This window comes from Acinetobacter sp. SM1B (genome assembly GCF_003289665.1).
Classification (GTDB): domain Bacteria; phylum Pseudomonadota; class Gammaproteobacteria; order Pseudomonadales; family Moraxellaceae; genus Acinetobacter; species Acinetobacter schindleri.
This window is the reverse complement of sequence record NZ_QMBM01000001.1, coordinates 1,191,271-1,248,941: the sequence shown is the minus strand read 5'-3', so window position 1 is coordinate 1,248,941 and position 57,671 is coordinate 1,191,271. Positions and strand designations below refer to the sequence as shown.

Below are 57,671 nucleotides of genomic sequence, written 5' to 3'. Positions count from 1 at the left end.
CAGGCTCTGATCAACAATGACCCGATTGGTGCTCATACAGATCTGTCCTTGATGCATAAAGCGTCCCATAACAGTAAGTTCTACTGCCAGATCCAGATCCGCATCATCCAGAATTACCAGTGGTGCATTACCACCCAATTCCAGTGCAAGACGTTTCATACGCGAACTTGACAGTGCTTTACTTCCCACACCCTGCCCAACTTCAGTTGAACCGGTAAATGAAATCATTTTTGGAATAGGATGTTCGACAAAATAATCACCGATTTCTTTACCAGCACCGACTACCACATTAAGGACGCCATGTGGTGTACCCGCTTCTTCAAATAATTTTCCAAGCAGTGTTCCACCCGTGACTGGCGTATCGCTGGCCGGCTTGAGTACCACCGTATTTCCGCAAGCGATTGCGGTAATGACTGAACGCATGGATAAATGAAAAGGGAAATTCCAAGGGCTAATTACTGCAATCACACCAAGCGGTTTACGTATCACAATACTTTTACGTGCAGGATCTCGACTTTCCAGCTCTTCTGGCTGGATTAGATCCGGAAATTTAGCACTTTCCTGAATGATTCCCAGCGATGCATCTACTTCAAGATTTGCCTTAAAGCGCGTACTACCAGATTCCTGGATCAACCAGTCTACAATCTCTTCACGGCGTCGCTGAATGATATTGGCCAGGTTTTGGATCAGCCCTTTACGCACCTGAACCGAAGTTAAGGCACCTTGCTCAAACGCTGCAAGCGCTGCCTGATAAGCACTATCTACATCTTCAGTACTTGCTGCCTGCAAGGTAAAAATTTCCTGTTGAGTATAGGGATTAAAATTTTGAATCGTGTGGATCGAGCCGCCTTGCTGCCATTGCCCGCCAATAAATTGTTGATCTAGATTTTGATAGGCTGTCATTTCCATCCCTACAACTTGTGAATTTTTCTCTACTTTATCAGAACAATTTTATAGATCAGAGCTGAGCGACGAATTGTTACGCTTTTATCGACAAATTTATATGTTCTCTATTTTTAATAACTGATTCATTTTAGACAGCCAACAAAAAAGCCTCCGAAGAGGCTTTTTTAGATCAGACAGGATTAGTCACCTGTATAACCTTTCAATTTTAAACGCGCTGCATGAAGTAAAGGCTCTGTATAACCTGCAGGTTGCTCACCACCCTTGAAAATCAGGTCAGAAGCAGCCTGGAATGCAATATTGTTATCAAAGTCAGCCGCCATTGGCGTGTAGAATGGATCATTGGCATTTTGCTCATCCACAATTTTTGCCATACGCTGCATCACTTCTTCAACCTGTTCACGAGTTACGATACCGTGACGCAACCAGTTTGCAACGTGTTGAGAAGAGATACGTAAAGTTGCACGGTCTTCCATCAAACCTACATCGTTGATATCAGGCACTTTTGAACAACCCACACCCAGATCAACCCAACGAACCACATAACCCAGGATACCCTGACAGTTATTTTCCAGTTCTTTCAGTTTCTCTTCTTCTGTCCAGTTGGTGTTAGCTGCCAATGGTGGTGTTAACAAGTCATCAAGAGGCAATGCTTCAGTTGCAAGTAATTCTTGCTGACGGTTTGCCACATTAATTTGATGGTAGTGAATCGCGTGAATCACTGCGCCTGTTGGAGACGGTACCCATGCACAGCTTGCGCCTGCTTCTGGATGCTCAGTTTTGGTTTTGTACATGTCTAATAGCATATCCGGTTTCGGCCACATACCTTTACCAATCTGTGCTTTACCACGCAAACCTGTTTGCAAACCGATCATTACGTTACGGTTTTCATAAGCCGGGAACCATTTTTGACCTTTGATTTCACCCTTACGAACGAATGGACCTGCTTCCATGAAGGTATGGATTTCGTCACCAGTACGGTCCATGAAACCGGTATTAATGAAGATCGTGCGGTCTTTGGCCTGAGCAATACAGTTTTTCAGGTTAACAGAAGTGCGGCGTTCTTCATCCATAATCCCGATTTTCAGGGTTTTTGCAGGTAAGCCAAGCGCTTGTTCAGCACGCTCGAACAGTTCTACTGCAAATGCCACTTCTTCTGGACCATGCATTTTTGGCTTCACGATGTACATCGAACCTTTACGTGAGTTCTTGATCGTGTTTTCACCACGAATGTCAGCAATCGTAAGAAGCGGAGTAACCAATGCATCCATGATGCCTTCATAGATTTCTTCGCCATCTACCAAGATCGCCGGGTTAGTCATCAAGTGACCTACGTTACGAAGTAACATCAATGAACGGCCGTGAACTTTAGTCTCACCACCTTCAAGATTTTTGAAGGTACGGTCAGCATTCAGTTTACGGGTAACTGTCTTACCGTTCTTTTCAATTGACTCTTCAAGCGTACCGCGCATCAAGCCTAACCAGTTACGGTAGCCTTCTACTTTTTCTTCTGCATCAACGGCTGCAACTGAGTCTTCCAAGTCTTGGATTGTCGTTACAGCAGCTTCAAGAACTACGTCTTTTACGCCAGCTGCATCAGTTTGACCAATTGCGCTTGCTGCATCAATTTGGATGATTGCATGTAGACCATTGTTTTTAAGTACAACTTCTGTTGGTGCAGCAGCTTCGCCGTTATAACCGACGAATTTAGATGCATCTGCAACAGTTGTTGTAGAGCCATCTTTTAGCGTTACAACAAGCGCATTTCCTTCAACCGCATATTTGGTTGCATCAGCATGTGAACCATTTGCCAATGGGAAAGTTTCGTCTAAGAAGTTTTTCGCAAATGCGATAACTTTTTCGCCACGTTTTGGATTATAGCCTTTACCCTTTTCTGCGCCATCTTCTTCAGAGATTACGTCAAAACCGTAAAGTGCATCGTATAAAGAACCCCAACGTGCGTTTGCCGCATTTAAGCAGTAACGTGCATTACGTACAGGTACCACTAACTGTGGGCCTGCCAATAGTGCAATTTCTTCATCTACGTTTTCAGTCGTAATTTGAAAATCTTCTACTTCTGGTAGCAAGTAGCCAATTTCAGTCAAGAAAGCTTTGTAAGCTTGTAATTCAAATGTGTTATTGCGGTGCCATTCATCGATTTTCGCCTGAATGTCATCACGCTTAGCCAAAAGTGCTTTGTTTTTAGGGCTAAGATCAACAACGACTTGTTCAAAGTTTTTCCAGTATGTTTCGCTGTCCAAACCAGAACCTGGTAGTGCTTCATTTTCGATAAAATCGTAAAGTTCTTTAGCAATCGCTAACTTGCCTTTTTGAATACGTGCAGTCATTGTCTTTCCTGATATTGCTACTTTTTATACAAGAGATTCTAGTATAACGATTAAAATTTAGCTGAATAGTACTATCACATTCCTAAATAATGATCATTTTATTTAGCGTCACCCTCATGTCCGCTAATATTGATCGGAATGTTTCGTTATCAATTCACTAAATACCCTAATGACAGTGTATAAAGTTTTCGAAATGTAGAAATTAGACTTAAGTTCAGATTTTCGCGCAAAAATCACGCATTTCCATATACATTGTCATTCTTGAAGTCCGATTAAGCCATGAAATGTGCTTATTGTCGATAAACTGCCCAGTAATTTTGCATAAAAAAAAGCGCCGGTTAGCCGACGCTTTTTGAAACTTTATTCAGCATTGCTGGAGGCAATTTTCTCAATCTGGCGATGCTCCGAATGCAAGTATTCATCTGATTGCATTTCCAGCAGACGTGAACGGGTCCGTTCAATCTCGAAAGCCAGTTTTTCACCTTGGTAAATGTCAACGATATTGTCTTCAGAAGTGAGTAGTAATTTCACACCACGGTCATAGAATTCATCTACCAGGTAAATGAAACGGCGTGTACCATCATTCAAGAAGTCGGTCAGGTGCGGCACATTGCTGACCAGCACAGTATTATAGATATTGGCGATTTCAATAAAGTCAGCCGGACTACGCGGTTTCAGGCACAGTTCTGCAAATTCACACCATAATACATCTTCGGTATGTGCCACAGTTTCGACAATACGGTTATTGATGATGATCGGTTCATCAGAATGCTGCTGGGTCTGGGTTAGTGCGCTAAAACGCTGTGCCATCCAGTTTTTATTATCATGCGTTAACGGGAACTTGAATAACTGTGCCTGTTTGAGTACACGCAAACGATAATCCACACCTGCATCGACATTTAGAATTACACAATTCTTTTTTACCAGCTCAATGGTCGGAATAAAACGGTCACGGTGGATGCCATTTTTATATAGGCCATCTGGGGCAATATTCGAGGTCGCGACCAAGGTAATGCCGCGCTCAAACAGTTTCTGAAACAGATCACTAAGGATCATGGCATCGGTTACATTCGATACGAAAAATTCATCAAAACAGATGACCACGGCATCTTTATAAATCTGGTCTGCCACCAAATCTAGCGGATTACGTTGACCAGATAATTTGTTCAGCTCACGATGCACATGCTGCATAAAGTGGTGAAAATGCATGCGGATTTTACGGCGAAATGGAATGGAATCGTAGAACTGATCCATCAGCCAGGTTTTACCACGACCTACACCACCCCACATATACACACCTTTCGGTGAGGTTTGACGGCGGAAACGGCGGAATGCTTTCTTGGAAGCCTTAAAGCGTTGAATTAACTCCACCCAGACACGGTCTAGCTCATGTACTGCAATCGCTTGTGCATCATCCGGCATGAACTGCCCCGAAGACAGTGCCTGTGCATAACGTTCTGCAGGAGATAAGGGGCTAAAGGCGTTGTGCTGATGTGAATTTAAGTCGGACATAAGGTTCATTACTATTGAGATTCATAAAAAATTATAGCGAAGATTTAACTTCAAGCCATAACACTTTGGCATTAGCAAACTTAGGCTATTTTACATATTGGCGCGGACTCTGACCAAACCAGCGTTTAAATGCGTGATTAAACGCCGCCGGTTCAGAATATCCTAGCAATTCTGCAATCATTTCAATTGAATATTGTTTATATTCAATCATTCTTAAGGCTTTATCCTTAATGATATCTTCACGGATCTGCTTATAACTGGTATTCAGCTGCTGTAGCTGATGCCGTAAGGTCCGTTCCGGAATATTCAAGGCTTGCGCAGTTTCTGCCATGGTCGGCATTCCTCCACTTTGCAGCTCCAAATAGTCCTGCACTCGTTGGATTAATGAAGGTGTCTTTTCATCTTCACGCAATCGTTCCAGTTCAGCAATACACTTCTTTTCATACAGCTTGAAGGTCATCTCATCTGCTGAAGGAATCTTGACATTTAACACCGCTTCATCAAACCAGAAAGCGGCCTGATCGGCATTGAACTGTACCTGATGCCCATAATAATCATGGTAGAGCTGTAACTGTTTTAACTCTTCCGGCTTTGGAAATGGCAATTCAATCCTTACTTCAGGCACCGAAAGTCCCATCATCTTGTATAGGTCCTGAATAAACTTGTAAGTCCCAGAGATTTCAGCCTGCGCGACCAGCTGACCTAATTGATCCTGCAAATTACTCGGACGATAGCAAAGTGCAATGCGATGCCCAGCCTGCTTGAAACTCATTTCCCCAGTCAGATGGGTTAACTGCTGAAAACGGATACCATGAACTAGTGCATCTCTCACGGTAGGGCTAGTCACCAGTAACATGAGCAGCGGGCCATATCCCGCCAGTGCATAATGCTGTCCGATCAAGATCCCTTTTTCTGGTGCAACCCCCTCACCTACAACTTTGAGTACATCATATTCCAGACTGGGATGAATGATAGACGTAGGATCAAGGTCATCTATACGCAGCCCGATATTGTCCAGCTTATGCTCCAATGCAATGCCTGCCTTGCGCATCCCCTGAATCAAGTACATCAAACTGAGTATCGATCTCTTCATTGCGATTTGAATTTAATAGGATTGTTCCTGTTTTACTATAAATTTTACAAATTCTCTATTGCCGTTTTGATCAATTTTGTCGTCTTATTAATCATGTTTGATCTTAGAACTTTACAATATTCTAATAAATCTGGATATGCACGGATTGCACAGCATGAATACTACAAAGAAAAATAACACAACCAAAATTGCTATTATTGGTGCAGGTTTTGGCGGAATTGCAATGGCCATTCGTTTGCAACAACAAGGAATTACAGACTTTATAATTCTTGAAAAGTCCAATGATTTTGGCGGTACTTGGCGTGAAAATCAGTATCCGGGTGCAGCCTGTGATGTGCAATCTCACATGTATTCTCTATCTTATGCACCGAAAGCTGACTGGTCAAAAAGATATGCAGAAGCGCCGGAAATCTTTGCCTATATTCAACAACTGGTCAAAGAATTCAATGTTCCTGCATTTACCCGTCTAAATACCGAAGTTAAAGCTGCACATTATGATGAAAAGCGTTGTCGCTGGGCATTAACTTTAAATGAAGATGAACAGCTGGAAGCACAATATGTCATTTTTGCATCCGGTCCTTTGCATGTCCCGCAAATTCCGAAGATTAGCGGAATCGAAAAATTTAAAGGTAAAGTCTTCCACTCCTCTCAATGGGATCACAACTATGACCTCACTGGTAAAAATGTCGCTTCGATTGGAACCGGGGGTAGTGCCATTCAGTACATTCCAGAAATCGCTACACAATGCAAACAGCTCTATGTGATGCAGCGCACTGCAGCCTGGGTGATTCCACGTGATGAGCGGCTGTATCATGATTTGGAAAAGAAGCTTTTTGCACGCTTTGACTGGTTTCGTAAATTACATCGTATCCGTCTGTACTGGTCGAATGAATCCCGTGTCGTCCCTATCGTAAAACCAACCGTGATGAAATATACACAGAAACTGGCTGAAGCTTATATCCGCTATCAGGTCAAAGATAAGGAAGTTGCCCAAAAGTTAATCCCAGATTACATCATGGGTTGTAAACGGATTCTGGTTTCCAATAAATATTTTCCCACTTTTAATCGGCCTAATGTCGAACTGGTCACTGACACAATTCGGGAACTGACAGAAGACAGCATTATTACTGCAGATGGTAAAAAATGGCCGATTGACTGCCTGATTTATGGCACAGGTTTTATTACTGATCCGCGTATTTATCTGAAAAACTTTGAATGCACTGGTCTAAATGGCATCAAGCTCAATGAGGTCTGGAAAGATGGTGCGGAAAGCTATTATGGTATCTGTTTCAAGAGTTTTCCAAATTTGTTCCAGCTGCTTGGTCCAAATACTGTGCTGGCGCATAACTCGGTCCTGTTTATGATCGAGTCACAAGTAGAATATATCCTGCAGTTAATCCAGATGGTTGAACGATCGCATACCGAGGCAATCTTGGTCAAAGATGAAGTACATGATCAGTTTAACGCACAGGTACAACACATGATGGAGAATACTGTCTGGCAATCAGGCTGCGTGAGCTGGTATCAACAGGATGGCGGCAAAAATTTTGCCTTATGGCCCACCTACACCTGGAAATACTGGCTGAAAACCAAGTGGGCTAATCCATCAGATTACCATTTACTGAGTAAAGCCAGTTAAAGCAACAACATATTCGTTAAAGGGATGGCATAATATGGAAAATTTTTATTTTTCCTGATTATGCAATCCTTTTGGCTTATCTTCCAATTACTTTTTTGTCTGGCGATCGGCTTTCTGTATGCCAGAAAGTTGCCTCAAACTGTTGTTAAAGTATCTTTTGCCGTTCTACCCTATTTTAGTTATGTGCTACTGATCTCGATTGCTTTTGAGTTTTCACAACTTCTCGATGAACTAGAGCACCCTTATCAAATTCTGAGTACTTCTCTCAGTATTGCAGCGATCACTTCACTCGGTGCCTTTACCTGTTGTTATCTGCTGTTTAAGTGGGCAGGTTATCAACCTTCCTCAGGATGGGTTTCTACACAACTGGTAATTAAATCACTCATCAATATCAGTTATGCTTTTATTGCGCTCGGCATAGGTTATTTGCTGCATGCGGGTTTAGGTAGCTTAAATATTCAGGCACAAATCAGTACCTGGCATTTACTGCTTGTGTTTATGTTCCTGATTGGAGTCGATCTTGCCTATTCCCCACTCGACCGCTCATGGCTAAACTGGAAAATTCTGCTGGTACCACTCGGTTGTATTCTCGGTTCACTACTGAGTGTACTGCTCTATGGCATATGGCAATCTGATATCAGACTTCAAGACCTGATTATGCTATCGCAAGGTTATGGCTTCTACTCGATGAGCGGTATTGTGGTGACTGAACTCAGGAATGCTGAATTGGGCAGTATTGCACTGATGAATGATCTGTTTCGGGAGATTTTTGCAATTTTACTGATGTATTGTCTTGGCTGGCGTTATCCACGTGCCGCTATTGCAGCTGCAGGTGCAACATCAATGGATGTCACCTTACCGATGGTAAAACAGGCCTGTGGTAATGATTTTATTCCGCATGCCATGTTAAGCGGTTTTATTTTGTCGGTATTGGCACCGGTGATGGTCAGTGTTTTAGCAGCCATCTAATTCATTGGCTCTCTCTAAATCTCTCCCAAAGGGAGAGAAGCGAAGCTTTTAAAATAATAGAATAAAGCCCCCTTTGAAAATGAAGAGCTTCAAAATATATTTTGAGTATACAAGGGTGAGGGAAAATATTGAAGAATCATGTTCAAATACTTAAGTTAATCTCCTGATAGCTCTCCTACTGTATCAACCATCTCTGAAGCCAGCTCTACAATATCAACACCATCAAGACGCGACATCCAGTTCCATGAACTCGCAGAGTTATACTGTTTCTGGAGTCGTTGCTGTTCAAGCTGATCTGCTATTTTTTCCAATTCATGATTTTGTTCCAGTAATTTTTGTTCTCGCGTTTTCATTGTAAATTCCTTTTTTATTTTTATATTGTTTTTTCAATGTATAAAAAAAGCCTTTCATTTGAAAGGCTTTTTATCGGATTGATAGAATTACAAGGTTGCCAGAATATCTTTTAAAGTCTGACGCATATTTTCAGATTTGGTAATTGGACGACCAATCACCAAATGCGTCGAACCATCTAGCATTGCCTGCTTTGGCGTTACGATACGTTTTTGATCATCAGCATTTGAGCCTTCCGGACGGATCCCCGGCGTTACCAATGCAAAGTCTGCACCAAGTGTTTCGCGCAGCATTTTTGCTTCTTGCGCAGAACACACCACACCATCTAGACCACTGTCTTTGGTCAAAGCAGCAAGACGTTTCACATGCTCAAAGGGTTCAATATCCAGACCGATATCTTTTAAATCTTCACGGCCCATTGAAGTTAATACCGTTACCGCGATCAGTTGGGTACTATAATTCCCAGCTTTAAGACGCTCGACACAGGTTTCCATCATTTTACGACCGCCAGAAGCATGTACATTCACCATCCATACACCCAAGTCTGCGGCTGCACATACTGCCTGCGCAGTAGTATTTGGAATATCGTGAAATTTCAAATCAAGGAAAACTTCAAAACCTTTATCTTGCAGTGCTTTGACGACTGATGGGCCTTCATGGGTAAATAACTCTTTACCAATTTTTACACGGCAAAGCTCAGGGTCTAATTGCTCGGCAATCGTCAATGCGTCATATTGGCTTTTTGCATCCAAGGCAACGATAATACTCATAACAAGACCCTTTAAATTGACAAAATTAAGGCATTATACGGATTTCAGCTGTATGAACAAATATATAAATTATGAAAACTGTTTCTTAATTCAATTTAAATCCCTTATTTGTAAAACATTTTTTTTAATTAATTTTATTTTTAATGGGTTTATAAAACTTAAAGCATAAAAAAGCACCCTGAGCAAGACTCAGAGTGCTTTAAATATAATCAGGAGAAGTTTAAATAGTCAAAGTTATGACATCACATCCTTATAAAGGTGTCGAAGGTCGATCCTGAGGATGGATATCAACAACTGTCTTTTCATGGCGTGAATGAGCAGCTGCTTCTGCTGCCATCAGTTTCGCTGTATTCAGCTGCTCTTTACGAAGATGGTCTATGTCTTTACGCAGTCGCTTAATTTCCCAGCTGTTTTGGAAAACTTTAAATACCTGTACACCCAGCAGTAGGCCAAGAATGACACCCAATGACAGTGTCAACAACAATAACAGGCCTAAACGCATTGCAGGAACCTGAGTAAATAACAGGTCTACAGATAGTTCAGTTCCATTTTGCAATACCAGTGCCAGTGAATACCCAAATACAACGAGTAATAAAACGACGAGTACGTAACGCATAACACACCCCTTGAATTATTTGTTTGCTGATTCGTTTACAGCATCACGTAGTGCCTTACCTGGTTTGAAGTGTGGAACCGCTTTTGCTGCGACTTCAACAGACTTACCGGTTTTCGGGTTTCGGCCAATACGTGGCTCGCGATGATGCAATGCGAAGCTGCCAAACCCACGAATCTCAATACGGTTGTCTGTCGATAATGCTTCGATCATTTGATCGATCATGATCTTCACAGCTTCTTCAACTAAAGGCTCAGCTAAATGCGGGTTCTTTAGGGAAATACGCTCTATTAAATCAGACTTATTAAGTGCTTCAGTAGTCATCTGCGACCTCTTTAATTATCAAGCTACTTGGACTCTCTATGGCGATAATAACCTGTTTAAATACAAAACGGTAGCGCAATAATTAAATACTACGCTACCGTTTACAGTAATCGTTCAGAAAATATTAGTTAATTTACATTAACAATACATTTCCTGTGCTTACTTAGTTGCTCATTTGCGCCTTGATCAGGTCACCAATAGTCTTAGGACCATTTTCTTGACCAGCAGCAGCTGTTTTCAAGTTAGCAACAGCTTCTTTCTCTTCAGCTTCGTCTTTCGCTTTGATAGACAAGTTGATAGAGCGAGATTTACGATCTACATTGATGATCTTAGCTTCAACTTCTTGACCAACTTCAAGGAACTTAGTTGCATCTTCAACGCGGTCGCGGTTGATTTCAGATGCTTTAAGAGTCGCTTCAACTTCGTCAGCTAACTTAACTGTAGCACCTTTAGCGTCAACAGCAGTTACAGTACCTTTAACAAGCGCACCGCGTTCGTTAGCAGCTAAGAAATCGTTGAATGGATCGCTGTTCAATTGTTTGATACCAAGGCTGATACGGTTGCCTTCAGCATCTACAGACAAGATAACCGCTTCAACTGTGTCACCTTTCTTGTAACGACGAATCGCTTCTTCGCCTTGTTCGTTCCAAGAGATGTCAGACAAGTGAACTAGACCATCGATACCGCCTGGTAAACCGATGAAGATACCGAAGTCAGTGATAGACTTGATCGTACCAGATACTTTCTCGCCTTTGTCGTGGTTCTTAGCAAACTCTTCCCATGGGTTAGCACGAGTTTGTTTGATACCAAGAGAAATACGACGACGCTCTTCGTCTACTTCAAGAACCATAACGTCAACTTCGTCACCGATCTGAACTACTTTAGATGGGTGGATGTTTTTGTTAGTGTGGTCCATTTCAGACACGTGTACTAGACCTTCAACGCCTTCAGCGATTTCTGCGAAACAGCCGTAGTCAGTTAGGTTAGTTACGCGGGCTTTAACGATAGAACCTTTAGGGTAACGGCTCATGATCGCTAACCATGGATCTTCGCCTAATTGTTTAAGACCTAAAGATACGCGGTTACGTTCGCGGTCGAATTTAAGTACTTTAACAGTAACTTCTTGACCAACTTCCACAACTTCTGATGGGTGCTTGATACGTTTCCAAGCCATGTCAGTGATGTGAAGAAGACCGTCGATACCGCCAAGGTCAACGAACGCGCCGTAGTCAGTAAGGTTCTTAATCGTACCAGTAACTGTTTGACCTTCTTCAAGTTGAGCAAGAAGCGCTTCACGGTCAGCTGAAGATTCAGCTTCCATAACAGCACGACGTGAAACAACAACGTTGTTACGTTTAGCGTCAAGCTTGATTACTTTGAATTCTAGCTCTTTGCCTTCTAAGTGAGTCGTATCACGAATAGGACGAGTATCAACTAAAGAACCAGGAAGGAACGCACGTACTGGACCGATGTCAACAGTGAAACCGCCTTTAACTTTACCAGAGATAACACCAGTAACGATTTCGCCGTCTTCAAAGATTTTTTCAAGTTTAGTCCAAGTCTCAGCGCGTTTAGCTTTTTCGCGAGAAAGAACAGTTTGACCCATACCGTTGTCAAGTGCTTCAACAACTACGTCTACAGTGTCGCCAACTTGAACTTCAAGTTCGCGTTGTTCATTTAAGAACTCAGCACGGTCAACAACGCCTTCAGATTTAAGGCCAGTGTCAACAGTTACCCAGTCAGAGTCGATGCTTACTACAACGCCTTGGATGACTGCACCCTTTTCAACGTTGAGGTTTAATTCGCTTTCTTCAAAGAGGGCTGCAAAAGATTCGGTCATGATATTTCCGATAAAGTCAGCGGTCTTGGATCAGACAAGGCCGGTTTAGTTAAGCGTCTACATAGTCCCATATAAAACTGATCGAGCTATGCGTCTGCTGAATTTGATAATTCGGTTAATGAGCTAACTGGCTGTCGATATAAGCGGTCATCAGATTAAATACTTCATCGATACCCAGTTCTGAGCTGTCGATGATATAAGCATCTGCTGCCGGCTTGAGTGGAGCGACCGTGCGTTCCATATCTCTTTTATCTCGAGCCTGTATATTAGCTAAAATGTCGCTTATTTTAGCATCCAGCCCCATGCCCTGCAACTGCTTTACTCGTCTGTTCGCACGTGATTCAGCCGATGCGGTCAAATATATCTTGGCTTGGGCATTCGGAAAGATGCTGGTTGCCATGTCACGACCATCTGCCACCAGACCTGGTGCTTGTGCAAAAGCATGCTGGCGGCCCACTAATGCAGCTCTAAGTTCAGGAATTGCGGCAACTTTTGAAGCAAACTCACCAACACGTTCAGTACGGATGGTGTGGGTCACATCCTCACCTTCTAACCATACCTGTATTCCGGTTGCAGTACTTGTAAACTGGATGTCTAAATTTGTAGCAATGTGTACGCATTTTTCCAGTTCACTATCTAATGATTCCAGCAAATCCTGCTGCTGCAATGACAATCCAAGCAAGCGATATAACGCACCTGAATCTAACAGATGGAAACCATAATGTGCTGCAATTTTCGCAGCGAGTGTCCCCTTGCCCGAACCACTTGGTCCATCAATGGTAATAATTTGAACTGTCATTGCTTTTCCATTGTTGTTTAAACAGATTTTGCGAGTTTCGCGAAGCCTAGTTTAATCCCTGCTTTTAGCTGTGCAAGGATTAATTTGCTGACAAAGGGTGCACGAGCCTGCAATTCAATGGTATAGGTCACCAGCGTTTTATCATCTGAAACTGCTTCAAACTCGATAATACCCAAGTGATGTTTCACCAGCGGATTTTTAATAATTTTATATTCAATCCTCGAATTCGGCTCAAGCAGTGTGATCTGTTCCTTTAACGGCTTGATCGGCCCAATACCCAGGCTACGAATTGACCCCAGACCATCAGGACGTTCAGGATCCGCAGAATCCTTGATACGTTCCACCTGAATCGGTGCAAAGGCTACATTATAAGTTGCATGCTTAGACAACAGGTCAAACACCTGCGCTAAAGGTGCAGGAAATTCTTTTTTTACTTGTATGGCGTTCATCATAAGTCCTGGTTGAGGTTGTTATTTTTAAGGGCTAATATTAAACAGAATTCAGGCCTGATTCTGAGCATTCATTTGCCTTTCTTGTAACTTTAATTGTCTTTTCTGTTCCCGGCGCATTCTAAAGAAATCGCTGAGCTGCCCGGCACACTGAGCTTGCAAGCATCCCGATTCAAACTCAAAAACATGATTGTAGTAGCCAGTCTCAAAGAGCTTACGTGCACTGATCAGTGAGCCTGCTTTCGGCTCTGTAGTACCAAAAACCACGCGGGAAATCCGTGAATGTACCAGTGCTCCTACACACATGGTGCAAGGCTCCAAAGTCACGTAGAGAACTGCATCATCAGGCAGGCGGTAGTTTTGAATGGCCTGACAGGCTTCACGGATGGCCACAATCTCTGCATGTGCGGTAGGGTCATTCAATGAAATTGGAGAGTTGAAGCCTTGACCAATAATCTGGTTATTACTGACAATAATTGCACCCACAGGAATTTCTCCCTGCGCTGCCGCTAATGCAGCCTGCTCGTAGGCAAACTGCATCCATTCTGCATCGGTTTTAATATATTCAGTCATGAATCAGCTGATGACACCATACTGTCTTAATAGCGCATTCCAGCTGTCAATTTGAGTAACTGGCGGATTATTGCCAAAGATACCTTTCAGACTCAGGTCAGTACCTTTCTCCCATTCCGGAGATAGATCTTTATCGACCAGACGTGCACGCACACCTTCGACAAAGTCCGGATGACGGATTTTCCAGTCGGAAATCTGGATTTCCAGCTCAAAAACTTCATTCCAGGAATGTACCTGTTTACCCCATTGCCATAATAACCAAGTTAAGGCAGCAGTCGCTGGAGAACCTTTTTGAAGATTTTCACTTGCTTGACGCAACCAGTCGCTGCGCGCAACCTTTAAACCAACAATAGCTTCATAATCATGTTCAAAGTTAACGCCACGGCAGACACTATGAATGACATCAAGTGAATTTTGCAATGGTCCAGGCCCTACAGGACGATGCATACTGTTTAACGTATCATCAATAGCGCGGAAATCTCCCGCCGGATAATGCTCCCAGTCAACATTGACCATTTTGTGCAGAACAGCATCACGCTGCATATCGCAGATATGGGTAGCCCAGCCAATACCATACGCGCCAGCCGCGGTCATGATTGAACCTGTTAAACCGGTAAATAAACCAATTGCACCACGATCTGCCAGGAAACGCGTTGCACCAACGTCTGGATACAGACCGATATTGATTTCAGGCATTGCCAGACGGGAATATGGCGTTACCAGACGGAACGGTGCCGCCATAAATAAACCTAGACCACCACCCATCACATAACCTTCGCCCCATACCAGCACTGGTTTGGCATAGTTATGTAGCAACAGATCTAAAGCATATTCCTGCTCAAAGAATTTGTTCGCAGTTGCAACTTCGTCATTGATGACTAACTGACGCAATTTACGTACATCTCCACCTGCACAGAATGCTTTAGGGGTGGTCGAATCGAACCAGATTGCTTTTACATTGTCATCGTGATGAAAATCTTCAAAAACCTCAAGCAAGGCCGATGCAATGGTTTCATCCAGTGCATGTAGTGATTTCGGACGATTTAATCGAACGATGCGCCATCCATTTTGGGCTTCTTCGACAATCAAATCCGAGTGATATTGTTTTGATACAGGAGAATATGTCATGCGTCCAGCTGCCAATCTATAGGCTCAATGCCATGTTGTTTAAGATAATTGTTTGCTTTGGAAAATACTTTACAACCAAAGAATCCGCCACGGTTTGCCGACAACGGCGACGGGTGTGCGGCTTTAAGTACAAGGTGTTTATTCTGGTCAATGCGTTGTCCTTTACGCTGCGCGTAAGCACCCCAAAGAATAAAGACTACATTTTCACGTTGTTCATTAATGACATCAATCACGTGATCAGTAAATTCTTCCCAGCCACGTTTTTGATGTGAAGTCGGCTGGCCCGCTTTTACGGTTAATACTGCATTCAGGAGCAATACACCTTGCTCTGCCCAATGGGTCAAGTTGCCATGTTTAGGAATAGGCACGCCCAGATCCGAGTGCAACTCATGAAAAATATTACGCAAAGATGGAGGTAATGCAACCCCTTTTTGCACCGAGAAACTCAAGCCATGTGCTTGATTCGGGCCATGATAAGGATCCTGTCCTAAAATCACCACTTTCACCTGATCCAACGGTGTCGTATTTAGCGCATTAAAAATCAGATGATTCGGTGGATAAATAACTTTGTCTGCTTTCTTTTCTTCAATCAGAAAATTTTTAAGTGCATCCATTTTTGCACCGAGTAAAAAATCACTCAGGCTATATTTCCAGCTTTCATCCAGCTGGACTTTATTCAGTTTTGCAATTTGCTGTTCAGTTAATAAAGACATTTTTTCATCCTAAATTGATGTCATGCAGTTTAAAACTGAAACAGCTTAAACTTTTACCTGTAAGTCTACGGTTGGGTTGTGGAATGGAACCCCCTGTTTCAACTTGCTGAACATATCAGGATCGGTCCATTCAGCTTGTACCTGTTCAGAAAATTCAATCTGATCCAGGTTAAGTAGCCCCATTTGCTCATTTTCGATATCTTCCAAAAAGCTTTGTGCGTAACCGGTATCGGTTTCATGCACAATCACGGAATACACCTCGACATCTCCTTCACCATTCTGGGTAATGGTTGAAGCCAGCACTTGCTGCGCTAAAAAGAAGAAAATACGCGAGAACTGTTCAGCAGACGGCGATACTGGCAATGACACCCAACGTGCACTAAAATTCTTGCAGGCCTGAATGTATTCGGGATTATCGTCCTGCCAAAAGCAGATAGCATGATCGAATGAATCAAAAAAGTCCTTGATGACACCTTTTAGCAAGCCAAAGTCATATACCATCTGACCATGATCGAGCTTAGAGGCTTTCAGTAATAATTCTACTTTATAACTATGACCATGGATCGAACGCTTACAGCGATCCGATGTGCAATTTCGCACGATATGAGCATTTTCAAACTTAAATAACTTACGAATTAACATGTGCCGTAATGTCGTCAAAAAATAGGTGAATTCACTACAATTATAAAGCAAAACTAGAAGAAGGAGGATTAATTTTGCAGTTCACGTTAATAGACAAAACGGATCATATACAGCTTCTACGCACTCTGGTTGAAGTATGAAGATAATTTAAAATGGCGCCATACTGCGATACGAGACATAGACCTGCTTATCTTGCCGTATCAGATCACTGCTAAACTGACGCTTACGCTCATTCAGCATCACTTCAATCCGTGCTTTAAAGAACTGGGACTTTACGCCCAATAGTGTGGCAAACTGGTTACGATTTTCAGCAGCTATCTGATCAAAAGGAGCAACTTGCCAAAGTTCAGATACATTAGCAAAGTGCTCCTGTTTACCAAATTTAAGATCCAAAGCTTGTTGCACAGCATTCACATCCAGCTTGTCATCCAGACTTGCCAGCAAAGCCGCTGGTGCCGTATTGATATTCACTTGCGTATCCTTTAGCGGGGCTGCCGTTACGTATGGTAGCAGCAGTTTATAGCGGTTCTCTTCAAAACCTCGTACCAGCTTGAGTTGTTCTATACTATGAAAATTGGCATTGGGTGGCAATGCAGCATTTGGCAAACCTTGATAATGAATGGATTCTGCTCCCATAGCACCAATTGGCAGTTCATCTTGATCCTGCCAGTCAATCACTGCTTCACTTAATTGTTCCGGTAATCCAACCCGTTTCAAAATCAGTTCAAACCATTTTTTCGCCGGTTCATTTACGGTTCCATCTTCAGCCACCAGACTGTTCAGATTAAACTTGCCCGACTCATCCTCTAGCCTGCCAGCAATATAGCCATCATCCACAGGAAAAGGAGGCATCTGTTGTGCCCAGGTTTCGTTCAGATGATCAATATCAGCGGCATTTTCAGCATCATCTACAAGCAATTCGGAAAAGAAGGCTTCAGCACTTTTGGCATACATCAAGGACTGATTCTGGCGCATCAGATAAGCTGTACTTTCCGCAGTCGCAGCCTGACGTTTAGCAATCGTTGCCGCCAGGATGGTTGCCAGTGCAACCATCACCAGAATGGTTATTAATGCGATACCCTGTTGCTGCTTCATACTTCGATCCTATGAGCTGCCTATATTATTGGTATTATTTGACAGATAATCTGTGTTCAGCAGACTGAACAACCATTCATATTGCACACCCTGTACAATCAGATTGATCTTGATGCCTTTCGGTAAAAGCTGCTTGTTTTCAGTACGATTTAAATCCAGTCCACTTTCCGGCCATTGTGTGATTTCATTTGGATTCAGTGCAGTAATTTGAAACTGCTCTACATCACTCAGCAATATGCTCGATTCAGGTTGATCGCGTCCGGTCTGGTTCAGGTTCCTGAATTTAAGCCGATAGACTTTTTGCTCATCCGCCCGATATTGATATTCCACCCGCTCATCCGGCGCGATGCCTTGTTCCAGCGGATCCGTAACACCAGTCTTACTAAAATTAAAACGACCATCTTGCAATACTAAAGCTGGCTGAATATCACCATTTACATTTGCGGTTAAGGGTACTGTTTGCACCATATCACGCAGAATCTGCTGATAGCCCTGCTGTAATTGATTTAGCTTTTGTTCATGAAGGGTATTTTGATCGCGCGTGACCCGGATATGATCAAAGACCTGCCATCCTAATGCAGACAATACGGCAAAGATCGCAATCGCAACCAGAAGCTCGACCAGGGTAAATCCATTTTTTTTCATTGTGTCTGATTCACCCGATGATTAAAAAACACCAGACTGCTGACACCAGATTCCAATTGTCCGGTATCGGCATTGACAATACCGACCTGTATATCAACACGCTGTACATTTGGGCTAATGGTTGGTTCAGATTTCTTATCAATCTGCCAGGACTCACCCTGCTGGGTAATTTGCCGGGATGAAGTTCCTGTTAGCCATTCCTGATTGATTTCCATTTGTGCTGCTTCATTTAAAGCAACAAATTGAGCTTTGGTGCGTAAGATGGCATGGGAAGTCGACTGGGTATATTGCATTGCTACTTTAGTCAGTGCCATGGCTGCGGTAGCAAAGATTGCCAGTGCGACCATGACTTCCAGCAAAGTAAAACCTGAGGCACGATTAAGTCGAGTAACACTCGACCTGAGCGGCATTGTCGCGCAAGAAAGTCCGAAAGCTATGCTTGAGGAGCAGCGATAAATAAAACAACGTTTCCTCCGAGCACAAGATGACAAACTCTGTTCGGAGTGCATACGATTAAATCGAGTAATACTCGACCTGAGCGGCATTGTCGCGCAAGAAAGTTCAAAAGCTGTGCTTGAGGAGCTGCGATGAGTGTAATGCTGCTTCACCGCTGTGTAAGATAAAGAGCTATGCTCGAGGTACACATAATGAAATCGATCAGCACTCGCCTTAAATGGCTTGATTGCATCAGCCTCAGTACTCTGCTTGAAATATTTAAATTTCATTGCTTTTACCCAGGTGGTCGATTTCAATCGCAGAACCGACTTCATTATTATCAAGATAAAACTGAATCCGTACCGGCTTCACTTCCCCATTGCCGAGCCAAATCAATTTTGGCGCATCCTGCATGGTCAAATCCCGGTTTTGTGCATTTTCATAACGCTGATCCAAGGGTTGAATCTGCAAAGATACTTTATCTGGCAAAGCTTGGGTCTTAAATTCAGTATAGTGAATCCATTTCTGTGATGTGCTACTTAAGCTAAAATCGGTATTGGTGGGATTTTTTTGATATTCCACAACAGTGTACTGAAATGGGCTGACATCCGTTGCCGGCTGGGTCTGCAAGGCGAGCACCCGAGCCTGATCATTCGCTTCACGTAAAATGCGTTGTAAATCCAGCATAAACACTTCACGTGCCTGCATCGCTTTACGCTGATCTACCCCACCTATATTCAGCATCACCAGAGATGCCAGAATTCCCATAATGACAATCACCACCATCAACTCAATGAGTGTAAAACCACGATTTGATGATAGAGACTGGATTTTCATGGAATGCCTTTAAGCAAACGGCTCAACCGAATTAATTTTCTTGGGTAAAGCCAGAGCCTGGTCGATATAGGCCACACGTAAAGTATCACGAGAACCAAGGTAACGCTGATAGAAACTGGAGTTCAGGATTGCAGCTGCACCATGAGTCAGTGACCAGATCGAAGCCAGATAATCACGTACTGGCATACTGCTTTTAATTGATTCCAGATAGCTTTCTGTCATGCGAATAATCAGACGTAAACGCTGTTTCCGGATCTGGTAAAGCTCAGTAAATAATTGCTGAATGCCCACCCCAGTCGTCGATAAGCGTTCCTCAATCTGATGAAACAGTACCGTACGCTCCGGATGATGCAGATGATGCAACATGAAGAAAGCCAAATGTTCTGGAAAAGCCTTTTCCGCATCCTGGATCATTTCCAGCAGCATACGTTCATTACGGATGATGAGCAGCATGTACAGCTCATCCTTACTTTGGAAATGTTTATAGAGTGTGCCTTTAGCCAAATCCAGTTCTGCAGCCAACGCATCTAGCGTCATACCGGCTTCACCATTTTCAAGTAGCAGCTGTTCTGCCACTTGAAAAATCAAGGTTTCTCTTGCTCGAAACTGAGCCTGACGATCCATCTTCACCCTATAACTCTCTTCTGCTCTTATTTAATTCGTATTACTTAAAACTTAGAAGATTTTCAAAATTCTGCATTGTGATTGCAGCCATTTCTTCCAAGCTCTTATCATATACATCACATAAGGCTTTGGCTACAAATGGAACGTATTTCGGTTCATTTGATTTACCCCGATAAGGCACGGGTGCCAGATAAGGACTATCTGTCTCTATCAACACGCGATCCAGTGGAACCTGTTTCGCCACATCACGTAAATCCTGCGCATTTTTGAAAGAAACAATGCCTGAGAAAGAGACATAATAACCACAGTCAAGAACTGCTTTGGCTGTTTCCCAGTCTTCGGTAAAACAGTGCAAGATGCCATGTGTAGATTTTTCAGCGCGAATGATATCTACTGTGTCATGTTTGGCTGAACGGGTGTGGACCACCACCGGTTTTTTCACGACTTGGGAAGCATGAATATGACGCGCGAAACATTCTTTCTGTTCTTGGATAAAATCAGTGCTATGGAAATAATCCAGACCTGTTTCACCTAAAGCCCAAACTTTTTCTGGCTGTGCCAGCTCAACCAGATAATCCGTAGTTGCGCGCGCCATGGTTGCAGCATCTTCACAAGGATGCACACCCACGGTGTAGCCTACATCAGCATGTCGTGCCGCAATCTTGGCCAGTTCGATATGATCATCAAGATCTACCGAAATACTCATAAACCTGGAAACACCTGCTTCACGTGCCTGTGCCAATGCCAGATCCAGATCACCGCTGTAAGGCGTTAGGTCGAGTAAAGTTAAATGACAATGCGTATCTACAAACACGGTGCAGTCCTTTTCAGCAGGGAGAATCTACATAGTGTAGCTTCTACGCCCTGCAGATTTAAGCCCCGTAGTCAGTCGTTCGGCCTCATTTTTAAAGAAAATGCCTTTATCACCGCTTAACTGGATGCCAAAACCTTGTGGTTTAATGCCATTTTGTTTTTGTGATACCCAGATGACTTTACCGGTTAAAGGAATTTTTTGTGATTGTTCAGGTAAAGTAGTCAGGACGAAAACTTCATCCCCGAGCTTTACTGTCTGATTGGAAGGAATAAAAAGACCACCGCCTGCAACAAATGGCATATAACTGGCAAATAGAGTTTCAATATCAGGAATATTGGCCTGAATAATCCCCCCCATACGTGATTGCATATTCTTCTCCTTGTTCGTTAAAGATTCATCAGTCGAATACAGAGCTGATCCAGAACCAGATTGCTTTGTACATTCTGTTCCAGATACTGCTTGGACTGCTGAAATTCCCCATAAATATCAAAAAGCTGTTCTAATGAATATTGTTCAGCCAATACATCAAATTCCAAATCGATGTTTTTAACGGCTTGATTTAGCTTGACACAAATCAAATCCGACAACAAGTATTCAAACATCTGCCCGAAATCACTAAAATTCAGGCTTTTATTCCATCTCGTCGCGATTGCGATCGGCATATTTTTTTCTATGACTAATTTTTTCCAGTCTTGCAAAAAATCCTGACGCATTGGCATCCAGGCACTCTGAGCCACTTCAATCGCCTGTAACGGCATCTGATTGGCCAGATTCATTAATAATTGTTGTTGGGAAGATCCTGCATCTGGTAAATATTCGTTTAAATAATTTGTGGCCTGATCTGATGTAATGCGATCCAAAGCAAAATGCTGTAAACGGCTACGAATTGTCGCGGGTAATTTTAAGTAATGATCAGCCAGCAGAATAATGACAATATTTTCACCCGGCTCTTCCAGGGTTTTCAGCAAAGCATTGGAAGAGGCAATATTCAGTGCTTCAGCAGGCTCTATGACAATAACACGCCAACCATCAACAGTTTGCTGCACAAATGGCAATAAATCCCGGATCTTTTCAATCTTGATTTTGGCATTCTGTTTTTTGTTTTCTTCATCGGTACTGATATAAACATAATTGGGATGAGTATCTGCTTTAAGCCACTGACAACTGCCACATTCACCACATGGCAAATTGCGCATATGACGATTTTGACATAATACCCATGCTAGAAATTGCTGGGTAAAAGCTTCCTTACCACAACCCTTTTTGCCATAAAACAGTAGTCCATGCCCAAGCTGGGGAAAACGCCCAGTAAGCGTATCCCAGACTTGTTGTTGCCAAGGATAAATTTGTGCGGTGGCATCAAGCGGCATGCTAAATTCTCAAATTAGGCGAATACAGATGGATCAAGCTGGTTCAGACGATCCAGATCCTGCTGGGTATCTACACCAGGGGGCAAACTCACTTCAGCAACAGAGATGGCAATACGGTGACCATTTTCCAGCACACGCAACTGTTCTAAAGATTCTAGTTTTTCCAGAACACCCATTTCCCAGGTTACATATTCCTGAAGCAACTTCACCCGATAAGCATACAGCCCCAAATGGCGATAAGCCTGATCATGCAGTTTCTGCTCAGCTTGTTTTGCTTCATCACGGTCATAAGGAATCGTTGCACGGCTAAAATACAGCGCCTGATTGTGCTTTGACATCACCACTTTCACGATACTGTCACGCTGAAATTCTTCAAGCTGATGAATCGACTCACAAAGTGTCGACATAGACGATTCTGGCTGATCGACCAGTAGCTGAGCCACCTGCTGAACCAGTTGCGCAGGTAATAACGGCTCATCACCTTGGACATTAACGATAATATCATCACTTGCCCAACCTTTAATTTTTGCTACTTCACTTAGGCGGTCGGTTCCCGATGGATGATCAGGTGAAGTAATGACAACATCCACACCTTCAGCACGACATACGGCTGCAATATGTTCATCATCTGTCGCTACACATAGATCATCAAAACCTTTTACTTTACGCGCCTGATCGACCACACGCAGAATCATTGGACGACCATGAATCTCTAATAAAGGTTTACCCGGCAGACGTGAGCTGGCAAAGCGTGCAGGAATGACAATGTGTTTCATAATGAATAAACCTTAAGAAATAGAAATACCGTATTCACCAAGTTGTTGCTGCAAGATCGCATAACAGGCTGGCGATAATATTGCCTCAACAGGCACCACCCAGATATCACGATTAAATGCCGGATTCTGTTTGAGTAAAGTCATAATCTTTACTGCATCTTTCTCAGTGGTAATGATCGGATAATTATCTTCAAACTGCAGATCTTTAATTTCATAGTCATGATGATCCGGAAATTCATGGCACTGGAATTGCTGAATACCCAAGCTTTCCAAGGTCTGATAGAAACGCTGTGGAAAACCAATCCCGACGACGGCATAAAAAGGTAAGTTCGGATCAAAAGCCTGCGACCCTGCCCGATTGAGTAAATACGGCTGTGAGGGAGCCAAATGCATATGCAAGTCAGATTGCGGATAAGCCGTATGCTCAATTACAGTACCAGTTTCTAGACGTTCAACCGGCTCACGTAAATAACCTTCAGGCAGAAGTTTCTGATTGCCCAGACCACGATTATTATCCAGTACGATCCACTCAATCTGACGATTCAAAGCCCAGTGCTGTAAACCATCATCACAAATAATCAAATCCAGATTATGTTTGGACAATAGCAGCTCTATACTCTGCTGACGATTAGGACCAACAGCCATCGGTACACCCGTCGACTGGACAATCAGTGCGGGTTCATCCCCCACACTTTCTGCGGTCGCCTGCGTATCGACATAGCAAGGAAATGGACCTTTACCTCCATAACCCCGGCTGATCACGCCAACCCGGACATTTTGTTTTTCTAGATATTCAACCAAATGGATCAGTAATGGAGTTTTCCCACTCCCACCCACAGTAATATTACCAATCACCATCACAGGTACAGGTGCGGTATAACTTGCTTTAAAACCTTTATCATATAAAGCTTTATTTAAGCTAAATCCGATCTGGTACAGCCAGGACAATGGCCGAAATACAATCAGCCATTTAGCCTGTGTATTCCAGGCATCCTGAATGACCTGTGCCAGTGACATACTTATTGTTCCTCGAAGTTGCGTTGATGCAACTGGTAATAAGCACCCTTGCGGTTGATCAATTCCTGGTGGGTTCCCTGCTCCAGAATGCGACCTTGATCCATGACGACAATACTGTCGGCATTCTCAATCGTTGATAAACGGTGAGCAATAACGATAGTGGTACGATCCTGCATTGCCGCATCAAAAGCACGCTGAATAAAGTATTCAGATTCATTATCCAGCGCACTGGTTGCTTCATCCAGAATTAGAATTGGTGCATTTTTCAGAATGGCACGCGCAATCGCAATACGCTGGCGCTGACCGCCAGACAGATTCAGACCTTGTGCGCCCAGCTCGGTATCATAACCATTTGGCAAAGCCATAATAAAGTCATGGGCATAAGCAGCTTTAGCCGCGGCAATAATATCTTCTTCTGCAGCATCTTCCAGCTGACCATAAGCGATGTTTTCACGCACGGTACGGTTAAACAGCACCACCTGCTGGTTTACCATCGAGATCTGGGTACGCAGAGCATTCAGCTCAAAATCTTTAATGTCTTTGCCATCAAACAGGATTTGACCGGAGCTTGCTTCCTGATAGCGCATTAAAAGGTTCACCAGTGAAGTTTTACCTGCACCTGAGCGACCTACCAATGCTACTGTTTGTCCGGCTTTTACATCAAGATTCAGATCGGTTAATGCCTGATACCCATCAGAATAAGTCAAGTTCACATTTTTCAGCTGGATATTACCTTTTAAAGTATCTTTAAAAGTACCTGCATTTTTTTCTTCCGGCATATCCAGTAATTCAAACACTGAATAAGCTGCCGCCATACCACGCTGAATTTTTTCATTGACTTCAGTGAGTGCCTTGATCGGTTTGGACAACATGCCTGCCACGGTAATATAAGCAACAAATTCACCAGCAGTCGTATCACGCAAGATTTCCGGGCGCAAAGCCAGAAACATGACAATACTCAACGCAATAGACATAATAAGCTGTACGATCGGGCTGTTGAGCTCTTTCACTACAACCATTTTCAAGCCACGACGCAAGTTTTCTAGAGAGTGCTTTCTAAAACGTTCCTGCTCGTACGTTTGACCGCCAAAAGCTTTTACCACCATATTGGCATTTACAGACTCCTGTACCACATGGTTCACATCACCCATGGTGTTCTGCACTTGCTTGGACAGCTTACGCATACGCTGTGCAGCTTTGCGAATAAGCAGACCAATGATCGGTGCAAAAATCAGAATAATTAACGTTAAACGCCAGTTTGTATAAAGCAGATAACCAATCAGCGCGATTGTGATCAGACCTTGCTGCACAATCACCTTAAGTGAATCACTTGAGGCAGCAGTCAACTGCTCAACGTTATACATAATTTTAGCAGTAATGTGACCACTGGTATTATCCAGAAAATATTGCGAAGGCAGACGCATTAGCTTGGCAAAGACTTCCTGACGAATATTAAAGACCAGATTTCGGGAAATGACTGCAGTAAAATAGCCACCCAAAAACAAACCTACACCGCGGAAAAAGATCAGCAAGACCACCAGAAACGGGAAGATCGTTGTAAAACCCTGATCACGAGTCTGAATCGCTTCAATAATATATTCCAGCAACTTGGCAACGGAGACTTCTGTTGCAGCATTGATGGCGAAACCCAGGATAACCAGTAAGGCCAATCCCCAAAATTGTTTTAAATAACTGAGAAGACGTAAATAGACTTTTAAATCTTGCTTCACTAATAACCTCGGGTAGGTACTTTCGTACTAATGTTGATGTTCACAAAGCCAAGTTGCCCTGCAACATCCATAACGCGAATCACATCCTGATGTGCTGCTTTTGCATCAGCAGCAATCACAAACATTAAATCACGTCGTTCGTTAGAAATCTGTTTAATTGCGGTATTTAAATCAGCCACTTCTTTGCTCGCCAATGACTGCCCATTCACTGCATAGTGCCCATTTGCATCCACAGTAACTTCAACCTTTTGATCAAAGTTTTTCGGTGGAACTCCTTGCGCGTCTGGCAAGGTCAAATTCATACGGCTGAGTTGACTGAAAGTCGTAGAAAGCAATAGAAATACCAAGATAAATAACAGACAGTCAATCATCGGAGTGAGGTTGATATGAACATCTTCAACCTGATTGCGTTTGAATTTCATGACTCACCTCAGCTCGCCTTCTGAAGAATTTCATCCGCTTCTGAAGCATGCGAATAAAACAGGTCAGCATGAAATAAAGTCGCCTGCTGCTCCAGCTCAGCTACATATTCCTGTACCAGACGCTGGAAATAACGATGTGCAAATAAGGCAGGGATCGCGATCAGCATCCCGGCAGCTGTCGTAATTAACGCCTTGGAAATCCCCGGCATCATCAGCACTGGATCGCTGGTAGTACCCACGTCAATCATAAGAAAAGATTCAATAATTCCGATCACTGTACCGAGCAAACCCAGCAAAGGTGCAACTGCACTTAAAGTTCCTAAAAAATTAATATTTCTTTCCAGATAACCAATTTCCTGCGAAGCAACGACTTCCATCTGGGCACGTGCATATTGCTCGGTCTGTTGCTGGCTGGCAGCACCTGCTGCAAAAACACGGCCTAATGTACTCCCTTGCAGGGATTTATCCATATTTAGTTTTTGCATCACATGATTGGCATTTTGCCCGGGACCCATCAAAAGCGCTTTAGGTAATATCAGGCTCTTTTTCAGGCGAATAAATCGCTCTAATGAGATGGCCACCATGAAAATCGAACATAATACGAGGGGTAGCATCAGCCACCCACCTGCTTTTACCAATTCCCACATCTGATTTGTCCCCAATCAAGAATCAAGTTTTATTCGTCATCCAGGATCGAAAGAATACCGTCTAGCTCTTCCAGTGAATGATAGCTAATGACCAGTTTGCCTTTGCCCTGCTTGTTATAATCAATTTTTACTTCTGCACTAAAACGTTCTGACAGACGTTGTGTTAGTTGTTGAATATCCGGCGCTACGACTGGCTTTGGTTTATCCTGTTTTGGGGTATTGAAATCACGCACTAATTGCTCAGTCTGGCGTACGGACAGGCTCTTCTCAATTACCATTTCAGCCACTTTCAGCTGGTCTTTGGCTTTCAAAGTCAGGATCGCACGCGCATGCCCCATATCAAGCAGCCCTTGCTGCATAAAGTCTTTTACCTCTTCAGCCAAGGTCAGCAAACGCAGTAAATTACTGACTGTCGTACGCGCCTTGCCTACAGTATCGGCAATTTCCTGATGGCTCAGACCAAATTCTTCATGGAAACGTTGCAGCGCCATTGCCTGATCAATTGGATTCAGATCCTGACGCTGGATATTTTCAATCAAAGCCAGCGCAATTGCTACCTGATCATTCAGATCACGCACAATCGCAGGAACTTCAGTGAGGCCTGCCAATTGTGCTGCACGCCAGCGACGCTCACCCGCAATAATTTCATAAGGATGACGTTCATCATCTACCGGACGAATGACGATCGGCTGCATGATGCCATGCTTCTCAATTGAAGCAGCCAGTTCCTGCAAATCCTGTTCATTGATATAGCGACGTGGCTGGTATTCACCACGTTTCAACAGATTCACATCAATCTGCTTCAGCTGACCATGATCCAGACCTTGTGCTTCAAGCTGTAATTTTTCTTTTTGAATTGACCCCAGTAATGCATCCAAACCACGACCTTTGGCGAGTCCACGTTTCTTCACGGTCATGCTTTACTTCCTTTTTTCACTTTGCTTTTCTTTAACATTTCAGCCGCCAGATTGAGGTAAGCAACTGCACCCTTGGAACTTTTTTCAAAATAAATCACTGGCAAGCCATGTGCTGGTGCTTCAGCCAGACGGATATTACGTGGAATCACGGTATCGTAAAGTTTCTTGCCAAAATATTGTTGTAATTCTTCAGAGACATCACGTGTCAGTGCATTACGCGCATCATACATGGTACGTAATACACCCACGATTTGTAGATCAGGATTTAAAGCCTGCTGAATCCGGTCAATGGTCTGAGTCAAATCAGCCAATCCTTCTAATGCATAATACTCACATTGCATTGGAATAATTACGCCATCCACGGCAGCCAAGGCATTTACGGTAATCAGGCTTAAACTTGGTGCACAATCTACAATAATATAATCAAATGATTTTTCAATTTCCTGCAGGGCATCACGCAGAATAAATTCACGGCCTTCCTGTTCGGCAATTGCCAGCTCTACACCAGCCAGATCACGGTTGGCGCCTAATACTTTATATCCAACTTCCGCCTTGGTAATTGCCGTTTCAATCGGCACTTCACCAAGCAACACATCCGTTACTGAATAAAGTAAATCATTTTTCTGTATGCCCGAGCCCATCGTAGCATTACCTTGTGAATCCATATCCACAAGCAGCACACGTTTTTTTAATACTGCGAGAGATGCCGCCAAATTTACTGCGGTTGTGGTTTTGCCAACGCCACCCTTCTGGTTTGCAATCGCAATAATTTGTGCCATGTTGAACCCAATTCCTTTGAAAATCTTAAATACGTTTTAATAAAAGTAAATGACGTTGTTCGTCTAATCGCGGAACTTTTAGTTCAATAATCTCACAACTGAATTCATCTTTTAAAGCACTAACTTCATCTTGTGGAATCAGACCTTTCATGGAAGCAATAATACTTTGCTCATGCATATAAGGTTTTGATGCGTTTACAAAATCGGTCAATGATGCAAAGGCACGACTGGTAATCACATCAAACTGACCGAGTTCATTAATACTGTCTTCATTTTCAACACGTGTTTGCACCGCAATCACATTTTTTAGCTTCAAGTCAGCAATAAACTGCTTCAGGAAACGGATTTTCTTGCCATTTGAATCTAATAGTACGCAGTTACGTTCCGGCTGACATAATGCAATGATCATGCCTGGCATCCCGCCGCCGGTACCAATATCGAGCAGACGGCCTGATGGCAGATCCTTTAAAATGCTTAAGCTATCTAGTAGATGCTTGACCAGCATTTCTTTCGGATCACGAATGGCAGTCAGATTGTATGCCTTATTCCACAGCACCAAAGCGTCCTGGTACTTGAGTAATAAATTTAAAGTTTCATCACTCAATGCTAAACCTAAAGCCTGGCTACCCTGCTTTAATTCCTGAAAAAACGTATGCATAAACAATTAACGCTCGAAAAAATTAGAAGAAAGTATACCGCTTTCTCTATATTGGCACAGTAGGGAGTGCTTAGTGAATATTCACTTAAGCATATTTCCCTTCACGAATTTCAGCATCCAGTGCAGCCAAACGCTCTGGCGTCCCTACATCAACCCAGTCACCAATCAACTTTGAGGCAGCGACTTGATTTGCCAGCATCGCCTTTTTGAGTAATGGCGCCAGTGGACGCTTACCTGCTTCCAGACCTACAAACATTTTTGGATCAATCAAAGAGACACCACTAAAGGTCAGATTTTCACCCTGAACACTCTGATCAAAGGTATAAGCTTTACCTTCAACCAAGCTAAAATCACCTTGTGGGTGCTGAGGTGGGTTTTGCACCAACACCAGATGTGCCAGGTTTTCACCCAGCTCCACTGTCAATAATGGCGCAAAATCCATGGTGGTCCAGACATCACCATTCACCAGAATAAAAGGCTGACCCCCTAATAAAGGCAAAGCGTTGATAATACCACCAGCAGTTTCCAGCCCCTCACCTTCATGTGACCATAAAATCTTGACACCAAACTGCGAACCATCACCCAAAGCTTCCACAAGCTTTTCACCGAGCCATGCAGTATTAATGACAATTTCATTCACACCGATCGCCGCCAGCTTTTCGATATGCCAGACGATCAGAGGCTTGCCCCCAACTTCCAAGAGTGGCTTTGGTGTATGCAGCGTTAAAGGGCGCATGCGATTACCTAGGCCTGCAGCCAGAATCATCGCTTTCATTTATGCAGCCACCTCATATGAACCATATTTTTCTTCAAAAGCTGGCAATACGCGCTCATTGATAAATTGCATAAACGGCTGCAATTCTGCATAAGGTTTACTTTCTTCCAGCAGATACCACATCACACGCGGCAAATCTTTCAAATATCCCGATTTACCATCACGTTCAAACAGGCGCACAAAAATACCTAAAATCTTGATATGACGTTGAATGGCCATCATGTCGGCATCTTTCTTGAACTGACCAAAATCACGACCCTCTTTGGCAGAAGCCGGCAATAAGTTATAGAAAATTTCAAACCAGCGATAGACACGGTCAGCATTCCACTGCACATAGGCATCGCGGGTAATCGAGATTAGATCATAGGTATCCGCACCAATCACGGCATCCTGAAAATCGATCACGCCCAGATCTGTTTCACCTGCAATCTGCATCAGGTTACGGCTATGGAAATCACGGTGCACAATCACTTGAGGTTGAGCTAATGCTGCATTCGCCAGAATAGCAAAGGTACGCTTAATCAGCGCACTTTCCGCTGCGGTCGGAATGACTTTTAAAGCCGGTAACATCCAGTCAGTCAGCAATTCCATTTCCGAGATCAGTTTTTCATAAGAATACTCAGGGAAATGCCCTATACCTTGAATAGACTGCAACTGAACTAATTGTTTGAAACTCTGCTCATAATAAGCATCCACAGTGGCGTCATTAAGCAGATCAGACAGCATCACATTGCCGAAATCTTCGAGCAGTAATAGACCATTTTCCAGATCCTTCGCCACAATGTGCGGCACGCGAACACCATTCGCATCAAAAAATTCATCTATCGTCACAAAAGGCACACAATCTTCTTTTTCTGGTGGTGCATCCATTAGCATAAATGTTTTATTATTCAGTTTGATTCGTGCATAACGACGAAAACTGGCATCGCCTGCTAAAAAATGAGTTTCAAATTGATCTGAACCGAGTACAGAAGCAATCCAAGATTGTATCAATTGTTCGCGTTGAGTATTCATTTGCAATAAATTCTAGTACAGGCTGAGTTTTTAAAGTACTAAGTGTAGCTACTTATCAACTTTTTCTCTATGATGCGACAATAATTAATTGCGATAAAAGCATGATTGGTTAATGAGACAAATGAAGCATCAGTTTAAATATAATCCTTTAGCGACTGCGATCTTAACTTTGTTATGTGGTAGCTCAATTTCAAGCTATGCTGCAGAAAATGACTCATCCAACAGCAACAATCAGCAGCTTAAACAAAGCTTACAGGAAACCTATCCTGGTGAAGCATTTTTCTCTCAATATTATGTTGACAAATCCACGCCTGAAGCACAACAACGACAGGGACAGTATTTAAGTTCTGCCTATTGTCAAGGCACCTGGATTACTCCAGTTTCACCTGCAGTGGAAGCAGTTGCTCCAGATCAAGCGACTTCTACTGTTACTGCTGACTATGGCCACTATAATCCGAATGGCGATTCCTACTTAGAAGGCAATGTCATCATTGATCAGCAAGGTCGTCAGATTCGTGCAGATCAAGTGACTATTGACCAGACCCAGACCTACGCCAAAGCTCAAGGTCGAGTACAGCTGGCACAAGCAGGTCTGCTCTCACAAAGTGATGATATTAATTACAACCTAAAAACCCAACAAGGCGACTTAAATAACAGCTTTTATATTGCAGAAGAACAACATGCGCATGGGCGTGCAGAAAAAATCGCCCGAACTTCCACTGAAACAGTTGAGCTGGAAAATGCAACCTATACCACTTGCCCACCTGAACAGAAGCCAACCTGGAAAATTCAGGCGGATCGCATCAAGCTGAATCAGGAAACAGGTCGTGGTGAAACTCGTAATACCAAAATATACGTTAAAGATGTGCCTGTTCTTGCAGTACCTTATTTTAACTTCCCGATTGATGATCGTCGCACCACCGGAATTCTGACCCCTAGTTTTGGTTTTACCAATGATGGTGGCTTAGAACTAGGCGTTCCAGTATATCTAAATCTGGCACCAAATTATGATGCTACCATTACACCACGTTATATCGCTGACCGTGGTGCAATGCTGGATGGTCAGTTCCGTTACTTAACCGAGAACTTTGGCTATGGTCAAATCTGGGGGGGCATTTTACCTTCAGATCGTAGCTATGACGATCAAGACCGTAAAGACCTGCATTTCCGTCATGACTGGCAGATTAACGAGCAGTTCTCAACCAATCTTGAATATAACTATGCTTCAGATAAAGATTTCTTCTCAGATCTAAATAACAACCCAAATTCTAAAACTGATCTGAATTTACGTCGTGCTTGGGAAATTAACTATAAAAATGGTATTCCTGGCTTAAAAGCACAGTTAAAAGTAGAAGATTTCCAGACCCTAGACCCAGAAGTTGCAGATGAAGACCGTCCTTATGCGCGTTTGCCACAATTCCTGGTTAACTATAAAACGGGCAACCCACTCGGCTGGCAATTCGAAGCCAATCACGATACTGCCTATTTCAAAAAAGATGTTAATAATATAAATCCAGCTACAGGCAGTTACGAACCGAGTGGTACACGTATCTATAACGATCTGGCAGTTCGCTATAATCATCGAACGCCTGGCTTATTCCTGCTTCCTCAATTGTCCTTGCGCAACATTAATACCTTCTATGACAAGGACACGATTGATCTTTTAGACCAGAACCAAACTAATTCTTCAAGTGAAGATAAATCTATTGTAGTGCCAGAATTCACTCTCGATGCTGGTTTGATTTTTGAAAAAGAAGGACGCTATTTACAGACACTAACACCTCGTCTGTTTTATGCTTACGCACCTTACGAGAATCAAGAAGGTCAGCCAAATTTTGACTCAGTGAATGCTTCGATCAGCTATGATCAGCTATTCAGCCCACGTCGTTTCTATGGTCATGACCGTTTAGAAGACAATAACTTTGCATCCGTAGGCTTAAGCTACAGCCTGTTCAATGATGTTGGTTTAGAACGCCTGCGTGCCAGTATAGGCCAAAGTTTCTTCTTCGAAGACCGTCGCGTGACTTTAGAACGGGATATTGATGAATATGACCGTGAAACGCATACTGGTCCTGTAATTCAACTATCCAGCCAGCTTTCCAATAATTTCCATGTCAACTTTAACTCAGCATGGATGTCGAATGGTCAGAATGCACAGCGCGATGTGCAAGCCTATTACACTGGTGAACAAGGTAATCTCTACAATGTAGGCTATTTCTATCGCAAAGAAATTACTGACCGTCAAAAAAGCTATGATCAGGTGGTTGGTTCATTCATTCAGCCTGTTTTCAATAACTGGCGTCTGATTGGTCATGCTCAATACGATCTGGAAAACAACGTTGCACGTGAATATTTACTTGGCGTGAACTATGAGTCATGCTGTTGGGGTGTTTCCGTCTATGGCCGCTCATATTACAATGATCTGGATGACATCAATGAAGCTGGTGTTAAACCAAAACGCATGATCATGGCAGAACTCAGCCTGAGAGGCCTGGGTGGATTCAACAATAAATTGGCATCACTACTGGAAAACCGTATTCTGGGCTTTAATAATATCAATCAGACTTGGACAGAACGTTAATGAAGACAAAACAGTTAAAACATTTTTTTAAAGCAACCACACTTGCGCTATGCCTTTCTGCAGCAATACCTACTTTTGCTGTTGCACAGACCAAGGATGAAGTTGTAGCTGTTGTCGACAATAGCGTGATTCTTCGCAGTGACCTGGATCAAAGCGTTGCAGAGATTTCTCATCAACTCGAAAAGCAAAAGAAGCCTGCACCGTCACAACAAATCCTGCAACAACAAGCCTTAGAGCAACTGATTTTACGTCAGGCTCAACTTGAACAGGTAAAGCGTTATAATGTTCGTCCTGATGAAAAAGCGCTTAATGATGCAGTATTAAAAGTTGCACGCGACTCTGGTTTTTCCAGCCTGGAAGCTTTCCAGCAAAAGCTGGATTCAATTGCACCAAATACTTATGCTGCTCTACGTAACCGTATTGCAGAAGACCTTGCGATTAACCGTCTACGTCAACAGATTGTGACTTCCCGTATCAAAATCAGCGATCAGGATGTGGAGAACTTCCTAAAAACCCCGCAAGGTCAGGCATTACTCGGCAATCAGGTTCATGTACAACATGTCCGTGTTTCTGGTGACAATACAGCTCAAGTTGCAGCAGAGGTAAAGAAAGAGTTAGAAAGCTCTACCGACCTGAAAGCAATTGAGAAGAAATACTCCAAAAATGGTGTCAAAGTTGAAGCTGCTGACATGGGCTTCCGTAATATTTCAGATATTCCAGATGAGCTCGCATCACGTGTAACCAGCCTTCAGCCTGGTCAAACCTCTGAACTGATTGAAGCCCGCGATGGTGCTCACATTCTTAAGCTGATTGATCGTAAAGCGGGTGAAAAGCGTGCACTCGTACAACAATATCAGACGCGTCATATTCTGATTCAGCCTTCCGAAGTAGTGAGTCCTGAAAATGCCAAACAGATGATTGACAGTCTGTATACCCGCCTAAAAAATGGTGAAGACTTTGCCGTACTGGCGGCTACCTTCTCCAATGATCCTGGTTCAGCACGTGACAGTGGTAGTCTAGGCTGGGTGAATCCAGGTGTGATGGTCCCAGAATTTGAAGAACGTATGAAAAAAACGCCTGTGGGCCAAATTAGCGAACCGTTCCAGTCTCAGTTTGGCTGGCATATTCTACAGGTGACAGATACGCGCCAACAGGATATGACTTCAGAATATCAGGAACGTATGGCACGCCAGCTTTTAGGCGAACGTCAGTTTGATACAGAACTGGATAGCTGGTTACGTGAGACACGCAGTAATGCCTTTGTTGAGATCAAAGATCCACAACTGGACCGTAAAAAGAATTAATATTCAGCATCTTTAAAAAAAACCGGCTTTTGGCCGGTTTTTTTATTATCTATATAAGACTATTACCATAAAAAAACCTCTCATTTCTGAGAGGTTTTTTGAATTCTTAAATCAGATTAACGGTTGTTTTCGTCATCTTGAGAATCTTCGAATTTTGCATCATCAGTAAAGCCAGCACCTTGACCACCAAAGCCACCTTGACCACCGAAGCCGCCTTGACCACCAAAGCCGCCAGGTTGACCGCCACCGAAGCCACCTTGACCACCGAAGCCACCAGGTTGACCGCCACCGAAGCCACCTTGACCGCCGAAGCCGCCAGGTTGGCCGCCACCGAAGCCACCTTGACCACCGAAGCCACCAGGTTGGCCGCCACCAAAGCCACCTTGACCGCCAAAGCCAGCACCTTGAGGACCAGCAGGAGCACCAGCAGGACGTGGGTTACGTGCAGGAACTACGGTAGAAATCGCGTGTTTGTAAACCATTTGGCTTACAGTATTTTTTAATAATACAACGTATTGGTCAAATGATTCGATATGACCTTGTAGTTTGATACCGTTAACCAGGAAGATAGAAACAGGAATACGTTCTTTACGTAGGGAATTCAAGAACGGATCTTGTAAAGTTTGACCTTTAGACATGTTATAACTCCAAAAAATTTTAAAATCAGCGCAAAAAACTATCTTTATTTTTCAATTAAAAATTATAAAAAAGATAGTCTGTAAATTTTGCTTTATCCGTAACAGTTTCGCAAGTCTTCTTGAGCCTGCTGTGCGGTAAAATATGTAGTAAATTTATGCTTATCTTGCAAAGATCTTAACCATGTGTATTGACGTTTAGCAAGTTGTCGTGTTGCAAACAATGCTTTGTCTTCCATTTCTCGCTGTTTTTCAACACTTCGATCACTGTTTTTTATAAATTCGATCGCCTGACGGTAACCAACGGAACGCATGGATGGAAGATTTTCATCAAAATCGTATTTTTTCATCAAGCTTTTCACTTCATTTAAAAAACCGATTTCCCACATAATTTCTAATCGTTTTTCAATACGCTTGTGTAATTCTACTCGGTCTGGGATTAGCGCGTAATTATGAAAACTGTAACGATATGGTTGATTTTTTGGTTGTTCTGCTTGTAGTTTTGTTATAGCTTGGCCAGTTAGCTTATAAACCTCTAAGGCACGAATAATACGCTGTTTGTCACTTACTTTAAATTTTTGCCCTGCGACTGGGTCTACAGTACATAATTCCGCATATACTGCTTCCCACCCTTCCCGTTCGGCTTTTGCTTCAATTTCCGCACGTACCTTATAATCTGCACTGGGTAGATTATCAGATAATCCCTCTAACAATGCTTTGAAATAAAGCATTGTTCCACCAACCAAAATTGGGGTTTTGCCACGTGCATGCATATCATCAATCAGGCGACAGGCATCTTCGACAAAATTGGCTGCTGAATAGACTTCTAAAGGACTAATAATATCAATCAGATGATGCGGATATTGCTCTAATTCTGCTTTGGTTGGCTTGGCTGTACCAATGTCCATTTCCCGGTAAACCAGTGCAGAATCGACGGAAATTAGCTCAAAATTTCCTTGCTCATAGAGTTCACATGCCAAAGCGGTTTTACCACTTGCAGTTGGTCCCATTAAGTTGATGACCGGCAATTGATTTGACATGTACCACTACTCTCCTCGAGCAAAAAGTTTATCTAGTTGAGCCAGTGGGAAAGCACGCCATGTTGGACGTCCATGATTACACTGGCTGGCAAATTCAGTTTGTTCCATCTGACGCAATAAGGCATTCATTTCAGACAGACTTAAAATACGGTTTGCACGTACCGCACCATGACAGGCCATGCCTGCCAGGATCTGATCACGCTTTTGCAACAGGCCTTGCGCCTGATCCGTTGGGTCCAGATCATTCAGTAATTCAGGAATCAAGGCATCAAAATCTGCCTTGTGCAGGATCGCAGGAACTCCGCGCACGATCACCTGTTCATCACCATACTGGTCAATCTCCAGACCAAATCGGGCCAGCTGTTCCTTCAACTCTTCTACACGCATGGCCTGCATACGACTGATAGACACCACTTTAGGAATTAAAAGCTGCTGCGACGTCCAGAACTCCGGTTTATCCCAGGCAGACTTCATTTGCTGCAAGACGATACGCTCATGTGCTGCATGCATATCTACAATAATCAGACCTTCTGTGTTTTGTGCAAGGATATAAATCCCATGCAGCTGTGCAATCGCAATGCCTAAAGGATGCTCATCTATTTTGGCCTGCACATGTGTCTGAAAAGACTGCTCAGGGCTCAGCTGCTCAGTTTCGGAGTTTACTCTAAGTGGTGCCAAATAGCTTTGTAAGGCATTGTTAAGCTGCTGTGAACCACTATAAGGCTTGGTATAATCCTGCACATAATGCACAGTTTGTGGACGCGATGATTCAAAGTCAGCCAGCACATCCGAAGCTTCAGCTTCTATATATTGATGCGTATTACGAGGATGTAGATGCTGCTGAACTGCATAAGGTCCAGGAGGGGACTGCGGTGCAGCCTGATGCAGGCTAAATTGTTCCTGATAACGCGGCTGAGGCGTAAGTGGTACAGGTTCCTCAGTTTTCATTGCATCAGCCAGATTAGCTGTTGCGGTCTGGAACTGTGCTAGCGTTTCTTTGGCATAATGACGTACAAACTCATGTACTTCACGCTGATTTAGGAAACGGATTTCATGTTTGGTTGGATGTACATTGACATCAATATTTTCCGGATCCACTTCCAGAAACAGCAAATAAGCTGCATGCTGGTGTCCATGCAGAATGCCGTCATACGCCATACGCAATGCATGAGAAATGGTCTTGTCTCTTACGATACGACCATTTACATAGACATATTGCATATCGGCTTGCGCACGCGCATCCGAAGGATGACCGAGCCAGCCAGACAAACGCATGTTGATACTGTCTGCATCCATCCAGTAAGCATTTTCAGTAAATTGGCGCCCCAATAACTGCTGCACACGCTGGAAACGTAATGCTCCACTGTCTGCCACAGGCAGATTCAGCTTGATACTTTCATTATGTTCCAGCACAAAACGGATATCGAAATGGGTCAGTGCCAGACGACGTACAATCTCTTCAATATGACCAAATTCGGTGCCCGGTTTTTTCAGAAATTTACGACGTGCCGGTACATTAAAGAACAGATCCTGCACCCGGATATGGGTACCACGTGAAGTGGCAACTGCCTGAATTTCCTGATGGTCAAAAGCAGTACCATTCACTTCAACCTGATAACCAATGCCATCTTCGCTTTGGCTACTGGTCAAGGTTAGACGCGATACGGCTGCAATCGAAGCCAGCGCCTCACCACGAAAACCCAGACTGGTGATGGCATGCAATTCCTCTGCTGTCTGAATTTTACTGGTGGCATGACGCATGACCGCCAGCGCTAAATCTTCCGGGTGAATTCCTCGACCATTGTCAATAATTTCGATCAGTGTACTACCGCCCTGTTCTACACGAATCACCAGTTCAGTCGCACCAGCATCAATCGAGTTTTCGAGCAGTTCTTTCACTACAGATGCAGGTCGTTCAATCACTTCACCCGCTGCAATCTGGTTCGCCAGTGCAGGATCAAGTGAACGGATACGGCGTACGCTTAAATCATTCGACATGTGGGAATTGCTGCTCCAAAGCCTGCTGTAATACTGAGTTTGATGAAGTCAACGCTGCAGTACGAGTCAACTCATCTTCGGATTTAAGAATTTCGATGATCAGATCTGCTTCAGGTATTTCATCACCACCTTTAGATGGCCATTCAAACAAGAATAATGCCTTTGGGGTTTCAAGATAATCCCGAATACCCATCAGTTCCAGTTCATAGGGATCATTTAAACGGTACAGGTCAAAGTGGAAAATATCCTTCCCTTGAATATTATAAGGTTCTACCAATGTATAGGTTGGACTTTTGACCGAACCCTCATGACCGAGCTGTTGTAAATAATAGCGCGTCAATGTCGTCTTGCCTGCTCCCAGATCACCGATCAGATAGATCACTCCCGTACTAAAATTCGCGGCCAATACCTTAGCCAGCTGTTGGGTATCTTCTTCATGATTTAAGGTGACAGTAAATGAATAAGGCATATGACTCACGACATGATTCAAAGGAACAAATATGATAGCATCGCCGCAGTTTAAAAGCCTATTCTGCCGCATGAGAAACTGTATTTTTTCATAGCATTTGTTTCCTGAATGAGATCCACTTCCCCATATGAATACTTCTGCTGAATTTATCCCACCGATGATCAACGGCGTCAGTGCCAGCAAAGTTTTCTTGCAACCGTCCACTGCTGCAACAGTCTATGACTATTTATGTACACAGTTTCCACATATCCAGACCAGTGAATGGCAATCCCGTTTTCAGGAGGGCCTGGTTTATGATGCACAGGGAAATAGCTTAAATCTAAATAGCCCCTATCAGGCGAATAGCCACTGTTTTTATTATCGCTTTCTGGCACACGAAGTGCATGTTCCTTTCGAACACCAAATCCTGTTCGAAAATGAACATTTTATGGTAATTGATAAACCACATTTTCTGACCATGAGCCCGACCGGACAATATGTACAGGAAACCCTGCTGGTTCGTCTAAAGAAACAGACCGGAATTGAGCACCTAACTCCGATTCACCGACTGGATCGGGAAACGGCTGGCGTAGTGCTTATCTCTAAAAATGTAGCATCGCGTGGACTTTATCAGCAGCTGTTCGCAACACGCCAAGTACAGAAAACCTATCATGCGATTGCAGGTTATCGTGAAGAACTTCGCTTTCCGCAAATTGTGCGTTTACGCATGGATAAAGGCCAGCCTTTCTATACTATGCAGGTTTTAGAAGGTGAGCCTAATAGTGAAACCGAAATCACCTTATTAGAACAGCAAGATCATGTAGCCAAATACGAACTGAAACCGCATACTGGCAAGCAGCACCAATTACGTGTGCACTTAAACTTTTTGGGTATACCGATTCTGAATGATCCGTTTTATCCTAGCGTTGCACATAAAGCAGATAATGATTTTTCTGCGCCCTTACAGTTATTGGCCCGACATATCCAGTTTATTGACCCTATTACCCAGCAATTGATGCAGTTTTCTTCTGAGCAAGTACTAACATTGTAATGCAGCTGTCATTACGATTTATTTTCAGAATTGATTCGTATAAGGATTGTATTTCAAATGTAATGGATTAAAATGAATGCGAAAAGTTAAGTATTTTAAAGTCTTGAATATATTATGAGAAAAACTGAAGTCTACCAAATACGCCTGGATTCTCAAGAAAAGAAACAAGCCTTTGCCGTATTTAAGCAATTGGGAATCACACCAGCTCAAGCAGTCCGCTTGTTTTTCAAACAGGTAGTGCTGACTAAATCCATCCCCTTCTCTATTGAAAATCAGAATATTAACATTGAACAATTAATCAAGCTGCGCAAACTGAAGCAAAGTGAATCTAAACCTGTAACTGCCGGATTGATTGCAGACACTACAGAACAGGAAGCATTGGATCTACATGCTGATGATGATCATTTTGATTTATTTGAAGAGCTGAATGCCATTCTGGGTGAAAGTGACAAAATTTAACACTGTCGCATTTTCAAACAATTTCATACGCTACACCTCCCTAAACTTCGTTATGCTCCATGAATACATAATAATAAAACATGGAGTAATTAATGCTTGTTCGACGTGCTCAGGTAGAAGACCTACAACAGCTTTCAGTTTTATTTGATGAATATCGCCAGTTTTATGGAGCTTCCTCAAATCAGGAACTTTCTTATCAGTTTCTAAAACAGCGATTTGAAGACCAGCAAACAGTGATTTTTATCAATACCAAGGATGATATTTTTACCGGATTTATTCTGCTTTATTTAAGATTTTCCTCAGTAGCTTGTTCAAAGTTTTATGTGCTGGATGATGTGTATATCACTCCACTGTATCGCCGTCATGGCGCTGCACGACAACTGATTGATACCGCTATTTTATTTGCCCGACATGAAAATGCACTGCGTATTAGCCTGGACACCCAGAAAAACAACCACCAATCGCATAAACTCTATGAATCAATGGGATTTATGCGAGATGATGAATTTGTCACTTTTCATTGTTTTCTCAAGTAAATCCAGCGCTTTATTCGGCACGGTATTTAGCTTGAATCACTTGATCTTCAGTTAAATAAATCCACTCACCTTCTGGCAAATCATTCAAAGTCAATTGACCTATTTGAGCCCGATGCAGTTTTTCAACTTTATTCCCCACAGCTGCCAGCATACGTTTCACCTGATGATAAACACCTTGATGAACCGCCATTTGCAAGCGCTTTTCTTCAAGACGAATGACATCTGTAGCAGCATACATACCTTTTTCATTGCGTAGCTCAACACCTTGTTCTAGCTGCTTGATCTGCTCATCCGTAACAGGGTCTGCGGTATCCATCTGGTAAACCTTGGCAACATGCTTTTTAGGATGAGTTAATGCCTGCAAAAATTGACCATCATCAGTCAGTAACAGCAAGCCTGTCGTATCCTGGTCTAAACGACCTACACACTGGATTCCACGATTCATGAGCAAGTCATCAAACAGCTCAAAGACACTAAAATGATGGGTTGCCTGATGCGAACACTCATAACCTTGTGGCTTGTTTAAGGCAATATAGACTTTTTCCCGATATTGATAAGTATCGTCATATACATTGAACTCTAGCTGATCCAGATCCAGTTTATGCTTTGGGTTATCAATGATTTCACCCTGAATGCTCACAGCGCCATTCTTGATCAGTTGCTGGCAATACTTACGTGAGCCAAAACCTTGTGACTGCAACATTTTTTCCAATAGCATCTATTCATACCTGTATCGAGTGAAGACCTGTGCATTCTATCCTGAAACAATCATGATTTTGTTTTCTTCCGCTGTTTTCTAGGTATCATGCGTTGAAAAGCTCTACAATAGCTTTATTTTTCACTCTATCTCTCCCACTTATGTCGCAACTTGATCTGAATCTGATTGTTCTTTTGGTTTTACTGGCTTGCGGTATTTTTAGTCATAATAGTGCCGTCACCATTGCTGCAGCGGTGTTAATCGTTTTAAAAATCACGCCTCTCAGCAGTTTATTACCCTATGTACAGGCGCACGGTTTAAATATCGGGATTATTATTCTGACCATTGGTGTTCTGACACCGATTGCCAGTGGCAAAATTTCAGGAGAAAGTATTCTCAAATCTTTCCTGAGCTGGAAGTCTTTACTGGCAATCGCCATTGGTGTCTTTGTTGCTTGGCTGGGAGGACGTGGAGTGAAGCTGATGTCCAATCAGCCAGATGTGGTAGCCGGACTATTATTAGGCACAGTAGCAGGTGTAGCAGTATTACGCGGTGTTCCAGTCGGGCCGTTAATTGCCGCAGGAATTTTATCATTATTGATTAGTACGCAATAAGTTTGAAATAAAATTTCTATTTAGTTAACCCTAACTCAAACATCCATTCTCCCAGGATTTCTAAAAATATTTCGATATCAAATCATATGAATAGCGGCATTGAGGTCGCACATTGATTGCCTTGCGCAAGCTATAAAGCAGTACTTAAAGCTTGCTCAGGATATGCTGTCAGATCAATAAAGGGCTTTTATCTTGCGAAACGATGTTTCTCATGGCCTGTCAAAAGTAAGATAGCTTTTCTTATTCCACAAATAGTAGCGCCAAACGCACCTGGTCATAACCCATACGTGGACTGGTTAACTCGACAATCGGACGCAGTTTAATAGACCCATCATCATTGAAATGATCGGTATCCTGTCGCTTAGTCAGACGTTTATAGATCTTACGCACTTGTTCAACCACTTCCTCACCCGGATGAGCTACAGATATATCTAAACCTTGCTCTTTATGCAGTCGACCTAAATGGTTAATAATCGTTGCCGGTGTTAAGCCACGCTCAGTGGCGATATCGGCAATATCATAACCTTCTTCAAACAGTTCACGCGTTTCATCCAGCGTTGCGGCAGCATAATTCTGCTTGCCGCCATTTTTCGCCAGTTTTTTTTCATTACGCTGAATTTCAGTTTCATTCAGCGTACCGCCGCAATGACGGATAAAGGCATTGTGCTGCTTGGTTAAATCAATATTTTCAAAGTGTTCTTCGGCTTCACTCGACAACTCCTGAAAACGGCGGTCTGCCTTAATTGCCAGACTATCCAGTTCCAATGCCTGCTCATTAAAACCTTTTAGACGTAGACCATCTAAAGTTTTTAAACGCGAAAGTGCCACATAGCCCTGTCCTTTTTCAAAAGTATGACTCAAGTCAATTTCGGCAGCTTCTAAGGTCATACCTTGTGATTTATGAATCGTAATCGCCCATGCTAGACGTAAGGGAATTTGCTGGAAACTGGCAATAGTCTTACCGGCTTCATTGTCTACTGACCAGGTTTCTGGTTCAACCAGCAACGTCGTCCCATCTGTGAGTTTGACTTTAGGCAATACCCCAAATTCATCATCTTCTTCAAAACCAATAACTTCACCCAAACTGCCATTGATATAGCCCAGATCAAAGTTGTTTTTGACAAACATGACTTTAGCATGCTTTTTCAGCGTTAAGGTTTCTGGCGCACGCACTGAAGATTTCAGCGTTTCGATCAACTTGTCATTGCCGTCGCACTGGGCATCAAACTGGCGCGGCTCATTATCAATTTCATTTAAATGCCGGAAGTTGATACTGTCCACATCCATATTATGCGTATACAGACGCGTATAAGTGTCGCCAATCTCCTGATGACGTGTTCCTTGCAAGGCATTTCGATGTTCTGTACCAATCGCCTGTGCACGGATCGCATTTAGAATATCATTTAGATAATCATTGCCCTGACGGTGCTGCTCAGTCAGATAACAAACGCGAAATTTGGCTTCAACCCAGGCATCTGACATAAAGCAGAATTTATCCCGGTTGCGTTCATCATTTCTGCCCACTGGAGGCAACTGAAAGAAATCGCCAGCAACAATCACCTGAATGCCACCAAAAGCTTCATCAGATTCTTTGAAATACTTTAATACCTGATTAACCAGATTTAGCTGCTTGGCATGCAGCATAGAAATCTCATCAATAATCAGTACCTGAGCATTTTCCAGATGCTCTTTCAGATATTTGCGCTCTTTCATACGCTTCAGGTCTTCTTCTGACAAGAAGTCCTTAATCCCGATACCGGCCCAGGTATGAATGGTCATGCCATTCATGTGCGTTGCCGCGATACCTGTAGACGCTGTAATCGCAACAGATACCTTACGTGCTTTCAAATAATTGATATATTGATTCAGGGTATAGGTTTTCCCTGCACCAGCCGAGCCTGTTAAAAATACATTTTCGCCCGCTTTGAGTAACTTAAGTGCAGTTTCCTGTTTCATATGACCTATACCGTGAAAGAACGGCTATAGCCTAACGACTTTTCCGGCAAAAGTTAAGTATTCAGGTCCAAATCAGAATCTATACACGACGTATGCAGTCGTCTGTTAAACCAGCTGGTGAAATGAATTGCCATATCGATATATTGCGGATCTGCTTTTTGGTTATGGGGATATTCCAACTGATCGAAAATAATTTCCTGATCGTGTATATGACAACCCAAGAGCAGTGGCGTAGATAATTCTGCATGACTGACATGAAAAGCAACGTATTCCCCTTCTATGATCCGCTGTGCATAACTGGCGGCCAGACAGTTCTGAAAAATCCGAGCTTCCTCAATAATCTGGTCTATATTTTTTAGCTCTTGAAATTTCCAGTCAAAATAATAGAAATGTGCTTCATTCGTCAGACTTTTCCAGTCCTTAAGTGCAAAGTCCTTTTTCAGTCGGGCAATAATTTCCTGCTTCTGAATCTGGTCATGCCAGGCAATGGCCTGAATAAACAAACCGTTCCAAGTCAGACTTTTTGGAATATTTTTATGTATAGCAAAATATTCTGCCAGATAGTCTCGTACATAACTGTCAAAAATTGATTCGCGCACATTGGCATTTTGCAAATAGAACAGCTGTCGAAACTCAGTCAATTGAATCCGATAACGCTGCAACTCGGTATAAAAATCGCGATTTTGTTGAGTAGCTGGCCTGATATATTGCTGTACCGCTTCAGGCAGATGAGAAGTTGCTTTATGTAAATGCTGCATATAGGCCTGCATGACCCGGCTTAAACCCATATATACCTTCTTGGTGGTGCAATCATCCATCTTGACTACTTCGCGCATCAGGCCGATCCACTCGTCTAGATACAGAATTGACGGACTGATAGCGATCCGGTGGTCATTAATCGGCTGACGTGTTCCTTTTAATACTACGGATTTATTATCCGGATGCGTGAACCATTTATACTGTATGGCATACTGATGCACACTATGAATAAATAACCGCGTTGAAGCATATTGAAAATATTGCAAGGTCGCCAGCAGCACCTGTGGATGTACCTGATGGGTATTCAGAAAACTGATCGCCGTGACTGTAACGCGTACACTACCGTGCTGAATATTCGTGCTAATCCAGTCCAACACTTCAGCAGACTGCTTGAACAGCCAGTTGATCGCCCGATTACAGTCAAACAACGGCAGTTTCGCGACTTTTTTCTGCCATAACTGATGATTATTTTCCAGAAAATGCTTCTTGCTCAGCAGATCATCTCGTCCCCAGGTATCACGGTTCATCAAACGCACGAAACCCAGCATATTGCTATGCTCCAAGGCGTGCCTGAACAGGAGTTCAATATCGTTTACATGATCATTCAGTTCATGCAGATTAAAGCGTTCCTCAAAGGACAAACTCATAATACGGTAGATTGCCGGATGCAAAAATTGTGCTGCGCTAAAACAGAATTCATCCAGACTGTGCATAAGTCCCTGAATCGAAAGAAAGTCAGCGGGCGCTAAATATTCTAAGGAAAAAATCTTCTGCATTTGCTGCAAGATGTTTTGAGGTGGTTCTTTTCCGTATAAGATACAGTCACTCATTACTGGCGTGGTATACAGACCTGCTCTTCTCATCAGATGATCAATGATTTCTGCCTGCACAGCGGAAAGCTGCTGCACGAATTTCAGCACACGTGCAGGCCCATTGACCCATTGATAGACCTGTTCGATCAGCAGCTTACGTAACTGTTGCGCTTTATCACGCAAGAATAGGGAATGCTGGGGTTTTAAATCACCAGTCAGGAAATGGATATCCTGTAAAAAGAACTCTTCCAGAGTGTCTGACTTGTGATGCTGCACACTAAAATGTAGTTCTGCCAGCAACTGCGCTGTGCCCTGCTGAATATGCTGAGGCGTATGCAGCTGGATATGAAACAGGCCATTTGCCAAGACGATCCGATATCTTTCATGATCCAGCTTGAACATATTCTGGGCATTTAAATTCCCCACAATGTCCCACTGATCCTGATAAATATCATGCAAGCAATCTGAAATACGAAGCAACTGCTTGGCGAGCTGCTGATACTGCGGTACTAAACTCTCCTGTTCCATACACGCACCTAAAATGGACTATAAACTCATTTAAGCATATTCAAGTCATCTGACACAGACCAGTAAAATAGCTCATATAGAAAAATAATTCACAAAATAAAATAAATCAGATAAATAGCCCGCATTTAAACCCAGTTCATTTTTATTTTTCAGGATTTAGGTGATAGCTCGGATGCCCGGATATTTTTTAATTCTTCAATTGCCTGATAGATCTGTTGCTGAATCTGATCACGGAATAGTGTCATATCTTCTTGGCTTTGGATATGAGAGACAGATAAAGCTGGCTGGAACTGAAAATAGAAAGGTAACCGTTTTGGAAAAAGACTTTTCGGTAAGGAAGGAATGACATCCCCTTTACGCAAGAGTTTATTAAGTGCAGAAACTTTGAGTAATTTCTGGAAATATTTATTTTCCACGACCTGACGGGCATCAAAGCCAATTTCGAAAATTTCATCACCGCCCAGAGCAGCAAACGGTATGATATCGTAGTCAAATTCTTGCGCCAGCCTTAAGAAGCCATAACGCTGTTTCCAGATCAGCTGGTACTGCTCGCCTTGGCGTTTCAGCACTTCTCGTCCTCCACCCGGAAAGACCAGAATCGAATAACCTTGGCGCATAACTTCACGCACATATTCCTGCACACCATCAATCGCGCCAAACTTCCTGAAGATTTCACGCCAGAGCGGAATATAAAAGTGGCTGTGGTCCGCAATACTGACCACAGCCACTTTATGTTCGTTGTACAGGTAATCAATAATCATGGGTGAATCAAATACCCCATAGATCGAATGATTACCGACATACATTGCAGGTCGCGAAGCATCAATGTGCTCAGCACCGAAAAAGGTCGGCGTAAAATACAGTTTGGACAATCCGCTTAAGTGTTTGATCCAGGCTGCATCATGCTTAACCTGCAAGATGTCTGCTCCCGCTTAAGCGACGTGCTTTTTCACCAGGATTGAGCCTACAGAGTAGCCCGCACCGAATGAACATAACACCCCATATTCGCCGTCATTTACTTCATTTGCCGTACGGTGCAATGCAATGATGACACCTGCTGAAGATGTATTTGCAAACTCGTCCAAAATCAATGGTACCAGTTCTGATTTTGCGTGTTCTTTACCTACGATCAGTTTCAGAATCAGCTCATTCATGTTCACGTTCGCCTGGTGCAACCAGAAACGTTTTACATTGGTCGGTTCAATCTGGTTCTTTTCCAGCTGCTTAGTGATCATCTTCGCAACCAGCGGACAAACTTCTTTAAATACCTTACGACCGTCCTGACGGAAACGGTTGTTATCGATATCAGCATCCACTTCGCTTAGGTTCAGGTAACCAAAGTTATTGCGAATGTTGTTTGAGAACTGGGTGAACAGTTCAATATCTTCAATTTCGAAACCAGTTTTAGTTTCAGTCTCTTCAATGATTGAAGCAGTAGCGACATCACCAAAGATGAAGTGACAGTCACGTGAACGGAAATCGGTATGACCAGAGGTGATTTCAACATTTACCATTAATACGCGACGCGCGCCCGACTTGATCGCATCAGCGGCCTGCTTAATCCCGAAAGTCGCTGCAGAACATGCCACGTTCATGTCATATGCATAGCCTTGAATACCCAGAGCGGTCTGGATTTCAATTGCAAGCGCTGGATAAGCACGCTGAATATTCGAACATGATAGAATCACAACATCGATGTCTTCTGCAGTCACACCTGCATTATCCATCGCCTGTTTCGCCGCAGCTATGCCCCACTCTGCCTGAATAGACAATTCGTCATTTGAACGTTCATGCAACAAGGGACGAAGACGTTTTGGATCCAAAATACCGGTTTTCTCAGCGACATAACGGCGTTTGATGCCAGAAGCTTTTTCAATAAATTCTGCACTCGAACCACGCAATTCTTCAATTTCGCCCGCAGCGATTTTGTCAGCATTCTCGAGGTTATACTGTTCCACATAAGCATTTAAACTTTCAACTAACTCTTCATTGGTAATGAAATCTGTTGGATGAAACAGACCAGTACCTGTAATGCGGATGCCCATGTAAAACTCCTTTTAGAAATTACCTATATGTTAACTGATTCCAAGACGATCCCATACTTTTTGTAGGCGATTCGGAGAAACTGGTGCTTTAGTTTTCATCGGTTGTGAAAATAAAGAGATCCGCAATTCCTCAACCATGAAATACAGTTCTTTCAGGCGAGCGTCATTTTTAAACTGGAACAATTTTTCCATCCAAGGGTCAATTTGATCAATGGCAGAATCATCCCTTTGTAAATTATTTGGCAAACGGTCAAGACGCAAAATCAGTGCCTTGAGATAGCGTGGAAATTCAATCCAGACATCCGCCGGTACGGAATAAACAAAGTCAGAAAGATTCATCAAATCTAGCTGATCCTCAATGTCATCAATGTTCTTGCCAAACACAGAACCGTCTAAAACCAACAATTTCCGGCGTATTTCCTGCCACTGGGTATAAATATCGGTGATATCCCGTAAAGCAGCTTGACCATAAGTCAGGAAAGATTTTTTTACATCTTCTAACAACTTTTGGAACTCTTTCGCATTGACAGGAAGCTCTTTTATTGCCGTCTGGAGTGTGGCATAAACTAACATTTGTTCCAGTTTAGCTTTATCACCCAAGGGTGAATAGGCCAATGCCAGTGGTTTAGAAATCTGTTTTTTCAGTTGGCGAATCAGATCACCGAGCTGCATATGTACCAGACGGATTACCCCGGCACGATGTTGACGAATCGCTTCAGCCTGATCATTAAAGGTCTGAATCACCACACCAGATTCATCTTTTTGCTCTAGGGCAGCAAAGTCTTTAGTGGGTACAAGAGCCTGGTATTGTTTCACCACCACACCTGTCACTTTTTGCGATGCTTCAAATACAAAGCTTTCCGGGAAAGTTTTATATTCACCTTTCAGCTGTTTGACTGGACTATGTGTTTCAGTACGGCAACGAGCTTTCAGCTCTTCCAGATCGCGGCCCTGTTCAATGACACGGCCTTTCTCATCAATCACCTTAATTAAAGGCAACAGATACTGCTCAACGCGTTCCAGTGAAAAGTCTTTTTCGGTAATCTGTTCACCACGCAACTGGAATGCCAGAAAGCTAAAGATATGCTTCTGCAAATCAGTCGCATCAATACGTGCCATTAACTTACGTGCAGTATCCGGAATTGGTACCAGATTACGTCGTTTATCTTTTGGTAAAGCTTTTAATAAAGCTTCGATTAGGTCCTGACGCCAGCCTGGAATCCCCCAAGACCAGAGATTTTCATCTACCTGAGGCAAGGCTTGTAGCGGAATACGAACGGTCGCGCCATCTTCATCATGGCTTGGGTCAAAACGATAACTGGCTGCCAGATGTAACTCACCATTACGCAAATAGTCCGGGAACTGCTGCGTGGTCGGACGGTCATTCAACCATAATGCATCATCATCAATAAACAGATATCGCGGATCTTGGGGTTCTATCGTAGCACGCCAGTCTTCGAAACTACGGCGACTTGCCACTTCTGGCGGCACTTTGGAAGCATAGAACTGATAAATGGTTTCTTCATCCACTACCAGATCACGACGGCGCAGCTTGTCTTCAACCCGTTCCACTTCTTCAAGCTTGAGCAGATTATGCTTCAAGAATGGTGGTGTAATTCCCAGATTGCCTGTGGTCAGTGCATCACGCAGGAAGATTTCATGTGCAGCTTCCTGATCCACTTTCTCATAATTGATCTGACGTTTGGGTTCAATGATCAGACCAAACAGTGAAATCTGGTCATATGCATTTACTACGCCGGCTTTTTTAGACCAGTGCGGTTCAAAGTAATGGTGTTTCACCAGATCACGTGCAGCGAGCAGAATCCATTCCGGCTCAATTTTGGCAAGCGTCCGTAAATACACCTGTGAGGTTTCCACCATTTCAAAGGCCATCACCCAGGGGGTATTGGTCTTATGCAAGGTCGAAGCCGGAAATACACGCGCCTTCTGCTGACGCACCGCCATAAACACATTACGTTCATCAGTCTTGTTGGCAATGAAAGACAACAAACCGGTTAATAAGGCACGGTGCAGATTTTCATAGCTGGCTTTCTTTTCATTAAAAGACAGATTTAAGCCCTTAGCGAGGTCAACCAACTGTTCATGGGTTTTCTTCCATTCACGTAAGCGTAGCCAACTGAGGAAATGATTCCGCGCAAAAGTACGGCGCTTGTTCTCGCTCATATTTTCACGATTGGTGTGCAGGGTTTCCCATAGTTTGATATAAAACAGGAAATCTGAATCTGCTTCACGGAACAGTGCGTGTTTTTGATCAGCCTGCATCTGCTTGTCAGCTGGACGTTCACGTGGGTCTTGGACAGCCAGCGCAGCAACAATCACCAGTACTTCATTCAAAACGCCGAAATGCGCTCCACCGAGAATCATCCGTGCCAGACGTGGATCAATCGGCATTTTTGCCATTTGATAACCAATCTTGGTCAGCTCATTTTTCTTCTCGGACATTGCTCCAAGCTCAATTAAGAGCTTACGACCATCATTTACCAAACGGTGATCCGGTGGCTCAATAAAGTCGAATTCTTCCAGTGAACCCAGTTTCAGACTCTGCATTTGCAAGATGACTGATGCCAGGTTAGTTCGCTTGATTTCCGGCTCAGTAAACTCAGGACGACTTAAAAAGTCTTCTTCTGAATACAGGCGAATACACACACCCGGCGCAATACGACCACAACGACCTTTACGCTGATTCGCTGCGGCCTGGGAAATCGCTTCAATTGGCAGGCGCTGTACACGTGAGCGATAGTTATAACGCGAGATACGGGCAAAACCGCTATCAATTACATAACGGATGTTCGGCACTGTCAGTGCAGTTTCCGCCACGTTGGTCGCGATAATAATGCGTCGACCACCACCAGAGGGGTTAAAGATTTTTTGCTGTTCAGCTAAAGCCAGTCGCGCATACAACGGTAACACTTCAGTATGTCGTGGACCATGCTTGATCAGAGTCTCCTGAAGCTCACGAATTTCCTGTTCAGTACTGGCAAAAATCAGGATATCGGCATGTTCAGGATGACCTTTCTCTTGCGCATCCTGAAAACATTCTTCTACGGCGGCTACGACTGCACGGGGCAGGTTTTCTTCAAAATCATCAAATTCATCGTCATCACTACCGCCAATCGTCATTTCAGAAATTGGACGATAACGCAGTTCAACCGGATAGCTACGACCTTCGACTTCAAAGATTGGTGCACCATTAAAGTAGTTACTAAAGCGGTTTACATCCAGTGTAGCTGAGGTAATGATAACCTTCAGATCTTTACGACGTGGCAGTAACTGCTTTAGATACCCCATGATAAAGTCGATGTTCAATGAACGCTCATGTGCTTCATCGATAATGATGGTGTCATATTTTGTCAGGAAGCGGTCATTGGCCAGCTCAGCCAGCAAGATACCGTCCGTCATCAAACGAACCAGAGAATCCTGCGAACCCTGCTCATTAAAACGAACCTTAAAGGAAATTGACTCGCCGAGCTTTTCCCCAACTTCTTCTGCAATACGTTGCGATACACTACGCGCAGCTAGACGACGTGGCTGGGTATGACCAATCAGGCCGGTCAGACCGCGTCCGGCCAGCATGGCAATTTGGGGTAACTGCGTAGTTTTACCGGAACCCGTTTCACCAGCAACAATAATAACTTGGTGTTCTTGAATCGCTTCAATCAGTTTATCGGCATATTGGGTGACCGGAAGTTCCTGATTCAGTTTGATATTCGGAATACGTTCAACACGCTCTAGAACTTTTAAATGCGATTTTTCGAATAATTCTTGGTATTGTTTTTCATTGGCATCCTTACCCTTACGTAAACGATTTAAACGGTGGAGGTCACGTGCCATCACCCAGTTTTCGACATTTAAACCTTTCGCAGCCAAGTCAGCGCCCTACAACTATTCTAAAACATACTATTCTACTCACTTTCATGCATTTTCCCAATGTACTTATGCGCACTTAGATCGTAATTTGGTTGTTGCAGCGTGACTAAAAGCTATGATTTACATTGCGCTCGGATCTGGAGCTGATTCGTATTTTTAAAATATTGCCAGCAAGTAAATACTCAGGCTTCTCTCTCAATACCCAGAGCTATCCATTTCAAGTCAAAATTTTAAAATAAGCCATAAAATGCTTAGGCTATTTAAAAAAGACACCTTTGCTTACGACTGATACGATTTACTTTTCACATATCATCAAACTACAAGATATTTATAAAATCAGGAGCTTCGCAGTCTTCAAATTCTCAAATTAAATCAATTTATTTGAAAAAAATAAGATTTTTTAAGCTTTACCCTTGAATTTTGTCGCGTAAAACATCATGTTCTTATGCAGGTTGATGACCGAACATGTTTTGTCATCCAGGCAGCTCTAGCTATGCCGAATGTACATAAAGATGACTTGGGTAAACTGGCAGTCAGTTACATAATTCGGTTTTTCCGATTTTTGTAATGTAAAAATACCATTTTAGCTAAGACCCAAAGTTCGATACTCTTATTCAAAATTAAAGACTAACCTCAATCATGGAGACAATGATGAGCTTGATTAATACTGAAGTTAAACCATTTAAAGCAACTGCTTTCCACAATGGCCAATTTGTTGAAGTTACTGAAGCTGACCTTAAAGGCAAATGGTCTGTAGTATTCTTCTACCCAGCTGACTTCACTTTTGTTTGCCCAACTGAACTTGGTGACCTTGCTGACAACTACGCTGAATTCCAAAAACTAGGTGTGGAAATCTACGGTGTTTCTACTGACACTCACTTCACTCACAAAGCTTGGCACGATACTTCTGACGTAATTGGTAAAATTCAGTACCCATTAATCGGCGATCCAACTTGGACTCTTTCTAAAAACTTCGAAGTTCTAATCGAAGCTGACGGCCTTGCGGACCGTGGTACTTTCGTTATCGATCCAGAAGGCAAAATCCAAATCGTTGAAATCAACGCTGGTGGTATCGGCCGTGATGCTCAAGAACTTCTTCGTAAAGTTAAAGCAGCTCAGTACGTACATGCTCACCCAGGCGAAGTTTGCCCAGCTAAATGGAAAGAAGGCGAAGCGACTCTTGCTCCTTCAATCGACCTAGTTGGTAAAATCTAATCTGTATTAGATTGCACTGATTGAAAAAAGCCACGCATTTGCGTGGCTTTTTTATTTGAACAGTATCAGGCAACTTTACGCTGTGCACCAGCTGTCGTCTGAATCACATCATGGATGAATTTCAATTTCTGTTGCACGATCGGATTAATCAGGAAGGGATAAAAGTCATCCTGCCCCATACTGCGGTTCAAGCCATTCATGGCAAAAGCTACGGGTAACCAGGCCTGATAAATTTCATCAAAATTACAGGTGTAATAAGGATTTATCCGCTTTACCAAGGTCATGAACTGATCATCACGTTCTTCTACTACATGTGGATGGATCTGCATGCCGAAGGAATCGGCAGTTTCCAGTACATCGACGATGTGCAGATAGTGTGCCCAGGTTTCGGCCCAGTCCTCCCAAGGATGCATGGTGGCATATGTACTAATATAACGCTCCATCCAGTCTGCGGGCGGTCCTTGATGATAATGCCGATCTAAAGCTTCCTGATAGTCCATGCGCTCGTCCCCAAACAGTTGCCGGCAAGGCTCCAGAAATTCGGTGTTATCTACCAGTACATCCCAGTAATAATGTCCAATTTCATGCCGAAAATGCCCAAGCAAGGTGCGATAAAGCTCCTCCATATTCTTGCGTTCCATGGCACGTTCGACATCATCTGCTTCTGCAATATTAAGGGTAATCACTCCATTATCATGTCCAGTCATGACTTTAGGTTCATCCGGACTATTTGGATTGGCCTTAAAATCAAAAGCTAAACCAGATTCAGGATTTTCCTGCCGAGACTGCAACGGCAACTTCCAGCGCAATAAAGAATAAACCAGGCGATGTTTTGCGAGTTCAATTTTATGCCAACGCAGTCGATACTGGGGTTCATTTAAATTGGGAATCACACGATTCAGGCGACAAGCCAGACAGAAGTCATGCGGATCTTCTTGCGGAATTACCCAGTTACACACCGCATACTCGGCATTAGCACAATAACGGTATTTGGCCTGTGTATCTGGTTCTGTCAGTATTGATCCATCTGCATTGGATTCTAAAGCCACCATCAACATGGTTGAGCTATCAAACCCCAGCAGATGTTGACATGCAGTACAGTAATTATTATCAAAATAAACAGGTTGATGGCAGTGGGAGCACTTAAATAATTGCATGTAGAAATAACTCTGCTTCGTTATTGTTTTCCCCTCATCTTAAAGCAGTTTTTTTTAACTACTTTAAATTTTTTGTAGCATTTTCTTGCAACAGGTATCAAGAGTTTGCATATTTTTTGCTTAATTGAAATGTATCGTTTCTTGATGAAGATTTTACCCTGAGCTATTGATTGAATTGATCATCTTGGAAAGGGTGAGAAAGAGAATAAATTTACAAAGCAACTATATAGAACTCAGTGCCCTTGAATTAAGTTCAAGAGATAGACCAATAAGAATTAAATCTAAATCTTCCTGTCTATTGGAGGTGTAGTATGGCTCTACTTTTAACAGTAATTTCCTGGAAATATAATCCTTCAAGCCGCCATCTTAAAATTTTCTATGACAATGGTTTAACCGAGCTCTATCATCCAGTGCCCGAATATATTTATGACAATTTACTCAGGCGTCATGACAAGGCGGCCTTTGTGAAAAAATACCTGGAATATGATCTTAATTTTACCCGGATTTACAGTGATTAAAACGGACTATTTACTCGAAACTATTATTGAAAAGTAATCAGGAGTAAGCCTGCACCGATATCGACTGTAGAAGATACAAAACGCTTATCCAGATCGACCAATGCTTTGAATACTGCCACCTGTTCTGCATGAGAAAGCACATTATCCACTACAAGTAACCCACCCTGCTGTTGCAACAATTGCGGCAGGTAGCTCCAATATTCAACATAAGCATCACGCTCAGCATCCAGCAGAATAAAATCGAACTGCTGCTGACAGGATTGTAAATAATCCAATGCATCTGTTACCTGAAAATCAATATGACTGTCCAGCTTTAAATGTTGAGCATGTAGCTGGGCTTCTTTCGAGCGCTCTGCATCAATTTCCAGAGTCACCATGTGACCTTGCGTGCTTGATAAAGCTTCGGCCAACCATAAAGTGGAATAACCTGTAGATGTTCCGAGCTCAAGCACACATTTAGACTGTTGTGCACGAATAAGTATAGAGAGAAACTGCGCTGATGCAGGTTCGATATTACGATAGCGCTGTAACCGATCACTCAGACCAGCATCATGCGCACTAAAGCGAGCATATAATTCACGAACATAGTTTTGAAAATGACTTATGTGTTCCACGCTCTACTCTCTTATTCAAATGATTAGGTTTTATAGTGCTGTGATCAGTTTAAAGCGCTCTAATTCACGATCGTCATCTAAAGTTATCACCTCAGTAAACATGCTGAGTGGACGCACCCAGATTGAATAGTCACCGTATAGACATTGATAAACCACCAGCTTTTCTTCAGTCTCACTATGCATGGCGACATGCAGGACCTGGTATAATTGACCTTTGTAATGCTGATAAATTCCGCGTTGAAGTTCCATTATTTTACTCACTCGATTGAAGCAGATTCATCTTAACTGAAAATTATCACAATACTGCTAGATCACTTGAAAATTCCATTATTAGTCCAATATAAGCTTGATATCAATGATGAAATTCCCATTTCATCTAAATTTCCGATTGAATAAATAAAAACTACCTGTTTTACCTATTCATCTATTTCACTTAATATTCTTTCATCGAATAAATTATTACTCCTTTGGAGACGTTAGCAATGTTAGATCAAAATACAGCAGCCCAATTAAAAACCCTTTTAGAGCGCCTTGAAGGACCAATCGAACTGGTAGCCACTTTAGATGCTTCGGATAAATCTGCAAAAATCAAAGAACTTGTAGAAGAAATCGCTGCACTGTCTGATTTAGTGACTGCCCGTTTTGATGGTACCAACAAACGTGCACCAAGTTTTGGTGTGGCTAAAGCCGGTGAACAGCCTCGTGTGTTCTTCGCAGGCCTGCCAATGGGTCATGAGTTCACATCGCTGATTCTGGCATTGCTGCAAACTTCGGGTTATGCACCGAAAGTATCGGATGAAGTTCTTGAGTCGATCAAAGGTTTAGGGATCAAGTCTGACTTTGATGTGTTTGTCTCTTTAAGCTGTCATAACTGTCCGGATGTGGTTCAGGCACTCAACCTGATTGCTATCTATAACCCGGGTACAACAGCAACCATGATCGATGGTGCTTTCTTCCAGGAAGAAGTGGAAGAACGTAAAATCATGGCTGTACCTATGGTATTTCAGGACAATGAACATATCGGTCAGGGTCGTATGACACTGGAAGAAATCATTGCCAAACTGGATACCAATGCCGCAGCCAAAGACGCGGAAAAACTGAATGCCAAAGATGCATTTGATGTGTTGGTGATTGGTGGTGGCCCTGCGGGGAACACCTCTGCAATCTACGCAGCACGTAAAGGCATCAAAACTGGGATCGTGGCGGAACGCATGGGCGGTCAGGTGATGGATACCATGGACATCGAAAACTACACATCAGTGCAAAAAACCCAAGGTCCAAAATTTGCTGCCGAGATGGAAGCACACGTACGTGAATACGGTGTCGACATCATGAACCTGCAACGTGTATCTGACATCAAGGGTGCAGATGAAACTGCCAACGGTCTGGTTGAAGTGACTTTAGAAAATGGTGCCAAGCTTGAATCTAAAACCGTGATTCTGTCGACTGGTGCACGCTGGAGAGAGATGAATGTTCCGGGTGAGCAGGAATACAAAACCCGTGGTGTTGCCTACTGTCCACACTGTGATGGTCCACTGTTCAAAGGCAAACGTGTTGCGGTGATTGGTGGTGGTAACTCGGGTGTAGAAGCTGCG

General features: G+C 43.0%; 57 protein-coding genes (1 of these 57 running past the window's edge). 11 read left to right on the top strand and 46 right to left on the bottom strand.

Going from position 1 to position 57,671, the window contains the following annotated elements; translation table 11 throughout:
- The 4 genes from C8322_RS05940 to C8322_RS05925 all read right to left on the bottom strand — a co-directional run.
- Nucleotides 1-903, bottom strand: the 5' portion of a protein-coding gene (locus C8322_RS05940) for an aldehyde dehydrogenase family protein (protein WP_004815625.1). Its footprint begins 543 nt before the window's first position; 903 of the gene's 1,446 nt are visible here — the first part of the coding sequence; it begins with the start codon at nucleotides 901-903; its stop codon lies off the left edge, out of view.
- A 182-nt stretch (nucleotides 904-1,085) separates the two neighbouring features.
- Entirely contained in the window at nucleotides 1,086-3,251 is a 2,166-nt protein-coding gene (locus tag C8322_RS05935) for a malate synthase G (protein WP_004815622.1), read from the bottom strand.
- A gap of 360 nt (nucleotides 3,252-3,611) precedes the next feature.
- Nucleotides 3,612-4,763, bottom strand: a complete 1,152-nt coding sequence (gene zapE / locus C8322_RS05930) for a cell division protein ZapE (protein WP_004815619.1) — start codon at nucleotides 4,761-4,763, stop codon at nucleotides 3,612-3,614.
- A gap of 85 nt (nucleotides 4,764-4,848) precedes the next feature.
- Nucleotides 4,849-5,856, bottom strand: coding sequence for a helix-turn-helix domain-containing protein (locus C8322_RS05925; RefSeq protein ID WP_034424973.1), 1,008 nt, complete (start codon nucleotides 5,854-5,856; stop codon nucleotides 4,849-4,851).
- 154 nt (nucleotides 5,857-6,010) lie between these two features.
- Here C8322_RS05925 and C8322_RS05920 point away from each other — a divergent pair, with 154 nt between their 5' ends.
- Nucleotides 6,011-7,495, top strand: coding sequence for a flavin-containing monooxygenase (locus tag C8322_RS05920; RefSeq protein ID WP_004815615.1), 1,485 nt, complete (start codon nucleotides 6,011-6,013; stop codon nucleotides 7,493-7,495).
- A 60-nt stretch (nucleotides 7,496-7,555) separates the two neighbouring features.
- Nucleotides 7,556-8,464, top strand: coding sequence for a lysine exporter LysO family protein (locus tag C8322_RS05915; protein ID WP_004815612.1), 909 nt, complete (start codon nucleotides 7,556-7,558; stop codon nucleotides 8,462-8,464).
- A gap of 155 nt (nucleotides 8,465-8,619) precedes the next feature.
- On the opposite strand, the gene C8322_RS05910 is transcribed toward C8322_RS05915, so the two are convergent.
- From C8322_RS05910 to C8322_RS05770, 29 genes are all read right to left on the bottom strand, one after another.
- Entirely contained in the window at nucleotides 8,620-8,817 is a 198-nt protein-coding gene (locus tag C8322_RS05910) for a hypothetical protein (protein WP_004815611.1), read from the bottom strand.
- Nucleotides 8,818-8,904: 87 nt separating this feature from the next.
- Nucleotides 8,905-9,585, bottom strand: coding sequence for an orotidine-5'-phosphate decarboxylase (gene pyrF, locus C8322_RS05905; protein ID WP_004815609.1), 681 nt, complete (start codon nucleotides 9,583-9,585; stop codon nucleotides 8,905-8,907).
- A 250-nt stretch (nucleotides 9,586-9,835) separates the two neighbouring features.
- Entirely contained in the window at nucleotides 9,836-10,201 is a 366-nt protein-coding gene (locus tag C8322_RS05900; RefSeq protein ID WP_004815608.1) for a lipopolysaccharide assembly protein LapA domain-containing protein, read from the bottom strand.
- Between the two features lie 15 nt (nucleotides 10,202-10,216).
- On the bottom strand, nucleotides 10,217-10,522 hold the full coding sequence (locus C8322_RS05895) for an integration host factor subunit beta (RefSeq protein ID WP_004815605.1): 306 nt from the start codon (nucleotides 10,520-10,522) through the stop codon (nucleotides 10,217-10,219).
- 163 nt (nucleotides 10,523-10,685) lie between these two features.
- On the bottom strand, nucleotides 10,686-12,362 hold the full coding sequence (gene rpsA, locus C8322_RS05890; RefSeq protein ID WP_004815604.1) for a 30S ribosomal protein S1: 1,677 nt from the start codon (nucleotides 12,360-12,362) through the stop codon (nucleotides 10,686-10,688).
- Nucleotides 12,363-12,477: 115 nt separating this feature from the next.
- On the bottom strand, nucleotides 12,478-13,161 hold the full coding sequence (cmk, locus tag C8322_RS05885) for a (d)CMP kinase (protein ID WP_004815601.1): 684 nt from the start codon (nucleotides 13,159-13,161) through the stop codon (nucleotides 12,478-12,480).
- Between the two features lie 17 nt (nucleotides 13,162-13,178).
- Nucleotides 13,179-13,610: an SRPBCC family protein gene (locus C8322_RS05880; RefSeq protein ID WP_004815598.1), complete on the bottom strand. Its 432-nt coding sequence runs from the start codon at nucleotides 13,608-13,610 to the stop codon at nucleotides 13,179-13,181.
- A 51-nt stretch (nucleotides 13,611-13,661) separates the two neighbouring features.
- On the bottom strand, nucleotides 13,662-14,183 hold the full coding sequence (gene tadA, locus C8322_RS05875; protein WP_004815596.1) for a tRNA adenosine(34) deaminase TadA: 522 nt from the start codon (nucleotides 14,181-14,183) through the stop codon (nucleotides 13,662-13,664).
- Between the two features lie 3 nt (nucleotides 14,184-14,186).
- On the bottom strand, nucleotides 14,187-15,311 hold the full coding sequence (locus tag C8322_RS05870; protein WP_111810449.1) for an enoyl-CoA hydratase/isomerase family protein: 1,125 nt from the start codon (nucleotides 15,309-15,311) through the stop codon (nucleotides 14,187-14,189).
- Entirely contained in the window at nucleotides 15,308-16,024 is a 717-nt protein-coding gene (gene ung, locus C8322_RS05865; protein WP_004815592.1) for a uracil-DNA glycosylase, read from the bottom strand. The genes C8322_RS05870 and ung overlap by 4 nt, the downstream gene beginning before the upstream one ends.
- Nucleotides 16,025-16,069: 45 nt before the next feature.
- A complete protein-coding gene (locus C8322_RS05860) occupies nucleotides 16,070-16,666 on the bottom strand; it encodes a 6-pyruvoyl trahydropterin synthase family protein (protein ID WP_004815591.1) in 597 nt (198 codons plus the stop codon).
- 147 nt (nucleotides 16,667-16,813) lie between these two features.
- Nucleotides 16,814-17,761, bottom strand: coding sequence for a type II secretion system minor pseudopilin GspK (gene gspK, locus C8322_RS05855; RefSeq protein ID WP_004815588.1), 948 nt, complete (start codon nucleotides 17,759-17,761; stop codon nucleotides 16,814-16,816).
- A gap of 9 nt (nucleotides 17,762-17,770) precedes the next feature.
- Nucleotides 17,771-18,406 (bottom strand): type II secretion system protein GspJ, encoded by a 636-nt coding sequence (locus tag C8322_RS05850; RefSeq protein WP_004815587.1) that lies wholly within the window; start codon nucleotides 18,404-18,406, stop codon nucleotides 17,771-17,773.
- Nucleotides 18,403-18,951 (bottom strand): type II secretion system minor pseudopilin GspI, encoded by a 549-nt coding sequence (gene gspI / locus C8322_RS14375; protein WP_228127337.1) that lies wholly within the window; start codon nucleotides 18,949-18,951, stop codon nucleotides 18,403-18,405. Before gspI ends, C8322_RS05850 begins: the two co-directional genes overlap by 4 nt.
- A gap of 169 nt (nucleotides 18,952-19,120) precedes the next feature.
- Complete coding sequence (locus C8322_RS05840) at nucleotides 19,121-19,678, bottom strand: type II secretion system protein (protein ID WP_004815582.1); 558 nt, start codon at nucleotides 19,676-19,678, stop codon at nucleotides 19,121-19,123.
- Between the two features lie 9 nt (nucleotides 19,679-19,687).
- Nucleotides 19,688-20,302, bottom strand: a complete 615-nt coding sequence (locus tag C8322_RS05835) for a TetR/AcrR family transcriptional regulator (protein ID WP_004815581.1) — start codon at nucleotides 20,300-20,302, stop codon at nucleotides 19,688-19,690.
- Between the two features lie 40 nt (nucleotides 20,303-20,342).
- Nucleotides 20,343-21,116, bottom strand: a complete 774-nt coding sequence (locus C8322_RS05830; protein WP_004815579.1) for a TatD family hydrolase — start codon at nucleotides 21,114-21,116, stop codon at nucleotides 20,343-20,345.
- Nucleotides 21,117-21,143: 27 nt separating this feature from the next.
- Entirely contained in the window at nucleotides 21,144-21,485 is a 342-nt protein-coding gene (locus C8322_RS05825; protein ID WP_004815576.1) for a PilZ domain-containing protein, read from the bottom strand.
- Between the two features lie 17 nt (nucleotides 21,486-21,502).
- A complete protein-coding gene (locus C8322_RS05820) occupies nucleotides 21,503-22,486 on the bottom strand; it encodes a hypothetical protein (RefSeq protein ID WP_004815574.1) in 984 nt (327 codons plus the stop codon).
- A gap of 14 nt (nucleotides 22,487-22,500) precedes the next feature.
- Nucleotides 22,501-23,262, bottom strand: a complete 762-nt coding sequence (gene kdsB / locus C8322_RS05815) for a 3-deoxy-manno-octulosonate cytidylyltransferase (protein ID WP_004815572.1) — start codon at nucleotides 23,260-23,262, stop codon at nucleotides 22,501-22,503.
- 12 nt (nucleotides 23,263-23,274) lie between these two features.
- Complete coding sequence (gene lpxK / locus C8322_RS05810) at nucleotides 23,275-24,279, bottom strand: tetraacyldisaccharide 4'-kinase (protein WP_004815569.1); 1,005 nt, start codon at nucleotides 24,277-24,279, stop codon at nucleotides 23,275-23,277.
- A gap of 2 nt (nucleotides 24,280-24,281) precedes the next feature.
- Nucleotides 24,282-26,009: a lipid A export permease/ATP-binding protein MsbA gene (gene msbA / locus C8322_RS05805; RefSeq protein ID WP_004815568.1), complete on the bottom strand. Its 1,728-nt coding sequence runs from the start codon at nucleotides 26,007-26,009 to the stop codon at nucleotides 24,282-24,284.
- Entirely contained in the window at nucleotides 26,009-26,431 is a 423-nt protein-coding gene (locus tag C8322_RS05800; protein WP_004815566.1) for an ExbD/TolR family protein, read from the bottom strand. Before C8322_RS05800 ends, msbA begins: the two co-directional genes overlap by 1 nt.
- An 8-nt stretch (nucleotides 26,432-26,439) precedes the next feature.
- Entirely contained in the window at nucleotides 26,440-27,078 is a 639-nt protein-coding gene (locus C8322_RS05795) for a MotA/TolQ/ExbB proton channel family protein (RefSeq protein ID WP_004815564.1), read from the bottom strand.
- 29 nt (nucleotides 27,079-27,107) lie between these two features.
- Nucleotides 27,108-27,995 (bottom strand): ParB/RepB/Spo0J family partition protein, encoded by an 888-nt coding sequence (locus C8322_RS05790; protein WP_004815563.1) that lies wholly within the window; start codon nucleotides 27,993-27,995, stop codon nucleotides 27,108-27,110.
- Nucleotides 27,992-28,774, bottom strand: a complete 783-nt coding sequence (locus C8322_RS05785) for a ParA family protein (RefSeq protein WP_004815561.1) — start codon at nucleotides 28,772-28,774, stop codon at nucleotides 27,992-27,994. Before C8322_RS05785 ends, C8322_RS05790 begins: the two co-directional genes overlap by 4 nt.
- Nucleotides 28,775-28,799: 25 nt before the next feature.
- Entirely contained in the window at nucleotides 28,800-29,432 is a 633-nt protein-coding gene (gene rsmG / locus C8322_RS05780; protein ID WP_004815559.1) for a 16S rRNA (guanine(527)-N(7))-methyltransferase RsmG, read from the bottom strand.
- A gap of 85 nt (nucleotides 29,433-29,517) precedes the next feature.
- Nucleotides 29,518-30,207 (bottom strand): N-acetylmuramate alpha-1-phosphate uridylyltransferase MurU, encoded by a 690-nt coding sequence (gene murU / locus C8322_RS05775; protein ID WP_004815557.1) that lies wholly within the window; start codon nucleotides 30,205-30,207, stop codon nucleotides 29,518-29,520.
- Nucleotides 30,208-31,221: an aminoglycoside phosphotransferase family protein gene (locus C8322_RS05770; protein WP_004815555.1), complete on the bottom strand. Its 1,014-nt coding sequence runs from the start codon at nucleotides 31,219-31,221 to the stop codon at nucleotides 30,208-30,210.
- 121 nt (nucleotides 31,222-31,342) lie between these two features.
- Here C8322_RS05770 and C8322_RS05765 point away from each other — a divergent pair, with 121 nt between their 5' ends.
- Together C8322_RS05765 and C8322_RS05760 are read left to right on the top strand one after the other, a co-directional pair.
- The gene (locus C8322_RS05765; RefSeq protein ID WP_034424967.1) at nucleotides 31,343-33,802 is read left to right on the top strand and encodes an LPS-assembly protein LptD; all 2,460 of its coding nucleotides are present in this window, start codon (nucleotides 31,343-31,345) and stop codon (nucleotides 33,800-33,802) included.
- Nucleotides 33,802-35,106: a peptidylprolyl isomerase gene (locus C8322_RS05760; RefSeq protein WP_111810448.1), complete on the top strand. Its 1,305-nt coding sequence runs from the start codon at nucleotides 33,802-33,804 to the stop codon at nucleotides 35,104-35,106. Before C8322_RS05765 ends, C8322_RS05760 begins: the two co-directional genes overlap by 1 nt.
- A 116-nt stretch (nucleotides 35,107-35,222) precedes the next feature.
- On the opposite strand, the gene hfq is transcribed toward C8322_RS05760, so the two are convergent.
- The 4 genes from hfq to tsaE form a co-directional block, all read right to left on the bottom strand.
- Nucleotides 35,223-35,744, bottom strand: coding sequence for an RNA chaperone Hfq (gene hfq / locus C8322_RS05755; RefSeq protein ID WP_004815549.1), 522 nt, complete (start codon nucleotides 35,742-35,744; stop codon nucleotides 35,223-35,225).
- Between the two features lie 92 nt (nucleotides 35,745-35,836).
- The gene (gene miaA / locus C8322_RS05750) at nucleotides 35,837-36,781 is read right to left on the bottom strand and encodes a tRNA (adenosine(37)-N6)-dimethylallyltransferase MiaA (protein WP_004815547.1); all 945 of its coding nucleotides are present in this window, start codon (nucleotides 36,779-36,781) and stop codon (nucleotides 35,837-35,839) included.
- A 6-nt stretch (nucleotides 36,782-36,787) separates the two neighbouring features.
- Nucleotides 36,788-38,779, bottom strand: coding sequence for a DNA mismatch repair endonuclease MutL (gene mutL, locus C8322_RS05745; protein WP_004815546.1), 1,992 nt, complete (start codon nucleotides 38,777-38,779; stop codon nucleotides 36,788-36,790).
- Nucleotides 38,769-39,248: a tRNA (adenosine(37)-N6)-threonylcarbamoyltransferase complex ATPase subunit type 1 TsaE gene (gene tsaE / locus C8322_RS05740; RefSeq protein WP_008303990.1), complete on the bottom strand. Its 480-nt coding sequence runs from the start codon at nucleotides 39,246-39,248 to the stop codon at nucleotides 38,769-38,771. Before tsaE ends, mutL begins: the two co-directional genes overlap by 11 nt.
- Before the next feature lie 127 nt (nucleotides 39,249-39,375).
- Between tsaE and C8322_RS05735 the strand changes: the two genes are divergently transcribed.
- The 3 genes from C8322_RS05735 to C8322_RS05725 all read left to right on the top strand — a co-directional run bounded on the left by C8322_RS05735 (nucleotide 39,376) and on the right by C8322_RS05725 (nucleotide 41,273).
- A complete protein-coding gene (locus C8322_RS05735) occupies nucleotides 39,376-40,278 on the top strand; it encodes a pseudouridine synthase (RefSeq protein WP_004815542.1) in 903 nt (300 codons plus the stop codon).
- 114 nt (nucleotides 40,279-40,392) lie between these two features.
- The gene (locus tag C8322_RS05730) at nucleotides 40,393-40,737 is read left to right on the top strand and encodes a type II toxin-antitoxin system RelB/DinJ family antitoxin (protein WP_004815540.1); all 345 of its coding nucleotides are present in this window, start codon (nucleotides 40,393-40,395) and stop codon (nucleotides 40,735-40,737) included.
- A gap of 92 nt (nucleotides 40,738-40,829) precedes the next feature.
- Nucleotides 40,830-41,273 (top strand): GNAT family N-acetyltransferase, encoded by a 444-nt coding sequence (locus C8322_RS05725; RefSeq protein WP_004815539.1) that lies wholly within the window; start codon nucleotides 40,830-40,832, stop codon nucleotides 41,271-41,273.
- Nucleotides 41,274-41,283: 10 nt separating this feature from the next.
- Here the strand turns inward: C8322_RS05725 and C8322_RS05720 are convergent, their stop codons facing one another.
- Complete coding sequence (locus C8322_RS05720) at nucleotides 41,284-41,991, bottom strand: pseudouridine synthase (protein ID WP_004815537.1); 708 nt, start codon at nucleotides 41,989-41,991, stop codon at nucleotides 41,284-41,286.
- Between the two features lie 140 nt (nucleotides 41,992-42,131).
- Between C8322_RS05720 and C8322_RS05715 the strand changes: the two genes are divergently transcribed.
- A complete protein-coding gene (locus C8322_RS05715) occupies nucleotides 42,132-42,584 on the top strand; it encodes a DUF441 domain-containing protein (protein ID WP_004645490.1) in 453 nt (150 codons plus the stop codon).
- Nucleotides 42,585-42,824: 240 nt separating this feature from the next.
- Here C8322_RS05715 and C8322_RS05710 read toward each other — a convergent pair whose 3' ends face one another.
- From C8322_RS05710 to hrpA, 5 genes are all read right to left on the bottom strand, one after another.
- Nucleotides 42,825-44,540, bottom strand: coding sequence for an AAA family ATPase (locus C8322_RS05710; RefSeq protein WP_004815536.1), 1,716 nt, complete (start codon nucleotides 44,538-44,540; stop codon nucleotides 42,825-42,827).
- Nucleotides 44,541-44,593: 53 nt separating this feature from the next.
- Complete coding sequence (locus tag C8322_RS05705) at nucleotides 44,594-46,639, bottom strand: hypothetical protein (RefSeq protein ID WP_004815535.1); 2,046 nt, start codon at nucleotides 46,637-46,639, stop codon at nucleotides 44,594-44,596.
- A gap of 149 nt (nucleotides 46,640-46,788) precedes the next feature.
- A complete protein-coding gene (locus tag C8322_RS05700; protein WP_004815534.1) occupies nucleotides 46,789-47,556 on the bottom strand; it encodes a lysophospholipid acyltransferase family protein in 768 nt (255 codons plus the stop codon).
- Nucleotides 47,557-47,571: 15 nt separating this feature from the next.
- Nucleotides 47,572-48,684 carry a beta-ketoacyl-ACP synthase III gene (locus tag C8322_RS05695; RefSeq protein ID WP_004815532.1) on the bottom strand — a complete coding sequence of 371 codons (1,113 nt, stop codon included), beginning with the start codon at nucleotides 48,682-48,684 and terminating at the stop codon, nucleotides 47,572-47,574.
- Between the two features lie 30 nt (nucleotides 48,685-48,714).
- Nucleotides 48,715-52,536 (bottom strand): ATP-dependent RNA helicase HrpA, encoded by a 3,822-nt coding sequence (gene hrpA, locus C8322_RS05690; RefSeq protein ID WP_034425037.1) that lies wholly within the window; start codon nucleotides 52,534-52,536, stop codon nucleotides 48,715-48,717.
- A 687-nt stretch (nucleotides 52,537-53,223) separates the two neighbouring features.
- Between hrpA and ahpC the strand changes: the two genes are divergently transcribed.
- Nucleotides 53,224-53,787, top strand: coding sequence for an alkyl hydroperoxide reductase subunit C (gene ahpC / locus C8322_RS05685; protein ID WP_004815527.1), 564 nt, complete (start codon nucleotides 53,224-53,226; stop codon nucleotides 53,785-53,787).
- A 65-nt stretch (nucleotides 53,788-53,852) separates the two neighbouring features.
- On the opposite strand, the gene C8322_RS05680 is transcribed toward ahpC, so the two are convergent.
- Nucleotides 53,853-54,944, bottom strand: coding sequence for a zinc-binding metallopeptidase family protein (locus C8322_RS05680; RefSeq protein WP_004815525.1), 1,092 nt, complete (start codon nucleotides 54,942-54,944; stop codon nucleotides 53,853-53,855).
- A 311-nt stretch (nucleotides 54,945-55,255) separates the two neighbouring features.
- Between C8322_RS05680 and C8322_RS05675 the strand changes: the two genes are divergently transcribed.
- Nucleotides 55,256-55,462 (top strand): KTSC domain-containing protein, encoded by a 207-nt coding sequence (locus tag C8322_RS05675; RefSeq protein WP_004815523.1) that lies wholly within the window; start codon nucleotides 55,256-55,258, stop codon nucleotides 55,460-55,462.
- Nucleotides 55,463-55,485: 23 nt separating this feature from the next.
- Here C8322_RS05675 and C8322_RS05670 read toward each other — a convergent pair whose 3' ends face one another.
- Nucleotides 55,486-56,076 carry an O-methyltransferase gene (locus C8322_RS05670; protein WP_004815521.1) on the bottom strand — a complete coding sequence of 197 codons (591 nt, stop codon included), beginning with the start codon at nucleotides 56,074-56,076 and terminating at the stop codon, nucleotides 55,486-55,488.
- Between the two features lie 30 nt (nucleotides 56,077-56,106).
- Nucleotides 56,107-56,325: a DUF1653 domain-containing protein gene (locus C8322_RS05665; RefSeq protein ID WP_004815519.1), complete on the bottom strand. Its 219-nt coding sequence runs from the start codon at nucleotides 56,323-56,325 to the stop codon at nucleotides 56,107-56,109.
- A gap of 233 nt (nucleotides 56,326-56,558) precedes the next feature.
- Between C8322_RS05665 and ahpF the strand changes: the two genes are divergently transcribed.
- The coding region (gene ahpF, locus C8322_RS05660) for an alkyl hydroperoxide reductase subunit F (RefSeq protein WP_228156493.1) at nucleotides 56,559-57,671 on the top strand (1,113 nt) is incomplete at its 3' end.

Coding starts and splice junctions, on each gene's coding strand:
- C8322_RS05935 (WP_004815622.1), bottom strand. CDS start 3,251: ATGACTGCACGTATTCAAAAAGGCAAGTTAGCGATTGCTAAAGAACTT.
- zapE (WP_004815619.1), bottom strand. CDS start 4,763: ATGTCCGACTTAAATTCACATCAGCACAACGCCTTTAGCCCCTTATCT.
- C8322_RS05925 (WP_034424973.1), bottom strand. CDS start 5,856: ATGAAGAGATCGATACTCAGTTTGATGTACTTGATTCAGGGGATGCGC.
- C8322_RS05920 (WP_004815615.1), top strand. CDS start 6,011: ATGAATACTACAAAGAAAAATAACACAACCAAAATTGCTATTATTGGT.
- C8322_RS05915 (WP_004815612.1), top strand. CDS start 7,556: ATGCAATCCTTTTGGCTTATCTTCCAATTACTTTTTTGTCTGGCGATC.
- C8322_RS05910 (WP_004815611.1), bottom strand. CDS start 8,817: ATGAAAACGCGAGAACAAAAATTACTGGAACAAAATCATGAATTGGAA.
- pyrF (WP_004815609.1), bottom strand. CDS start 9,585: ATGAGTATTATCGTTGCCTTGGATGCAAAAAGCCAATATGACGCATTG.
- C8322_RS05900 (WP_004815608.1), bottom strand. CDS start 10,201: ATGCGTTACGTACTCGTCGTTTTATTACTCGTTGTATTTGGGTATTCA.
- C8322_RS05895 (WP_004815605.1), bottom strand. CDS start 10,522: ATGACTACTGAAGCACTTAATAAGTCTGATTTAATAGAGCGTATTTCC.
- rpsA (WP_004815604.1), bottom strand. CDS start 12,362: ATGACCGAATCTTTTGCAGCCCTCTTTGAAGAAAGCGAATTAAACCTC.
- cmk (WP_004815601.1), bottom strand. CDS start 13,161: ATGACAGTTCAAATTATTACCATTGATGGACCAAGTGGTTCGGGCAAG.
- C8322_RS05880 (WP_004815598.1), bottom strand. CDS start 13,610: ATGAACGCCATACAAGTAAAAAAAGAATTTCCTGCACCTTTAGCGCAG.
- tadA (WP_004815596.1), bottom strand. CDS start 14,183: ATGACTGAATATATTAAAACCGATGCAGAATGGATGCAGTTTGCCTAC.
- C8322_RS05870 (WP_111810449.1), bottom strand. CDS start 15,311: ATGACATATTCTCCTGTATCAAAACAATATCACTCGGATTTGATTGTC.
- ung (WP_004815592.1), bottom strand. CDS start 16,024: ATGTCTTTATTAACTGAACAGCAAATTGCAAAACTGAATAAAGTCCAG.
- C8322_RS05860 (WP_004815591.1), bottom strand. CDS start 16,666: ATGTTAATTCGTAAGTTATTTAAGTTTGAAAATGCTCATATCGTGCGA.
- gspK (WP_004815588.1), bottom strand. CDS start 17,761: ATGAAGCAGCAACAGGGTATCGCATTAATAACCATTCTGGTGATGGTT.
- C8322_RS05850 (WP_004815587.1), bottom strand. CDS start 18,406: ATGAAAAAAAATGGATTTACCCTGGTCGAGCTTCTGGTTGCGATTGCG.
- gspI (WP_228127337.1), bottom strand. CDS start 18,951: ATGCCGCTCAGGTCGAGTATTACTCGATTTAATCGTATGCACTCCGAA.
- C8322_RS05840 (WP_004815582.1), bottom strand. CDS start 19,678: ATGAAAATCCAGTCTCTATCATCAAATCGTGGTTTTACACTCATTGAG.
- C8322_RS05835 (WP_004815581.1), bottom strand. CDS start 20,302: ATGGATCGTCAGGCTCAGTTTCGAGCAAGAGAAACCTTGATTTTTCAA.
- C8322_RS05825 (WP_004815576.1), bottom strand. CDS start 21,485: ATGCAATCACGTATGGGGGGGATTATTCAGGCCAATATTCCTGATATT.
- C8322_RS05820 (WP_004815574.1), bottom strand. CDS start 22,486: ATGCCGCTTGATGCCACCGCACAAATTTATCCTTGGCAACAACAAGTC.
- kdsB (WP_004815572.1), bottom strand. CDS start 23,262: ATGAAACACATTGTCATTCCTGCACGCTTTGCCAGCTCACGTCTGCCG.
- lpxK (WP_004815569.1), bottom strand. CDS start 24,279: ATGTCACTGGCACAGGTCATTCAGGATGCCTGGAATACACAGGCTAAA.
- C8322_RS05800 (WP_004815566.1), bottom strand. CDS start 26,431: ATGAAATTCAAACGCAATCAGGTTGAAGATGTTCATATCAACCTCACT.
- C8322_RS05795 (WP_004815564.1), bottom strand. CDS start 27,078: ATGTGGGAATTGGTAAAAGCAGGTGGGTGGCTGATGCTACCCCTCGTA.
- C8322_RS05790 (WP_004815563.1), bottom strand. CDS start 27,995: ATGACCGTGAAGAAACGTGGACTCGCCAAAGGTCGTGGTTTGGATGCA.
- C8322_RS05785 (WP_004815561.1), bottom strand. CDS start 28,774: ATGGCACAAATTATTGCGATTGCAAACCAGAAGGGTGGCGTTGGCAAA.
- rsmG (WP_004815559.1), bottom strand. CDS start 29,432: ATGCATACGTTTTTTCAGGAATTAAAGCAGGGTAGCCAGGCTTTAGGT.
- murU (WP_004815557.1), bottom strand. CDS start 30,207: ATGAAAGCGATGATTCTGGCTGCAGGCCTAGGTAATCGCATGCGCCCT.
- C8322_RS05770 (WP_004815555.1), bottom strand. CDS start 31,221: ATGAATACTCAACGCGAACAATTGATACAATCTTGGATTGCTTCTGTA.
- C8322_RS05765 (WP_034424967.1), top strand. CDS start 31,343: ATGAAGCATCAGTTTAAATATAATCCTTTAGCGACTGCGATCTTAACT.
- C8322_RS05760 (WP_111810448.1), top strand. CDS start 33,802: ATGAAGACAAAACAGTTAAAACATTTTTTTAAAGCAACCACACTTGCG.
- hfq (WP_004815549.1), bottom strand. CDS start 35,744: ATGTCTAAAGGTCAAACTTTACAAGATCCGTTCTTGAATTCCCTACGT.
- miaA (WP_004815547.1), bottom strand. CDS start 36,781: ATGTCAAATCAATTGCCGGTCATCAACTTAATGGGACCAACTGCAAGT.
- mutL (WP_004815546.1), bottom strand. CDS start 38,779: ATGTCGAATGATTTAAGCGTACGCCGTATCCGTTCACTTGATCCTGCA.
- tsaE (WP_008303990.1), bottom strand. CDS start 39,248: ATGCCTTATTCATTTACTGTCACCTTAAATCATGAAGAAGATACCCAA.
- C8322_RS05735 (WP_004815542.1), top strand. CDS start 39,376: ATGAATACTTCTGCTGAATTTATCCCACCGATGATCAACGGCGTCAGT.
- C8322_RS05730 (WP_004815540.1), top strand. CDS start 40,393: ATGAGAAAAACTGAAGTCTACCAAATACGCCTGGATTCTCAAGAAAAG.
- C8322_RS05725 (WP_004815539.1), top strand. CDS start 40,830: ATGCTTGTTCGACGTGCTCAGGTAGAAGACCTACAACAGCTTTCAGTT.
- C8322_RS05720 (WP_004815537.1), bottom strand. CDS start 41,991: ATGCTATTGGAAAAAATGTTGCAGTCACAAGGTTTTGGCTCACGTAAG.
- C8322_RS05715 (WP_004645490.1), top strand. CDS start 42,132: ATGTCGCAACTTGATCTGAATCTGATTGTTCTTTTGGTTTTACTGGCT.
- C8322_RS05710 (WP_004815536.1), bottom strand. CDS start 44,540: ATGAAACAGGAAACTGCACTTAAGTTACTCAAAGCGGGCGAAAATGTA.
- C8322_RS05705 (WP_004815535.1), bottom strand. CDS start 46,639: ATGGAACAGGAGAGTTTAGTACCGCAGTATCAGCAGCTCGCCAAGCAG.
- C8322_RS05695 (WP_004815532.1), bottom strand. CDS start 48,684: ATGGGCATCCGCATTACAGGTACTGGTCTGTTTCATCCAACAGATTTC.
- hrpA (WP_034425037.1), bottom strand. CDS start 52,536: ATGGCACGTGACCTCCACCGTTTAAATCGTTTACGTAAGGGTAAGGAT.
- ahpC (WP_004815527.1), top strand. CDS start 53,224: ATGAGCTTGATTAATACTGAAGTTAAACCATTTAAAGCAACTGCTTTC.
- C8322_RS05680 (WP_004815525.1), bottom strand. CDS start 54,944: ATGCAATTATTTAAGTGCTCCCACTGCCATCAACCTGTTTATTTTGAT.
- C8322_RS05675 (WP_004815523.1), top strand. CDS start 55,256: ATGGCTCTACTTTTAACAGTAATTTCCTGGAAATATAATCCTTCAAGC.
- C8322_RS05665 (WP_004815519.1), bottom strand. CDS start 56,325: ATGGAACTTCAACGCGGAATTTATCAGCATTACAAAGGTCAATTATAC.